We start from the raw sequence: 41,659 nt of genomic DNA, 5'->3' as shown, positions 1-41,659 counted from the left end.
AAATACGCGAAACGGGGTTGTTCTATCTTTAAATTTAATTACGCAACAAAGCCCAACGCGACGGTAGTACTCGCCATCAGCTTTAAATTGCATTGTGCTTTGAGCCATTAACTCTTTGGCTCGTTGCTCTGTATATACAGGGCCAACAAATTTAGTTGGGTTAGCAAACGCAGGGTCTTTTTTGCATACTTCAGTTTGCGTGACTAGCGTCGCTACGTCTAATTCAGGGTCAATGTTTCTTAGCTCTTGTTGTAACATGTAGCCCACCATGCCACAGGTTTGAGAGCCGAGTACATCCATTGGGTATGGGGTCGTCTCTGGCGAATATTCGCTATAAGCCGCGTTTTGTTCCATCAACAAGCCTACTTGTGGGCCATTACCATGAACGATAACAATCTCATGCTCGCGTGCGATTGCAGCAATACTCGCCGCTGATTTGATTATATTTTCACGTTGGTTCTCAGCCGTTAATGCTTGGCCTCTTGCTAAAAGAGCGTTACCGCCTAAAGCTAATACTATGCGCATGATAATGTCTCCGATCATTTAATAATGATTTTATTTCACGTAGGGATTAACCGCTTGTTTATAATTAAATTCAAGCTTATTAATAACAATGACTAGGTTGTTAATTACTCTTAAGTAATTAACATGCCGAGATAGTATGGGAAAATAACCGTCCTAAATGTGATAGCTATCAAATTATTATTTCACTAGAAATGGAGCTGTGGAAATGGGAGTTATTGCAATTCGATTAAATATCCATAAGCTTGGATACAATCCAGTGGTGGACTCTTTTTTCGTATAAATGATACGTCTTTAGTGAATATTATCTCTGGCTATAAAATGATTAATTTTCAAATTTTGTTCTAAATATGACGTTCAGATCGCATTTAGATCTTTAGAAAAGGTACGGGGCCAAACTGATGAGAGGGTTCATGAGCTTAAATAGTGGCTTCGATTCGGTTTTCAATCGGCTGCCTTTACTCCAGATGTTATCTGACAGCCAAGTGAAAAGTGGAGATAGCTTGCTACGTTCTAGGCCTAATCACTAAAGCGAAACAACGCGCTTTATCTCTTCCAAAACCTCGGCGTTAGCAATTGCCCCGAGGTTTTCTACATCCTTACCATTTACAACCTGTTTCACCGCCAATTCCACCAACTTGCCTGAGCGTGTTTTTGGCACATCGCTGATCGCAAATATCTGGCTTGGCACATGCCTTGGTGAGCAAGATGATTTGAGTTTACTTCTGATGGCTGTCAGTAACGTTTCATCTAGACTCACATCTTGCTGCAGTTGGACAAACAGCCATATCTGCTCGTTGCGGTCGATGTCTTTGCCGACTGCTATCGAATCCACAATGCCTTCAATAGTGTTCACTTGCTGGTAGATCTCGGCAGTACCAATTCGCACACCACCGGGGTTGAGTGTGGTGTCGCCTCGCCCATAGAACAGGTAGCCGCCATGTCCGCTCTGTGCGACTTCATCTCCGTGATGCCACACATTATCAAACCTATCCCAATAGGTGCTGTGATAGCGCTCTCCGGTGTCATTCCAGAAGCCAACAGGGAAGTTGGGTAGGGAATTTGTACACACCAGTTCGCCACGTTCGTGATCGACCTTGTGACCAGAAGAGTTCAACACCTTGATGTCGACGCCGAGCCCTGCCTGTTGGCACTCTCCGCGATACACAGGCGAGATGGGATTACCTAAAACAAAGCAGCCACAAATATCCGTACCGCCAGAAATTGACGCTAAATGCAGGTTTTGTTTGATGTGTTTGTAGACGTAATCGAATTGCTCAGGGTAGAGCACTGAGCCCGTCGAGCACAGTGTTCTTAATTGAGGCAGAGAGTGGCTGTCGATCGGTGAGAGTTCCGCTTTCTCAATCGCTTCTAGGTACTTGGCTGAGGTGCCAAATGTCGATATATCAGCTCGCTGCGCTAAATCCCACAGAACGTCAGGTTGCGGATAAACCGGGCTGCCATCAAAGATCACTAAACAAGCCCCGCTGGCTAGTGCAGAAACGTGCCAGTTCCACATCATCCAGCCACAAGTGGTGTAATAGAACACGCGATCTCTCGGTTTAATATCGCAATGAAGCTGATGCTCTTTTAGGTGGTTGATGGTAGTGCCACCGACAGAATGAACAATGCATTTAGGCTTGCCCGTTGTGCCGGAAGAGTAGAGCACAAACAGAGGTTCATTGAAGCCGACACGAGTAAATCGAAGAGGTTTTGGTTGATACTGATTGATGATGCTGTGCCAGTTTTGGAGTGACACGTCATGCTCAAAATCATTGTTCTTTAAATAGCCGATCTGACACACCTGTTTTAATTCGTTTAAGTGTTCGATGATTTCATGGTTTTTGTCCGTCATATCGAACGTCTTGCCATTGAAGGTGTAGCCGTCACAGGTGAAAAGCACCTTAGGTTTCACTTGGCCAAAGCGCTCAATCACGCTCTCGACGCCAAAATCAGGCGAGGTCGATGTCCAAATCGCCCCTAAGCTGGTGGTTGCCAACATCGCTATAACGGTTTGTGGCAGGTAGGGCGTATATGCAGCAACTATATCACCTTGCCCCACGCCGCTATCGACAAGCCATTGTTGAACGCTAGATACTTCCTCACGCAAGGTTTTCCATGTGTAACTCTGCTGTTCGCCACGTTCGTTCTCAAACCAAATCGCAAGTTCGTTTGGCAACGTTTTTGCTGAATGCAGCAAGTTTTCGGCGTAGTTAACTTGAGCATTCGGAAACCACACCGCATCGCGATTCGATTTCGGCTGCTGCCAGCGACTTTCACCTAGAGTTTTGATGTGCTCGCTTTCTGCCTTGTTAATACAGTCTTGCGAACCCACCATTCCACAAAACTGCCACACGTTCTGCCAAAACGACTCCGGTTGCTCCACAGACCATTGATGAAGCTCCGTGTAGTTTTTCAATTTCCGCTCGAATATGTCTTGTTGATCGAGGTTATCCATAAATCGGGTTACGTTGGCGTGTGCGATACGCTGGTCACTGGGTTGCCAAATTGGCTTATTGCTCTCGTGCATTCCTTTACCTTTAACAAAATGTTAACGATTTCAGTCTGGTATTTAGGTTTTACAAAGTCAAAAGATCAGCAAAATAAGGGGTAGCTGGAATTGTGTAAATAAAATGTTACACGATCGCCCGTTTCGAAAAATCGTGCAAATTGGCGGATATAAGGAGTGGAGATAGGCTTAAAGTGAGACATTCGAAAGGAGGTGTGTAATGACTCAATATCATTCTAAGCCCGTGAGCCAAGAGGGATGGGTTGAGTGGAGCCTCGTAGAAGACGCCATTTGGCACGACTTAGTGAAAAGGCAACTGGACGTCATTAATGACCGCGCATGCGATGCTTATTTGCACGGTTTGACCCTGCTGGATCTGCCATTAGACAGAGTCCCTCAGCTTCCAGAGATAAACAAGGTGCTAATGGAAACAACAGGTTGGCAGGTTCAGCCTGTGCCCGCATTGATCGATTTCGACCGATTCTTTGATTTGCTCGCTAATAAAAAATTCCCAGTTGCGACATTTCTGAGAACGCGAGATGAGTTCGATTACTTACAAGAACCTGATTTCTTTCATGAAATTTTCGGCCACTGTGCCATGCTCACCAATGCCGATTTCGCGGCTTTCACTGAGCATTATGGAAAACTAGGCCAAGCCGCCACATCTAAACAGCGCGCCTATCTTGCCCGTTTGTATTGGTTTACGGTTGAGTTCGGTTTAGTAAAAGAGGGACAAAAACTGAAAATTTACGGCGGTGGTATTCTCTCGTCTCCGGCGGAAACCATGTATGCATTGGGTGGTGATTTGGCGGTTCGTGAGCGGTTCGATCTGCAAACGGTGTTAAGAACTCCTTATCGCATCGACATCATGCAGCCGAAGTATTACGTGATCGACGAGCTGTCTGAGCTCTTCCAAATCAGTCAGGAAAACCTATTACAGCAAGCTGATCTCGCCATCGATGCGGGGTTACTACCACCACTTTTTGAACCCAAGGAACCAACACATGTTGAATGAACAAAAATGCGAAGCCTGCAGTATCGACGCGATTGCCCTAAGTAAAGATGAACAACAATCTTTACTGTTGGAGCTGTCTGACTGGCAGATCATGGAAAGAGACGGCATCCCGCAGCTTGAGAAGGTGTTTAAATTTAAGAACTACAAACAAGCATGGGCATTCAGCAATAAAGTGTCAGAACTGGCAGAAGAAGAGTTCCATCATCCTTCGATCTTATTGGAGTGGGGCAAAGTGACTGTCACTTGGTGGAGCCACTCAATCAAAGGCCTGCACAAAAATGACTTCATCTGCGCCTCACGTTGCGATGTGTTCGCGGTGAGTGAATAGACTTTTGGGTTTCGAGGAGCTGTCTTTCTTATCTCTGTGATGCGATTATCTGATTATTCAGCTCATAATGTGAGTTGAATAATTACCTTAAACAGCTCATAGTATGAGTTGAATAAGTGATACTTTCGCATCATGGGGCGTAATATGTGGATTTGGCAGCAAGATAATTGGCCAAACTTTGTTTGGGATAATCAGAAAATAGGCGTGAGGTTAAGAGAAGTACGGCTTAATCAGGGCATTCTATTGGGCAAGATTGCCTCACAGTCTGCGGATCAATCCCAAACCATGCTCGACACCTTATTAGCGAACATAGTCCATTCCAGTGCGATTGAGGGAGAAAAGCTTAATGCTTTCTCGGTCCGATCTTCTTTAGCCAATAAACTCGGTGTCAGTGAAGATCGACCTTTTCCTACGACAGAACAAACCGATGGCCTGGCTGAAATTATGTTGGATGCGGTGCAGAACCTAACAGAGCCATTAGCGCTTGATAGGATCTTACATTGGCACCGTAGACTGTTTCCTCAAGGCTACACCATGTTTAACCCTGTAGTCGGAGGTCAGCTAAGAGGTGACACTCCGATGCAAGTGGTATCAGGAAGAATTGACCGTCCAACCGTGCACTTTGAAGCACCTAGCCGAGACATTCTTGATGCTGAGTTAGATGCGTTTATCACATGGTTCAATGATTCACTTACCGACGCTACACTCGATCCCTTACTTAGAGCTCCGATAACTCACCTTTGGTTTATCACCTTACACCCGTTAGATGATGGTAATGGTCGTATTACTCGATTGTTGACTGACTTGGCGTTAGCACAGGCCGAGCAGCAGTCGGTACGTTTCTATGCGATGTCGGTGGGGATTCTCGCTAACCGCAAGCATTACTACGAGATATTGGAGCGAACCCAGAAAGGGGGACTCGATATTAGCGAATGGTTGATGTGGTTCTTAGATACGTTAGACGAGGCGTTTACAGGCGTTTTCGCTGAGGTCGACCAAACTGTATATAAGACCAATTATTGGCGATGTGTTGATCAAACCAAGCTTACGGCAGAGCAAGTAAAAGTGTTGAATAGGATGCTCGATGGTGATTTTTCAGAAGGTATAAATGCTAGTCAATATAAAAAGGTAGCGAAGGTAAGTAGTGCCACTGCAACACGTCATTTGAACGCTTTGCTTGGACATGGCTGCTTGGTCAAATCTGGTTCTGGTGGCCGAAGCACGCGCTATCTGTTGCCTGAGTAGGGCTTAGGCTTCCACTCCCGTTTCTATGTTAAAAAGCTGCCAATGTTCAGGGTGAATGTTGGTGTTTTTTTGTGCTCTTTAACTCATTAATGTAGAAGCTGTTTGATGAACGATTAAAATAACCTGCCTGTTCGCATTCATAGTGACTAACTTGTTCGGAGCTTAGTCCGATTTTGACGAAGTTTAACTTCTTCATCCATATCTAAATTCCTTCAAGTTACGCCTAGGAACATCAACATAGTTGTGACTTTTCATTTGAAACCTGTCTTATATTTAGGATTAAATTGGATGTAACCTTCACACCATGGAATGATAGAACCTGGTTATGTTAGTAACTATTAGTATTAAATTTAATTACACTGAAACTGATCTGAGACATGATTGAATTCTTGAAAAAGTTTAAGGTAATCAAATGTTTCTCAATTAGGTTTATGATTTTCCTGACTGGGTTTTTAACGACAAGTAAGAGCTTGCTCAAGTCTTTTTAACAATCGTGGAAAGCTAATGAAATCGATTAATCATCAGTTCTTTTTAACACTTAAGCTGCTAAAGCAACGCTATGAAGAAAAGCCTCAATATAACCTCTTTCGTGTTCTCCGTAGTGAATCTGATGAAGTAAGACTCCATTCTCGGTTTGTTTGCGATCTTCTAAACCCACTAGGCAGCCATCAACATGGAGGCCTCTTATTAAAGAGTTTTTGTGAGCAGTTTGATTTGGACATTGATGTCGATAACGCATCTGTCTTTTCTGAATACAAGAATATCGATATTTTGATAAAAACTGATACCCATGCGATTGTCATTGAAAATAAAATTTACGCTGGGGATCAAGACCGTCAAATAAAAAACTATTATGAGTACATGTGTGCGGAAGGCTATAAGCACGAAAATATCATTCTAATATACCTTACGCTAGATGGTCGAGAGGCGAGAGAAGAGAGCGCGGAAGAGTTAGTTGGGCAAGTTATTTCTCTTAGTTATCATACGGATATGTGTTACTGGTTAGACCGTCTCATTGAAATTTCAGCAAGAGATAATCCTCTTCGTGAGGCTCTTGTACAATACTTAGACCTCATTCACAAACTAACACATCAGACGGATAATATGGACTATTTAAAGCAACTCAAACAACTATTACTTACCGATGATTTAATTAATATTGTCCCTGATATTCAACAAGCATATACCGAAATAAATGTTGATGCGCAACTAGCAATGTGGAAGTTACTGGCTAAAAAATTAGAAGTTGAGTTTGGGCAATTATCAAGTGAAGAGTCATTTAATCTGTCTGATGATCCGGAGCAGAGAATTCGTTCTTATGTACAAAAAGAACGTAATTCAAGGTACATAGGTTTATGGGTGAAGCTTGAAGGGTATATTGATGCTTATATTGGCGTTGAGCAAGATTACCATCTGTATCTTGGCATTTATAGCAAGCACACTGAAGATAAAAAGAAACTCGCTTTAAAATTTAGCGGACAGTACTCAACGGATGAAAATTTACCTGCATGGAAATATGCTTCGCCTAATATTCCTTTCCGGGACTTAGACGCAGGTACACTTAAACAACTCAGTTCTCATCAGTATTTAGAAGAGTTTACGAGTGGTGTGATTAATGACATGAAGGCAATGCTCTCTTTACTAAGCTAGAGGGGCACATCTTTCCAAATGGTTAGCTAAATTACAAATTCAATCCTTTTTAGTTAACCGTTTGTAGATTGTATTCATCGATGAGTACGTAAATTATATTAATTTTACTTCCGCTAAGGTGGCAACGTCTTAGCTATTTGCAAACACTCTTTTCCCAAACTAGCTTGACCTGCATCAGCGACTTGCTGCTTTCTCGTCCTACAACCCCCACTATTGCTCATAGTATTGGTTTTATGAGGCTGCTCTATGATATATTTCTCGGCCAAGCGTATTACAGACGAAGGCTAATAATGTCTATCAACCTTTCACTCCTTCCACCCAGTGAGAAAAATAAAATCGAACTGGATAAGCAAGCATCGTTTCTTGTATGGAAACTGAAGCAAGCGAAATGTGGCCCTGAAGCCATTGTTGAAGAAGCAATGAAGCTAGGTGATCCAGAAGAAAAGGCTTGGTTTGATCAGTCTGTTGAAAAATACAAACGGGTAATGGGTGTCGCATAAACGCAGATAAACCTTACCCAGCAAAGCTGTTGAATTGAAATGACACAGTAATTTGCTAGAATTTGCACCGTTAATTGAATCAGAGAGAAGATCCCGATGGGAAGAAGTTTTGAAGTGCGCAAGGCCTCAATGGCGAAAACTGCAGGCGCAAAAATTAAAGTTTATTCTAAATACGGTAAAGAGATTTACGTACTGGCTAAGAACGGCAGCTCTGACCCAGACATGAACTTACCTCTTAAGCACCTGATTGCTAAAGCGAAGAAAGACCAAGTACCCGCTCACGTTATCGACAAAGCGATCGATAAGGCGAACGGCGGCGGCGGTGAAGACTTCCAACCAGCTCGTTACGAAGGTTTTGGCCCTGGTGGCACAAGCGTAATCGTTGACTGTTTAACAGACAACGGTAACCGTACTTTCCAAGACGTTCGCCAATGTTTCGTTAAAACTGGCGCGAAAATCGGTGTTGAAGGTACTGTTTCTCACATGTTCGCTCACCAAGCTGTATTCCAGTTTGCAGGCGAAGATGACGAGATCATCCTAGAAACGCTAATGATGGAAGACGTAGACGTGACTGACGTTGAGCTAGAAGACGGTGTTATCACTGTATTCGCTCCAACGACTGAGTTCTTCAAAACGAAGACAGCACTAAACGCTGCGTTCCCAGACCTAACGCTAGACGTTGAGGAAATCACTTTCGTTCCTCAAACAACTACGCCAGTAGCTGAAGAAGATTCTGAGAAATTCCAGAAGTTCTTAGACATGCTTGACGACTGTGATGACGTTCAGCAGGTTTACCACAACGCTGAGCTGTAAGTTACATACGATGTAAATCGAAAAGTTAAATAAATAACGCCACTTGTGTTTTGCAAGTGGCGTTTTTTTTGGTCATAAGTGATTGGTTTCGTTTAGTGTTTGCTAAGCTTAATCACTTATTTTATTTCCCATTTTTTCGGAGAACCGTTGTTTACAGTAACTAACAAACTAGAGCTTCTTTTATCCAAGAGGCGAATAGTTGCAGAGGAAGACCCAAGGTATAAATCACCAACTGCTCCATTTTTTCCGAAATCTCGATTTAAAATTCCCCAAAATGTTTCTGAACCATCAGATAGAGTCAGTTTCCCTTTACTAGAAAAACTACCATCAGGACCATTATCACTTCCGAATATATATACAGTTCCGTTTTCAGTAGTTGCTGTCTTACCTGCAAAATCTGAAGAAGCAAATTTGTTAGAGCCGCCCATATTGCTTAAAGTGGTTTTTAACTCAGCTTCAACAACTGCTTTATCCATAAAGTTAGTGTTTTTTAGAGGCTGAGCTTTACTTGCGTTTGCGGTAGTAAGCTTAGTGAATAGTGCTGTATTGAGTACAGTAGTCGCGTCTGTTGATGGTGTATTGATTAGGGCTTGGAGTTCGGTTCTCACATCCTCACCATTCTCATTCAAATGTAAGCCAGATAGATCTAACTTATCTGTGCCAGCGTCACTGGTAAGTGATTTTAATAATGTTGCTATGGTTACTGGATTCGCTTTTTCTGAATTATTAGCAACCATTAGATCGTATGGTGTTGTATACGTTGAAGGAGCACTCACTGTGCCAATTTTAACGTCGTTATCTGTAAGCGTTGGCTCGTTATTGCTATCACAACGTCCGATATAGAAATCTACTGACTCTCCCGCGACAATTGAAAAGGTACCCCCCTCATTTGTGCATCCAGATTGACTCGCCGATTTATAGTAAAGCCCTTTCACAGGTTCGTCTATGAAGTTGTAGTCGCTGGTTATCTTTTCTGCTGGAGCGCCTGAAGAAGGTAAGCCACCATCATTATTATCGTTGCAACCAACTAGAATTGATGTGCTCATGATAGCCAAAGCTAACGTTGTTTTTTTCATTTTAAGTTCCTTATATTGATAGCGTTGGCATTCTATCAATCCAGATTTATTTATCTATAACCCGCTTGAATATGATTGATATTTCATATTTATTTGTGATGTTGGGCACGTTGTGTTTATTAATGCAATTTATTATTTAAAGCCCTTTTGCGGGGCGTTGTATTATTTTTTAGTTATCGAATTTTGGTCTAATACCGGAAGAGTGCCTTATAACCGATTGATTTATAATGAATCTAGCATGTCACTATTGCTTGGCTTCTTTACTCTAGGTGTCGTTACCCAACTGGAAAATTTTCTAACCTGAGGCAGTAGAGTAAAACTCAGTACCAATGCACACGGCCAAGCGAGAAAGAAGCTTTGCAGCCAGATTGGCGGCCACTCGGGGCTGAATCCCATTTTGTAGCCAGAAATTAACCCAGACATGATAGTCGCCATGGTCAGGGAGGATAAAATCGCGGTTACCCAAAATTGTTTGTTGTTCATACTGTGTTCTCCCGTGATTTTCTGTTGTTGATGAGATAAGGTTACATCTATCCATTAATGAGAAAAATAGGCACATATAGAAGTATGAATTCCATATTTGGAAACATTGATGATCTGTTCTTATTCTGTGCAGTGGTTGAAGAGGGCTCTTTGCTATCGGCTTCTAAACGGCTGCAACTCCCAGTGTCGACTATGTCGCGTAGGCTAACCGCATTGGAAGATCGCCTGAATATCCGACTTTTAGAAAAGAAAGGTCGTGAGCTGGTGGCCACCAAAGACGGCGAGGCGGCCTTTTCTGCACTGAGCAGCGGCATGGAGTCGATTCATCAGGGCTTTAATAGCTTGCTAGAAGAGCGTGACGCTATTCAAGGCAAGATAAAGCTCGCCGTACCTCACAACTTCTATAGTGGCTTTTTAAGGTCGATGGTAGAGCAATTCCTCACTCAATATCCGAACGTTCAGCTCGATCTTACCTTGAGCCAGCAACAGTTTATCCCGCAGACCGACCGTGACTTACTGATCACGTTTAAGATCTCAGAGATGGAAGGCATGATTGCTCGTCCACTTTTCAAAGCCAAACACGGATTTTTCGCGAGCCCAGAATACTTAGATTCGCGTGAGACGATTGAAAATCCGGACGACCTAGAGCTTCAAGACTGGATCAACGTTGATGATGTGTTTGATATGCCGCTCTACAAATCCGACCGCTTAGAGCAGATGATCACGATTAAACCCAAGTTCATCGTCAACGATATTCATGCGGTGGCGGCCGCAGCGCAAAAAGGTTTGGGGCTTGCTTCATTGCCTTTTCGTCATGTATCCCCTGAGATGAATTTGATTCAAGTGCTCCCTGAGTATCATCGGGGTGATCGCCAAGCGTATTTAGTGTACAAAGAAAGAAAATATCAGCCAAAGGCTTTGACCCTGCTTATTGATGCGTTGATTGAGAGTGTTCGATCTTTTCATAGCGATGACTTGGTCAAATAAAAGGAGAAAGAAATGAAAGTAAGTTTTATCGGGCTAGGCGTTATGGGCTTCCCAATGGCAGGCCACCTAGTCAAAGCCGGTTTTGAAGTAACGGTGTTTAACCGCACTCACAACAAAGCATTAGACTGGGCTGATAAACACCAAGGTAAAACGGCAGAATCTGTGGCTGAGTGTGTCGCAGAAGCTGACGTGGTATTGGTTTGTGTAGGTAATGATGACGACGTACGCAGCATGACAACCAGCGAAACAGGCGCATTGGCAGCAATGAAGCCAAACGCGATTCTTGTCGACCACACTACAACGTCTGCTGTGCTGTCTGAAGAGCTTGAAGTGGCAGCGAAGCAAGCTGGTGTTCGCTTTATGGACGCGCCAGTGTCTGGTGGCCAAGCGGGCGCAGAAAACGGCGTGCTAACCATCATGTGTGGCGGCGAACAAGCGCTTTTCAACGACCTTCAACCTGTGTTCGAAGCTTACGGTAAGTCGTCAGTTCTGATGGGTAAAGTCGGCCAAGGCCAACGCGCAAAGATGGTCAATCAGATCTGCATTGCAGGTGTATTGAATGGTCTTTCTGAAGGTTTGGTACTTGCAGAGAAATCAGGTCTTGATATCCCAACTCTGGTTGATTGCCTTAAAAATGGCGCTGCCGGTTCATGGCAGATGGAAAACCGCGCGACCACAATGGCGCAAGATAAATTCGATTTCGGCTTTGCCATTGATTGGATGATCAAAGACTTAGGTTTCTGCCTAGATGAAGCAGAACGCCAAGGCATCCAACTTCCTTTGACGGAAAAGACCAACAACGCCTACAAGACACTGTCTGCCCAAGGACAAGGTCGCATGGATACATCAGTATTGATGAAAGCTGTAGTTGAAGAGACTAAGAAGTAGAAGAGACGAAAAAGTAGAAGAAACTAAGAAATAGAAGAGTTTGAATAGTAGACGAGATTAAGTAGAGAGACTAAAAGTCGTCGAAGCTTCGCTCTGTTTTGACAAAATAGCCGCTAACTAGCGGCTATTTTTTGTTTTTAATCAAAAAGAAAAATAACATATTTTTCAACAATGTAAGTGGTTGTAAGCTTATTTTGGTTGAAAGTCCATCAGCACCGTTCGCGTGCTGCGAGATCTGTATCAATTTCGCTTCACTCTATGCTGGTGAATTGTTTAATTGATCAAGTTATGTTGCTATTCCATTACAAAATAGTTGAGGAACGATCGCAGTTTGAACTGGCCTGTTTAGGTTGGTGGGTTATAAGTCAATGATAAAATCATTAAAAAGCGTGATACAATTATCATTATTAATAAATTCCCATACATTATTTTTCAGGGTTATATGAAATCAATATCAACAAAGCTTCTTCTAGTTCCACTGTTCTTTTCTATCTTTTTAGTTGTAAGCAACTTAAAAAGCGAAGCTACTTCAAATGAGGTTATGGACAGTTTTCACTCTGTGTACGAGGACCGAGTCATTCCGTTATCTGATTTGAAAAGTATTTCGGATTTGTACGCGGTAAGCGTGATTGATGCGGCGAATAAATACCATGTGGGAATGATAGAGCAGACGGCTTTTTATTCTGGTGTTTCTGTTGCGATGAAAGAGGCTCATGAGCTATTCCTTCATTATCTGGCAACGCAGCTAACACGAGAAGAAGAGGGGTTGGCAAAAGAGCTTCAACTTAAAATAGACAAGGTGGAGCGAGAAGTACCATTAATTCTTGATAAACATAGAAATATGATGATTGATGATTCTGAGATGATCACTCAGCTTTATCTCCTTGTTGATGATATGGGAGGCGTTCTTGGTGAATTGATCTCATTGCAATTGGACGTCGCTAAGGAAGAATTAGCCCATTCTGATTCAGTTTTAGAGTCCAACTCTTCTTTCTCATGGTGGCTGGTTCTTTTCTCTTCTATCGTTGCTTCTGGCTCATCTTATTTCCTAGTGAAAAGAGAATTGAGAAATTTACCATTGATCGTAAATTGGATTAGAGCCCTTGAGAATGGACGTTTATCGGACGTTAAATTGAAAGAGGGTGGAAATGAGCTCGACACTATTTCAGATTCTTTGTCTCAACTGTCTGCAAAATTGAATGATATCCTGTCACAGGCAGGTGTAAGCATGAATTCAATTAACCAAAAGCAAGAAGAGTCTTTAGCTCTGATAGAGCGATCCCAGAGTAACTCTTTGAATGAACTATCATCGGTAGAGCAAATCGCGACGGCCGCGACTGAGTTATCTTCAACAGCGAGAGACGTTGCTGACAACGCACAAAGAGCTGAGCAGTCAGCAATGGAAGCGAATGACATTATTCAGCTAAGCCATGGAACATTGAAAAACTCAACTGACACGACAGAAGAAATTTCTGAATCAATATCAGAAACTCAAACGGTCGTGAATTTACTTAGAGAGCACTCAGAGCGTATCAGCAGTGTTGTTGAGGTAATTAAGAACATCTCTGAGCAAACCAACTTGTTAGCGCTTAATGCCGCGATTGAAGCGGCTAGAGCCGGCGAACAAGGAAGAGGGTTTGCTGTTGTTGCTGATGAAGTAAGAGCTTTGGCTGGGAAAACTCAGCAGTCCACTATCGATATCCAAGAGATCATTGCGCAGTTACAAGACCAATCTAAGCAAGCGGATGAATCTATGGTGAAAAACGTTGAACTGATGCGCTTAACAAAGTCTACGACTGATGAGCTTGCTCAATCTTTTCATTCGATATCAGAAAAGGTTTTAAGTATTTCAGAAGTGAATGCCATCGTTGCTACGGCATCAGAAGAGCAAAGTGCCGTTACGACAGATATATCGACACAGCTTGAAAATATGAACGTACTGGTTCAACAAAATATTGAAGGCATTGATCAATCAGCTCAAGCAAACCAAAGCGTTGTTGAAGTAACGAAAGAACTCAATTCAGAGCTAAGTTTCTTTAAGTTAGATAAATAATGAGTCATGCAAGTGTGCCTTTTCTTTAGAAATTAAGCACCCTTGATCTAAATGTAGTAATTTAGACCATGACAAGATAGCCGCCATTGAGCGGCTATTTTTTTGTCTGTATTTTTTGCCTCTCTTTACCGTTCACACTCTCGAACAACCATTCACTCCTCGTAATTACCATTCGTCGCATTGATAAAACGGCATGACAAATTCTAGTTAACCTTTCAACGTCAACATTTGAAAGGGATTAGAAATCATGACTACTTCACACTCATTTAATTCAGGCTTTACCACTTCTCTGCTTAAGCGTTCATTACTGATTGCACTTGTTTCGTTTGCTCCGTCGTTAGCTTTGGCGAACCCAAGTTCAGACGTGCTCGATATCTATAATCAAGCCGCGCAAGGTAATGAAGATCTGGTTGAGGTGGCTTACGAACGCCTTAACGATACGCTGCAACAAGACGGCGCGACGCCACTGACTTTGGTTTATTTAGGAAGCACAGAAACCCTGATGGGGCGTGATGCGTTCTTACCTTGGAACAAGATGAAGTATGTGGAGAAAGGCTTATCAACCATTGATAAATCACTGGTGCTGCTGAAAGACGAAGACCAACCAATTCATGAGCAACCTCGTGTTCAAGGGCTACCAGATTCTTACCTAACTCGCGCCATGGCTGCGGTGACTTACACCTCTCTGCCAGACATGTTTAACCATTTCGATCGTGGTTATGACTTGTTCCTCTCGTTACTCGCGGAAGATGATTTCCAACAACAACATTTCGCTGCGACCTCGTGGATTTACCGTTACGCCATTACCGCATCGATTCGTGCTGAAGACTTCGAGCAAGCACAGGTGTGGCTTGAAAAAATGGAAAACACCGATGCAGGCAACATCGAGACAATGACGGCTAAAGCCCTAATAGCGAAAGCCAAGTAACAGTTGCCAAAGCTCAATTTCGGCTTGCGAGAGCTTGAGAATGGATTGGTAATAAGAGGACAACGAAATGATTGAATTTAAAGGTATCGGCAAGGCGTATGTCACGGGCGGTCAACGTGTTGATGCATTAAACGGGGTCGATGGACACATCCAACGCGGTGAAATGGTGGCGCTGTGTGGGCCGTCTGGGTCAGGGAAAAGCACACTTTTGAATATTCTTGGATTGTTGGATATGGACTACCGAGGCGAGATAAATATTGATGGCCAACCATATCCGACAGAGAAAATCGCCGCTGCACGTTTTCGTCGTCAGTCGTTGGGTTTTGTATTTCAGCGCTTCAATTTGGTTCCTGTGATGACCGCGCTAGAAAACGTCGCTTACCCATTGATGTTGAACCAATGCTCAAAACAAGAACAGCAGACCAGAGCTCAAGAGATGTTAGAGCGTGTTGGGCTAGGAGATTACGTTCATCACCGTCCAGACAACCTTTCAGGTGGCCAGCAACAACGTGTCGCGATAGCCAGAGCGCTGATCCATAACCCAAGCTTGGTGATTGCCGATGAGCCGACCGCTAGCTTAGACAGCCACACCGCCAACCTTGTGATCGATATCATGAAAGAGCTCGGCCACGAAATGGGCACGACTTTTATCGTCGCAACGCACGACCCAAGAATGGCGCAGCGTTGTGACCGAGTGATTGAGTTAATCGATGGCCAACTGGCTCCGCAAACTACAGCAACGGAGGCGATCTCATGGGCAAGCTAACACAAGGGTTGAGCACTGTTCTGGTTCCTACGTCGGTTCGCTTAGCGTGGCTTAATCTATTAAGAAATGGTCGCCGTAGTTTGTTGTCGGTGTTGATCATCGCGATTGCCGTATTTGCACTCACCAGTGCGGGTGGCTATGGGCTTTACACCTACGAATCCTTAAGGGAATCGACCGCGCGCGATACTGGTCATCTTACTTTGAGCACACCGGGTTATTTTGAGCAAGATGAAGACATGCCGCTGAGCAATGGTCTCGATAATGTTCAAGCGCTCACCAAGAGCATTATTGGTGACAGTGATGTGCGTGGCGTTCAACCACGAGTCTACTTCAGCGGCTTGGTTTCTAACGGCAGTAAGTCGACCATCTTTATGGGAACGGGCGTTAATGAGCGTGAGTTCGACATGAAAGGACCATTCCTTGATGTGCGCAGCGGGCAAACCCTGTCGGATGTGAAATCCCCAAGATACGACAGTCAAGAGCCACAAGTCATGCTGGGAACTGACCTTGCTCGTAACCTCAAAGTTGCCGTTGGTGATTGGGTTACACTGCTTGCGACTACTAGTGATGGCGCTTTGAATGCCTTTGATTTTAAGGTGCAGGGCATCTACTCGACAGGGGTGCCTGAGCTGGATAAGCGTCAGCTGTATGTTCATATCACCACCGCTCAAGAGCTTTTGGCCTCAGATAAAGTCAGTACCTTGTCGGTGTTCCTATTTGAAACCAGTAAGACCTCGACCGTTCAACAACGCATTCAAGCGACTTTAGATCGAAATAGCGCGAGCCAAAGCGATCAAGGCACAGAGATCGAGATCACTCCATGGCAAGATCGCGCGTTTTTCTACACCAAGGTTAAAGATCTTTACGACCGGATCTTCGGCATCATGGGCGCTGTGATGGCGTTGGTGGTGTTCGTGTCGCTGTTTAACACTATGACCATGTCGGTGACCGAGCGCACTCGTGAAATTGGAACCTTGTCGGCACTTGGCAGTTACCCCTCTGAAATCGTCGTGGGCTTCTTAAAAGAGGCGGGATTACTGGCTGTGATTGGCAGCGCGATCGGCGCGTTAGTGAGTGGTTTAGTGTCGGTGTTACTGCTGGTGGTTGATATACAGATGCCACCACCTCCGGGTCGAACCGAGGGCTACCCACTCAACATTTACTTCTCACTGGAATTAGTTGGTTACGCCACTTTAGGTGTGCTGACGATATGTTTGCTGGCTGCTTATTTCTCTGCTCGAAAAGGTGTGAATAAGCCAATCACGGAGGCGCTGGTTTATGTGTAAATTAACTCGTTCATTCAATACCTTGGTTTTGGCTTTCGCGTTGGGCTCTGTTTTGGCTTCGCTTCTAGCATCGACACCAAGCTGGGCAGTCGATTCACAACAAGTCACAGAGATGATCGCCAAGGCTGATAGTTACCGGTTGAACAGCGCACAAGCCTCTAAGGTAGTGTCTTTGGTGGCGTTGTATCAAGACGAGCAACTCGACAAGACCCGTGAATACAATGTCTACACAAGACCAAATCGGGAGTCGTTAGTGGTCTTTAAATCAGCTGTCGAGGCGGGTCAAAAGATGCTGATGATTGAAGACAACTATTGGCTGTTGATGCCGAAATCTCGCCGACCAATTCGTATCACCCCAATGCAAAAGCTATTGGGCGAAGCCTCGGTAGGGGACATCTCGACGCTCACTTGGAGCGAAGATTACCAAGGTGAGTGGGTTGACGAACAACAGGTAGAGATGCCGACTGGCGAGAAACTCGATACCCATCACTTAAAGCTATCGGCGAAAACTAAGGGTGCCAGCTATCAGTCGATTGATCTGTGGTTAACAGCAGACCGAGCGTTTCCAGTTAAAGCGGATCTGTATCTGCGTTCAGGAAAGCTAGCCAAGCAAGCGTGGTTTACTGAAGGTGTGCGTGATGGATTACCCACAGTGATGTCGATGACCTTGCTCGATAAGATTCAACCAAGCAAGAAAACCGTGATTGAGTATCGCGAAGTGATTGAGCAAAGCTTGGAAGACAAGTATTACAACCCTGCTTACTTATCGCGTAACAGCGTGTCTGGGCTGTAGGTGAGCGTCATGAAAGCTTCCAATCGCCGATTCCACATTAAGTCTTCAATCGCTACTTTGCTTGCCTTGTCTTGTGTGAGTCACCCGATTCAAGCGGACGATCTGAGCTTGGCGTGGGATTGGCAACTCAGTGCAGAAGCGATTGAATCGCGTGAGTCGCCATTTAGCCCCTTACCATCTGATAATCGTCAGTCTTTAAATGGCTTGCTGGATCTAGAGGTTGGTTACGGCAATTGGCTTGGCCTGTTCGCAGTCAAAGCCAATGATATTGTGAGCAACGGCCCTCAAGAACAAGAGACGAGCTTTGAATCGGAATTTATTGTGCGTGAGTTGTTCTGGCAAGGTGGTGTCGAGCTGTCGAATTCATTAATCGGCGACCATTACCTCGATGTCACGCTTGGCAAGGTTCGCCTTGATTGGGGCGTGGGTTATGGTTATCGACCGTTAGACATCATCAAGCCTTATCGACAAAATCCAGTGGGCATTGTCGCAGAAGAGGGCGCAGGTGTTGCCTCGGCGTCACTGTTCGATATGACAGGAGAATGGACACTGCTTTACAGTGATTCGTCACGGACTTCTCAAGATGTAAATGAATTCGAAAAGCAGAACCAGCAACAAGGATTTGGGGTACGTCGTTACAATCTTGTAGGTGATCACGAGTATCAATGGGTCGCTTATTATGACGATGTACGCCACGGCTTGCTTGGGGCGAGTTTAGTGTCCGTGCTCAATCTCGCTTGGGAGTTTCATGGCTCTGTTGTCTATCAACGACAAAGCCTTGGCTACAGTCAGCCTAATTCAATGCTTAAACAGGTTTATCTCGAAGAGCAGGGCGAGGCTTATCAAGCGTTAGCAGGACTAACATGGGCCAATGGCACGGGTCACAATGTGGTCTTGGAATATTGGTTTGATAGCCGCGCTTGGAGCAATTCTGAATGGCAAAGTGCAATAGAAAGTGCAGAGTTTTTGTCTGTTAATCCGATGACAGCATCACTAGCAGGGTCTTATGCTCAAGGTTATCAACACGCCAATTTGGTTCAGCACAACATCATGTTTCATTGGTCTCTGGATTCGACACATGGCTGGCTTGAAGATATCACGCCAACATTCGACGTGATGTTATCTCCACAAGATGGCGGTTTTATTGCGACTCAGTGGCTCAATTATCAGGCTCTAGATAATGGTAATTCATCGTTGGATTTGGAACTTGCTGCACGCTTTCTAGGCGGCAAAAGTGATTCTGCTTACGCCAGCTTACCCGATAGTCATATGATTCTCTTAAATATCAAAGGACGATTTTAATGGACACTTCTTCAAACAGTCGATTTTCATGGATTAAGAGTTTCGCGTTCACCACGTTATTTTGTGTTCTTATTGCGATTACAACCCATACGATTTGGGGCGGCGGATTAACGGTTAACCTGGCAATCAGTTTTGGCTTTGGTTACAGCGCCGTGGGTTCTTCTTTCATCTTGGTGAAATTGTTTAAGAGAACATCACGAACGCTTGAAGTGGGAATCTCAATGGTGTTCGCGATGACCTTTGGTACCTTGAACGCGCACTATTGGTTGAACGGATATTTCGGGGCCAATATCTCGGATCTTAAATCTGTGGTGTTGCTCGGTGTGATCTTCTGTTCGGTTTGCTATTACTATTTCTATACCCGAGAGCAGCAGTTACGTGCCGATAACGAATTGGAAGTGGCCAAGCGTCGTCAGGCCGATCAAGAAAAGGTGGTGGTGCTCAGTCAGCTTAAACAACTACAGAGCCAAATTGAACCGCACTTCTTGTTCAACACACTTGCGACCATCAATGTGTTGATTGAGAGTGACAGCGCGAAAGCCAAGTTGATGCTCGAAAAACTGACTGACTTATTGCGTGTGACTTTGAAAAACAGCCGCAACGAGCAATCGACCATCGCACAAGAGGTCGACTTGTTAGACGCTTATCTTAATATCCAAAAGATACGCTTGGGGGAGCGCTTAACGTTCTCGATTGAAACACACGAGATTAGTGAATTGCAGGTGATTCCACCGTTCTTGATTCAACCTTTGGTCGAGAATGCACTCACACACGGTATTGAACCCAAAGCCGCTGGTGGCCAAGTGAATATTCGTATTACTCAACAATCCCAGCAGCTAAAAATTGAAGTGGCTGATAATGGCGCTGGGTTGAAAACGCCTTCTGCGAATACGGGTCACGGTGTTGGGTTAAGCAATATTCGTCAAAGAATCGAAACCCTGTATGGTGATAAGGCGAGCCTAACGATTACTGAACACGCTGAAGGTGGGGTAGTCTCAACGATCTTGTTACCGTTGACTGATGCAGCCGCCTAGAATTACAGACCAGAAAGCACAGAACAGTGACGAAAAATAGACGATTTACAGTGTGAATTTAAAGGACTAACCATGAACAACCCAGCAGTACAGCCGATCGTAACGGCGATTATCGCAGACGATGAAGCACTGTTAAGGCACCACCTAGACAAGAGTTTGGCTGAGGTTTGGCCGGAGCTAGAGATCGTCAGCAAGGCACAAAATGGTTTGGAGGCGATGCAGAGTATTCAGCAGCTTAAGCCCGACGTGGCTTTTCTCGATATTCGTATGCCTGAGCTAGATGGCATCTCGCTGGTGAAACAACTCAAGAAGCTAGCTTCACCGCCATTGATTGTGTTTATCACGGCTTATGACGAATACGCGGTCAAAGCTTTTGAGCACAATGCGATGGATTACCTGCTTAAGCCTATCAATGAAGAGCGTTTACTAGCGACATGTCAGAAGGTGCAAGCGCGTCTGTCGAGCAATCAAACACAATCAGGTATTACGCCAGAACAGCCCGATATTACGGCGTTAATGAGTCAGCTTCAGCTATTATCTCAATCAACATCACAGCAAGTTCAATATCTAACATGGCTTAAAGCCAGTGTCGGAGAAGACATTCACTTAATCGCTGTCGATGATGTGGCTTACTTCAAAGCGGAAGACAAGTACGTCTCGATATTCAAAAAAAGCCAAGGCGGCTCTCTAGAGGAGTTTATTCTTCGCGTGTCTCTAAAAGAGCTGATCGCCCAGCTTAACCCGGATGAGTTCTGGCAGATCCATCGTTCGGTGGTGGTGAAAGTGTCGGCCATTGATAAGGTAAAGAAAGGGCTCTCAGGTCAGATGTCGGCGTATGTTTCTGGAGAAAAGTTACCGATCAGCCGTGCTTCCCAAGCTCTTTTTAAAGGGATGTGAGAAACTTGTTTAAAGGAATCCAATAAATTAGTTTAAAGGAATCGAATCATAAGCTTGGAGATGAAGCGAATTTAAGAGGACCTGATACCCCGATCTACAACCTATGACTATCAGCTTGTGTAATTTATAAAGTTGACAGTTTCATGCATGTTTAGATTGTCTCTCAAAATTTAAATGACTGAATTTATATAAAATTATTATGCTATTGCGATCGGATATATTGGAGGAAAGCCCTTCAAAGAGATCGTTATGAAAGCATACTATTTAGTCGTCGTATTGAGCTCCACATTGCTAGGTTGCAGCTCTACTCCTCAACAACAAACGTTATTGAAATCCGATCCATACTGGGTCAAAGGAGAGTTAGATAACGGATTAACCTACCATGTCTACCCTGACCAAGAACAACCGGTCTCGGTACGCTTACTAGTGCATGCCGGATCTTTGCAAGAGAGCGAACAACAGAAAGGGTACGCCCACTTTGTTGAGCATATGGCGTTCAATGGCAGCAAGAACTTTTCAGGAAATGAGGTGGTTGAGCTATTTGAGCAATCTGGTGCCAGTTTTGGTGCAGACTTAAATGCTTACACCTCTTACCAAGAAACCCTCTATAAATTAGATCTACCTGACAATAAGAATTTAGATAAAGCGCTGGCTTGGTTTAGAGACATTGGCGATGGTTTATTGCTGTCCGAAGCTGAAATCGAAAAAGAGAAAGGTGTGATACTTGGAGAGTTTCGATACACGCGAGTTGAAGATAAACCTCTCTCGTTTAAGTTCTACGATCATCTGGTTGAAGGGACGACTTACCAAAGTAACGATCCTATTGGCAATAAAGAATCCGTTTCTAAAGCGAATGTTCAAGAATTAAAGAACTATTACCAAACCTGGTATCAACCTCAGTTAACCGAAGTGATTGTCTCTGGTGATATCACACTGGCAGAAGTGATCCCTTTGATTGAAGACACTTTCTCTGATTGGCAAAGAGGCACAACACCGGTTCCCGTGAAGAACACGTCAGTGGATTACAATACTCAAGATTTTGTGGCGTATGGATCTGCTGTCGAGCCACCGAGCATCGGGATAGTCATTGATCGTGGGGAAAGAGTGACACAGAGCCATGAGCAACAACATCAGCTTTGGTTAGATGATATTGCTCAACAACTTATCCAACAAAGGTTGAATTCTGACTTTGTTGACGCTGCGTTACCTGTGCAGTGGGTTTTTTCAACACCCTACTTATTAGAGTACCAAAGGTATTCGATTACTACGGTCAGTTTTCCTGTTGGTAGCCGAGAGCAAAGTCAGCAGCAGTTTGTTTCTACTCTCGCCTCTTTGCGTGATTATGGCGTAAGTGAATATGAGTTGGCGAGTGTGCTTCAGCAATACCAAGCGAACCTTGACGATATTCAACTAAACTGGGATCAAATGGATGCTGTGGCTCATGCTGATGGTAAATCGACAGCATTGGTGATTAACCAACCCGTTCAATCACAGCTTGATTATAAGTCGAGTTTGAAAACGTTTCTTGCGAATACGGATCTCGAGGCCGTGAATGATAACTTAGATGATTTGCTTTCTAGCCCTTACATTTTGGGGTTAGGTTTATCTTCTAAGGAAGATCTTCAAGCCATGGAGAATGAGCTAAAAGATGTCAGAAAAGCCTATAAAAAGACGGGTAACAAACCACTGCTCGTTACCGCAAGTTCTGCGTTTAGCGTGCCAGAATCTCAAGGCGACATTGTGAAACAAATTCAGGTGAGTGAGGATCCTAACTTACAGCAATGGACATTGAGCAATGGTATCGAGGTTTGGTATTTACGAAACCCTGAGGTGGGTAATAATGTTGGCGTTTATTATGCCAGTGAAGGTGGTAAGTCAGCCCTAGATCCTTCTTTATTTCCTGCGCTAGAGGTGGCCATTCCAGCTTCGAATCGCAGTGGCGTTGGTAAATTCAGTGGCTCGGAATTAAATTCCCATTTGAAACGTAAAGACATCCAAATTTACCCCTTCATTAACTTCACTCATCACGGGTTGGAAATAAACACTAAGAAGAAGACGCTCGCAGAAGGCTTGGCTGCACTGTATACCATTGTGACCGAACCTAAAATCGACAGCGATCAGCTTGAGGCAGTGAAGTCTGAATTCACGCAAGGTCGTACTGCCTACCTAGAAACCCCATTGGGACAGTTTACCCAGATGGTGAATCGCAACAGCTATCAAGATAGTAGTCGTCATATCATGTTGGAAAGTGAAGATGTTGAAGCTGTTACACCTCAAGATATACTTGATATACAGCATCAACTCTTTCAGAAGTTAAGAGACAATACGCTTGTCATCGTTGCTGATATTAAGCCATCTGAAATTAAGCCCCTCGTACGCCAATATGTTGCTTCATTGCCACTAGAAGCGATTGAATCTCCTAATTATGAGGTGGCTTATAAAACGGATTCAGAAGAGCGAATAGATGTATCGATCAACAATGAAGACAGCAGTCAGTACTTGTTGCGTGTAATTTCCCAGCAAGCTCGGGATAAAACAGCAAAAGATGTGTTTATGGATGATATGCTGCAGCGCGTATTGTCGAGTCGCCTAACTGCTTATGTTCGTGAAGAGTTAGGCTTGGATTATGCACCTTACGTGTATTCGGTCGCTCAAGACAGTGAGCCAAGTTACGACTGGTTGGTGGGCTCCTTAACAGCCCCTGAAAACTTAGATCAGGTTGAACAGGCGATCGATAAAATTATTGCTGAAGCTGTCAAAGGGATCTCTGAAGAAGAGACTCGAACGGCAGCTAAACAGCTAGTGGCTGACCTCACGCCACTTCAATATAAGCCTACTCAACAAGCTTGGTTTATTTCACGTTACTTAATTCATGACTATGGTGTTGAGGCACTGTTTGACTTACAAGGAACGACAGATTCAATTTCTAGTAAAGATATGACTGAGTATGCTAAAGAAATTTTTGGAGATAACAGCTACCAGTTGAAGAACTTGTTAAGGCCACAAAGTTAAGCTGATTGAGTAAAGTGACTTTTCAGAAAAGTCGCTTTCACCCTGAATATATGATGTCGAATCTAAGCCAAATGCTAAGTCATTTGGCTTTTTTATTTGGGTTAGGGTTAGTCTTTAAACTCGTTACTGACTTTTAAATGATCGCAATTCGCGCCTTATATAACTGAGTATGATTTATAAAATAAAGATCCAGATCACAAAGATACTCATTCAGTTCGGTATTAAATAATAATCATTAACTCAAGCTGTATATTGTCGATGAATGACATTAAGAGGTTGTTATGAAAACATATTATTTAGCGACGGCAGTATGCCTTACCCTGGTTGGCTGTAGTTCAACATCAAAAACGACTGACACCTTCATCCAACCGGACCCGGCTTGGACTTCAGGCCAACTAGAGAATGGCTTTACCTACCATGTTTATCCTGATCATGAAGCGCCAGTTTCTGTTCGCTTAGTCGTACATGCAGGCTCTATTCAAGAAACTCGTCAACAAGAAGGTTATGCGCATTTTGTCGAACACATGGCATTTAATGGCAGTAAGAACTTCTCGCAAAACGATGTGATTCGCCTATTTGAAGATGCAGGTGCTAGTTTTGGGGCTGATATTAATGCCTACACCTCTTATGAAGAGACGGTATATCAGCTAGATTTACCCGATAACGTCCAATTACAGTCTGCCCTAACGTGGATGCGAGACATCGGTGATGGATTGGATCTCGCCAGTTCAGAAGTTGAAAAAGAAAAAGGTGTGGTTCTTGGGGAGTTTCGTATGGCTCGCCTTGATGATAAGTCATTCCCTGAAGTGTTTTATGACCACTTTATTGAAGGTGGACCGTATCAATCTCAAGACGCATTGGGAACTAAAGAATCGGTTGTAAATGCCACTTCTCAAACCCTAAACAACTTTTACCAGACTTGGTATCAACCACAAATCGTAGAGCTTGTTGTTTCAGGTGATGTGGATATCGAAACCGTGATCCCATTAATTGAAGCGAAGTTTTCTAGTTGGCAGCGTGGTGAAACGCCTAAACCAGTGAAACAGACAGTCACCACTTTCAACGAAGGTGACTATGTTGAGTATACGAAGAGAGAAGCCCCAAGTATTTCACTGACGTTTAACCGAGGTTCAAACATCATTGAAACTCACGATCAACAGCACCAACGTTGGTTGGATGAAACCTCCCAGTTATTGATTCAGCAACGACTTGAGGCGGTATTTAATGATGCGGCTTTGCCGACTCAATGGATAGCGTCAGACAGTCTTGAAATGGGTGCTCTGCTTTACTCATCAACCAGTATTGGATTCCCTGTTGGAAGTCGTGAAGTGACTCAGCAAAAGATGCTCTCGACGTTGGCATCATTGCGGGATTACGGTGTGTCGCAAGCGGAGATCGTCGGTGAACAGCACTACTACCAAAACTTGCTCGATAATATTGAGCATGATTGGGATAAAGAGGACGGTGTCGATCACGCGAACAATAAGGCAAGTGCCTTAGTGACGGGGCGAATCGTTCAATCACAGAAAGATTTTCAGGCAAGTATGGAAACTTTCATTTCCAACGTCAGTCTTGAAGTGATTAATGACAACATAAAAAGCATACTTTCTGGTGATTATTTCATGATCATTGGCATGAATAAGGCTGAAAATAGAGCCGCAATCAATAACTCGTTAGATAGCTTGAAAGCTACTTATAGCGAAATAGGTACTAATAGAGAAACGGGCACCGCGCCGTTGGTTGCTGCGGCGGGCAGTGCTTTTGCGGTACCGAGTTCGCAAGGCGATGTTGTGTTGGTTGAACAAGTATCTGTCGACCCATACATTCAAAAATGGACGTTAAGTAATGGCATTGATATGTGGTACTTACGTGACTCACTGGCGAATGATGATGTTGGCGTGATGTACATGAGTTTGGGGGGAAAGGCTGCTTTGGAGCCAAGCTTATACCCAGCGGTTGAGGTTGCATTGCCTACTTTTGCTCGAAGTGGTGTGGGTGATTTGACCGGTTCTGAACTTCAAGCGTACCTTGACCGTGAAAATATTCAAGCCGATTCTTTTATAGGCAATACTCGTCATGGTGTTGAATTTAATATCAAAAAAGATGGGCTAAAAGATACGTTTGCTGCGCTTTATACTTTCATAACCGCGCCTAAAATAAGTCCCGAGCAGCTAGAAGCTGTGAAGCAGGAGTTTGTACAAGGTCAAGAATCGTTCTTGAGCAGCCCTGTTGGCCAGTTTGAACGTGCAATAAACCAAAATATTTATCGTCAAGAAAGCCGTCACCTCTTTGTTAATAAAGACCGTGTTGAAGTGGTTTCTGTGGAAGATATCAGCCACATTCATCAGCAACTGTTTGGTCAAATGAGGCATAACCAATTGGTGATCGTTGGTGATATTGATCCAAGCGTATTGAAGCCTTTGGTTCAGCAATATTTGGCTTCTATTCCATTAGAAAAAGCTCTAGTCCCTGACTTTAAGGTGGCTTACAAGCAACCATCAGAACCACGCATTGATTTAGCCATCAACAACGTGAATAGCGCGGAGTACGTCTTAAGAGTCATTGCTGAACCTAGTACTGTAACCACGGTTGAAAAAGTTGTTACGTCAAAAGATATCTTCATGGAAAGCATACTGGAACGTTTGTTAGCGACTCGCTTAGATACCTATATTCGTGAAGATTTGAGCTTAGATTACTCGCCTTATACATTCTCAGCGTCAGCAGACAGTGAGTTGAGTAACGAGTGGGTTGTCGGTGCGATGATAGCGCCAGAGAATGTTGATAAAGTGGAAGTGGCGATTGATAAAGTGATTGCAGACCTTCTACAAGGCGTTTCTGAAGAGGAAATGCACGCGGTTGTGAAACAGTTTGAAGCTGACTTCACGCCTCTCGAGATGAGCTCTATTGACCAAGCGTGGTATGTGTCTCGTTATCTACTTCATGGTTACGATATCGAAGCCTTGTCTCAAGTTGAGCGCGTGGCGAGATCGATATCCACTGAAGATATGAATGATCTAATACAGCGTATTTTTGGTGAGAACAGCCGTAAGGTTAAGAACATCATGCGTCCTAAAGCCTAAAGTAGAGCGTGAAAACGATAGCCAAAAGTGCTTCGACAAATACCCCATTAAAGCCAAGCATTCATTGCTTGGCTTTTTGTTTTTTGACGACTTTGTATGCGTGAATACAGCGCTAGGAGGTCAGCAATTGTCAGCGTAGTGTCAAATGTGTTCGGTTGTGTTTCTAAATCAATTGTAACTTTCATAGCTGTTATATATTGTCGCAGTGTTTACTATTCAGGATTATTGTTAATTGCTTAAACTAGGTACCCGATTAGTCTTAATGTTGTTTTTACTGAGCTTTGGCTTAGTGAACTCTAACGGCTATTCGTTTCCTTCTAAGCCATTCCAAATTCAGTCGGCTCAAGAGCAATCTTCGCAGAATGAACAATCTTCCTCGATAAAACAGTGTAAACAAGCCACTACGGATAATCCGTCGGCCTATTTAGAGTGCGATAAGGCTCCGTTTGGCACCACGTCATTAGATGACAGTTCCAACTATCATGACACCGAGTCGAGCCTCCAGGCTGCAAACTTCAGACGTATGCTCAGCAACGAGCAAGAAAGCGTGGCCGATCTTGAGCCTGCTTATCATCTACTGATCGACTTCTCTCCCCCTTCAATACTGGCTTCTCTGCTCTTCAATACGCCGTTGTTGGATTCCAAGCTGCATTGGACCAGCATTGTGAGTTCTCCGTCCTCCCGGCTTTCTGGGTGGAAAGAGGGCAACATTCAATACTCGCATTTTCGAGAACTTCTTAGCTAATCGTTTGACCTTAAATTGGTCGTATCGATGGTCGCCTCGCGCTCGTTGAACTCGCCAATTAACCCAATATAGCGACACACAATTATTAGCCTCACTGTTACTCAATCAGCTTGTTTTGGTTGTGACTAGTTGTCGTTCGTGTTCGCAAAACATTAGTTATACCAATCGCAGTAAATAACTGGCCATCCTAGCTGGTTAAAACGCTCGATCACTGCTTTTTTCCGGTGCTATTTTTGAGCTCGTATTTACGGTGATTGGTAAAAAGAAGAGATCTTGACTGTGAAAAAACGCATTCCAAGAAAACAAATCAACCACTATTCAAAGTGGAAATACGCGGTGCTTATCGCCACCATTATCATCATGGTTCTGAGTGCTTTACCTTCTTGGTATGGCGAGAATGCATCGGTTCAAATCAGCAATCGCTCTGAGCAGACAATCGATGCGACTCAAATTACTCAATACCTTGCGAGCGAAGGCATCCAAGCCAAATCTGCATTTCAAAAAGACCAACGTTTAGTCGTGATCTTGGAAGATGCTGAGCAACAAGCGAAAGCCAAAGAGGTGCTGAATGAGCGCCTATTGGATAACGCGACCGTTGCGCTAGCGATGGAGCCAGCAGCACCAAAATGGTTGACTGACATGGGCTTCGCGCCGATTCAGCTAGGCCTTGATTTACGTGGTGGTGTGCAGTTCTTATTAGAAGTGGATATGGAGCCGGTTTATCACGCGCAAGCTCAAGCGATGGTCGACGAGATCACGAGCGAAGTGCGTTATGCCCGCGGTAAAGTGGTGAACAACCAAGTTCAGTTTGATTTCCGTACCGACGCCGATTTCGAAAAAGCCCAGAAGCTGATTCGTCAAGAGTTCCCACAATGGCTACGTAACCGCTCAGACAAGTCGCTAACGTTAACTCAGTCTGAAGAAGAACAAAGAACGCTACGCAACCTTACGGTTCAACAAAACCTGCAAATCATGCGCAGCCGTATTGAAGAATTAGGCATCACGGAAGCATCGATTCAACGTCAAGGTGAAAGCCGTATTCGTATTGAACTGCCGGGTGTACAAGACCCTGCAGCTGCGAAAGACGTGATTGGTGCAACGGCATCTTTGGCGTTCTATTCGGTGTACGACAATGCCACTCGCAGTACTCAAACCCTGAAAGATTCAGACGGCAACCGTGTGGTAGTCGACCGCAAGGCTGTGTTGAGTGGCGAACACATTATTGATGCTCGCAGTGGCATTGGTGAGATGGGCAGTGCAGAAGTCAACATTACGCTGGATTCTTCTGGTGGTAAGAAAATGTCCGAGTTCTCACGTCATAACATCGGTAAGCCAATGGCAACGGTGTACAGCGAATACAGCCGTGATAGAGCGGGCAACAGCAAGCAAGACAGCGAAGTGATTAGTGTGGCAAACATCCAATCTCAACTGGGTAGCCGCTTCAGAATCACAGGCGCTGGCAGCTTGGCTGATGCGCAAGAGCTTGCGTTACTGCTGCGTGCGGGGTCATTGACTGCGCCAGTGACCATCATTGAAGAACGTACTATTGGCCCATCTTTGGGTGCTGAAAACGTAACTAACGGCTTTGCTGCTTTGGCACTTGGCCTTGGCCTTACGCTAACGTTTATGGCGCTATGGTACCGCCGTCTTGGTTGGGTCGCGAACTGCGCATTGGTGGTTAACATGACCACATTGTTTGGTTTGATTGCGCTGCTACCGGGTGCGGTATTAACTCTGCCGGGTATTGCGGGTTTAGTACTGACCGTCGGTATGGCGGTAGATACCAATGTGCTTATCTTCGAGCGTATTCGAGACAAGATGAAAGAAGGGCGCAGCTTTGCTAGCTCTATCGACCGTGGTTTCGATAGCGCATTCTCGTCAATTTTCGATGCTAACGTCACCACCATGATCGTTGCTGTGGCTCTATATACCATTGGTAATGGACCGATTCAGGGCTTCGCTCTGACACTGGGCTTAGGTCTTCTAACCAGTATGTTCACAGGCATTTTTGCTTCACGAGCGATCATCAATTTGGTTTGGGGGCGTGACCAACGCCACGATGTAAGGATTTAAGCATGAGTACTTCAAAAATGACTATTTCAGACCGCTATATTTCAGATAAAAACATGACTCGCCTTCGTAAGGTGATGTCTGTGATTTCTATTGTGCTGTTCATGAGCTCTGTGATGCTGGTGGCAGTGAAAGGTTTTAACTGGGGTTTGGACTTTACTGGCGGTGTGGTTGCCGAGGTTCAACTCTCTGATCAAGTAACCAAAGATGCGTTAAAAACCAAGCTCGACACTGCTTTTCAACAAGACGTTCAAGTGGTTGGTATGGCAGAACAGGATCGCTGGACAATTCGTTACAGCCAACTGACAGACGCTCCACAGCCAAACTTAGTTGATGCTTTGTCTTCTGTGAGCGACCAAGTAAAAGTGCTTAACAGCAGCGTGGTTGGCCCTCAAGTGGGTCAAGACATGGTTGACCAAGGTGGCTTGGCGGTATTGGTGTGTTTCCTAATGATTATGCTGTACCTGAGTGTACGTTTTGAATGGCGTTTGGCACTTGGTGCTCTTGCTGCAATCATTTACGACGTGACGCTTATTTTAGGTTTGTTCGCCTTTACTCAGTTTGAGTTCAACCTGACTGTATTAGCGGCCGTGTTGGCGATTTTGGGTTACTCATTGAATGACTCGATCATCATTGCTGACCGTGTTCGTGAAATGCTGCGCGGCAATCCAAACGGTGATACTGACAACCTGCTTAACGAATCAGTTAAAGCGACCTTCTCACGCACCATGGTGACTTCAGGAACAACTCTAATTACCGTCTCTGCGCTTTGGCTACTGGGTGGCGCGGCACTGCAAGGTTTCGCTATTGCACTCGTTGTGGGTATTGTCAGCGGTACGTGGTCCTCCATTTCAGTAGGCATCACCCTACCTAAATTACTTGGATTGCAGCCTTGTCACTATCAGGTGAAACCAGTAATCGAAGTTGAGGGTGAGTATCCTTAGTTTCCTGATTGCTTAAGTTTTCTAATTAGATAGCGCTCAGCCTTAGTCCTCATTGACTAACGAGTGAGTTCAGCAAAGCCTTTCGTTTGTAGCAAGACGAAGGGCTTTATTTTTTATAAGAGTCAGTCAGTTAGTTAAAAGAGAGGCTATTTCAAAAAACAATGGATTGAGCAGGCAAGCCCTCATTATATGAAGTATGTTTATATGACGTCAGTAGAAATGAGGCAAGGTAATGGAATATCGACATCAATGTCATGTAGGCGACCACGGTGATGCACTCAAGCATCCAGTATTGAGTGCACTGGTTCAATCATTAATGCAGCAACACTCTCGCCTCAATGTTATCGACACGCATTCAGGCACAGGGTGTTATGACCTCACCACAGCGCCAAGCAATCACGCGGGTGAGTTCGCTGAAGGGGTCGGGTACTTGTGGCGAAACAAAGCTTATCTTCCTCCAGCATTCGCTTCTTTTATGTCGGTGCTGGAATACTACAATCCGAATCAACTTATCTCTCTCTATCCGGGCTCAGCAGCCATCACTTACCAACAAGGCCGCAGCCAAGATAGTTTCTATTTTTCAGACATTCAGCAAGATGAAGCTGATTTACTGCAAACTAATATTGAGACGTTACAACGTGACCTTGATGTTTCAAGCAAGCTCACTATTACTGCAGGTGATGGGCTCAAAGCGCTGCCTGATGATGTAGCAAAACACGATAATCATCACCTGATTGTTATCGATCCTCCCTATGAAACCGATTCTGAATATCTCGCAGTGATTGATGCCTTGGTTAAAGCGTATCAACAATCAGAAAAGGTATCTGCACTGATTTGGTACCCGCTTTACACGGATGACAAGAGCTCACTGATTCTGAATCACTGTGTTACTGCAGTGAAAGATGGTTTGCTGCCAAGTCCAATTAAGTCGGAGCTTCGCCTTCGAGACCCGAAAGGGGATGATCGCCTAATCGGCAGTGGTTTGTTGTTATTCAATCCACCACAAGGCATTTCAGGAATAGTCGCAGATACGCTTGATTATTTACACTGCCAACTCTCGACCAATGGTGAAGGCTATTGGCAAATGAGAAGCCTATAGATCTGATTTTTATGGGTTTTATGATGATTTTCGAGATGTAGATCGCTAAATCATTTCAATCTGTATGGTTTAAATTGACCAAACTCTAACTTTTATCGATTGATTTATCGCGATGAATCATATAAAAATAGTACATCAATGCGCACAGGTGCATACTGGCTCATAAGTTAAATAATTACCCAAATTAATATCAGATTGTGGTTTACCCCCTAAACTGCATAAGGCTCGCACTAGTCACGCGAGCCTTTCTTTTGCCTGAAAGAAAACTTAAGGCATTGTTAGCACTTCAAAATCCACTACAACGCAGGGTAATCGATATAGCCTTTTTCGTTGCCGCCGAACAGAGTGGCGCCATCAAGATCGGATAGTTCATTGCCGTTTTGTAGGCGTGAAACGAGGTCTGGATTCGCAACGAATGGGCGACCAAATGCGACGAGGTCGGCGTAGCCTTTGCTTAACACTTCTTCGGCGCGTTCTGGTGTGTAACTGCCAGCGACGATGATGGGGTTAGAGAACAACTCTCTTAGTTCGACACGGAAGCTTTCAGGTATCACAGGCGCATCATCCCAATCGGCTTCTGATAGATGCAAGTAAGCGATATCACGTGCTTGCAGCGCCTTTGATGCCTCTAGAATCGTTGGCACGATGTCTGGGCAGTTCATGTCTTTGAAGGTGATGAACGGAGCTAAACGAACGCCCACTTTATCGGCACCAATCGCATCAATGACTGCATCCACTACTTCGATTAGAAAGCGAAGTCGGTTCTCGCGGCTGCCGCCATAGTTGTCGGTGCGCTTGTTCGAATTAGTTCTTAGGAATTGATCGATAAGGTAGCCATTACCACCGTGGATTTCCACGCCATTGAACCCTGCCTCGACCGCTTTCTTCGCTGACTTAGCAAAATCTTGAACCACACGATCAATATCGGCTTGGGTCATTTCTCTTGGTTGAATGCAATCCACCATGTTGCCGTTTCCATTCTCGTCAGAGATCCAAACCTGAGTTTCTACCGGAGCCAGTGCCGAAGGCGCGATTGGTAGTTCACCTTTTTGGAAGGTTGGATGAGACACGCGCCCCACATGCCATAGTTGGCAGAATATCGCTGCGCCTTGTTCTTTAGCGGCAGAGGTGACACCTTGCCAACCTTCCACTTGTTCGCTTGTGTAAACGCCGGGTGTGAATGAGTACCCTTGAGAGTCATCTGAGATTTGTGTCGCTTCAGTGATGATGAGTCCTGCACTTGCTCGTTGTTGGTAGTAAGTCGCCATCATTTCATTTGGCACGTTTCCAGGCTGGCTTGTACGAGCGCGCGTCATGGGCGCCATAACCACACGGTTTTGTAGTTCTAGATCTTTGAGTTCTGCTGTTTCGAATAATTTGCTCATGGTATTTACCTTGTATCGGTCATGTATTGATTGATTTAGCGTGCGGTGGTCACTATTTCGATTCCGCAGGGCTGAAGATAGAGTCGTTTTGTGGCCTTTCAGCTCGGTTGGCTTTTGCAATAAGCAACAAACCAATCACTGGGACAACAACGGCTGCGAATGGAATCATTCCTGCGCCTAGTTGGCTGTCGAGTACCATGCCGCCTAGGAAGCCACCGAAGGCATTGGCCAAGTTAAACGCTGAGATATTCGCGGTTGCTGCTAGCTCTTGGCCTTCGCCACCGTGGTTCATTACTCGAAGCTGCATAGCAGGAACGTTCGCAAATGATGCAATACCAAAGACAAATGCAGCTGCAACGAATAGGATTTTGTTGTCTACAACAAGGCCAACCACTACCAATGAAACGATCATCGCGATAGCCCAAAACATCGATGCCTTGCCTAAATCTTTGTCAGAAGAGCGTCCGCCCAAGGTGTTGCCGATGATTAATCCGACACCCACAATCACTAAGATCCAAGTTACTGATTCTTGACCGTAACCCGTGATGTGCATGGCGATAGGCGCAAGGTAGCCGTAAAGCGTCATGAAGCCAGACCAAGCAAAAGCGGTGATCGCCAAGCTGATGAGAAGCATTGGATTTTTGAATGCCAACAGCTGAGTTTTGATGTCTTTCGCTTCGCTGTGACCTGAAGATTTTATTGACGTTAAGATTGAAATCATGGCGATGGTGCCAAGTGCTGCCACGGTAAAGAAAGTTGTGTGCCAACCGAATTGCAAGCTCACCCAAGTACCTGCGGGAACCCCAAGAACGTTAGCGAGCGTTAAGCCAGCGAACATCTGACCAACAGCACGACCTGCCATTTTCTCAGACACTAAATTGGTCGCGACAACGGCACCTATGCCATAGAAAGGACCTTGCACTAAGCCTGCGATAACGCGGCTTGCAAGTAGAAGTGGGTAACTAGGAGCTAAGGCTGACAAGATATTGCCGATGATGAACAGTGCCATTAAGCCAATCAGTACCATCTTTTTGTTAAAACGTGCGAGGTAGATGGTTAAGATCGGGCCACCAATAACGATAGCCAATGCGTAAGCACTGATTAGGTAGCCGGCTTGACCTTCGGTGATCGAAAGGGATGTGGCAATTTGTGGAAGGATGCCTGCAATAACAAACTCAGCGGTGCCGATGGCAAAAGCTGCGAGTGTCAGTATCCAAACTTGGAATGGGATCTTTTCTATATTGATCGCTTCTGGTTTCATAGTGAAGTACCTGTGTTAATTCTTGTTTGTTAGGACGTTTACATACACGCCCTAACGATTGTTCTTTGCTTCTTTGCTTCTTTGCTTCTTTGCGGAGTGTTAGCCGAGTAGAGCACCGCCATCGATGTCGATGATTGACCCCGTTACGTATGGGTTGTTAATCGCGAATAGATAGCCCATTGCGATATCTTTTGCCTCTCCGACTTTGCCTGCTGGTAGGCTGTTTTTCGCGTTGTCGTACATAGTTGAACGAGCTGAGTCATCCATATTTTTGTAGGCTTCAGTCATGGTAAGGCCGGGGCTGACGGCGTTGACTCGAATCGGTGATAGCTCTTTGGCAAGCACCTTAGTTACGCTTTCAAGTGCAGCGTTGATGGCGGTTTTTACGTAAGTGCCAGCTACCACTTTGCGTGACAACATACCCGTCGTGAGAGTGATAGAACCGTTGGGTTTCATGTAACGCGCGGCGTGCTTGGCTACGTTCAGGCTGCCCCAAAATTTGGTATCAAATGCTGCTTTTGCGTCTGCGATAGCAACGTCTGTCACTTTTCCTGCGGGAGCGTATGACCCCGCGGTTATCACCAAGTGATCAAATGCACCGATCGATTCGAAGTATTCACAAACCGATTTCTCATCGGTGATATCAACGCCTGTGTGTCGGCTGGCAATATGTATCGTGTTGTTTTCGTTTCTCAATTGCATTGCTAATGCTTTGCCGATACCTGATGTTCCACCAATGATGACGAATGTGTGCTTTTCTTGGTTTGTAAGTTCGTTGTTCATGTTCTGAATTCCTGCGTGTTCTGCTGATGGTTGTCATTATATTTATTCGACTAAATTTGATAATTGGCTAAAATATAAAATAATTATTCGGATTAACTGAATAGTAGGAGAGGTGAATGGACAAGTTTTCAGATATGGCGATGTTCGTGAGCATTGTTAAGCATCACGGGTTAGCAGCGGCGGGGCGAGAGTTAGGGCTGTCTCCTGCGACCATGACAGCAAGGCTTCAGGCGTTGGAAGAGCGTTATGGTGTGAAGCTGCTGAACCGAAGCACAAGACATGTGTCTTTAACTGACTCTGGGGAGCTGTATCACAAGGCGTGTCTGGAGATATTGGATAACGTTAGCGAGGCTGAAAACCTGATTCAAAATGGCGTCAAAGAGGTTAAAGGCCCACTAAAGATTGCAGCACCTAAAGACATCGGAAAGCAGTACATCCTTCCTATTTTGTCGGAATTTTGTCAGCAGTATCCAGACGTTATTCCCTACCTGTATTTGAACGATCACCTATCGAATATCGCTGAATCAGGCATGGACATCGTGATCCGTTATGGGGAATTGGTCGACAGTAGCTTGATCTCAAGACGCTTATCACCAAGCCGACGAGTGCTGTGTGCTTCACCAGAATATCTTGCCAAGCATGGAACGCCGTTAACACCACAAGATTTGGTCCAGCACGACTGTTTGGCTATGCTGCGTAGCAATGAAGAGCTCAAGACATGGCACTTCCAAGACAATGATATGAAGAAGTCGGTGACGGTTGTGCCGAAGCGATTTTCAGACGATGGCGAAGTGATTCGGTACTGGGCATTGCAAGGAGAAGGGATTGCGTTGAAGTCGGTACTCGATGTGCAAGATGACATCAATAACCAACGCCTTGTGACGCTACTTAATGGCTACATGAAGAACTTCAACACCTCGACGTCAGTATCGAGTGCCGACTTGAATGTGGTGTATATCAGCAAGAAATATCAGCCGAAACGTATTCGGCTGTTTTTGGATTTTCTGTTTGAGCGGTTTGGCGATTTGGTTAAAAATTCTAGTTAGATTAGCCGTGAATCCTCGCATGACAGAGCTCTCTAACTCAACGTCAGCTTAAGGACAGAGTTCATTGAACTGGTTATGATGCGTGCAATACAAGGACGTGATTGGAGAGAGAAATGAAAGTAGTCGGTAACACGGTTATCCAACCTTTTCATAAGGCAACCTGCCACTGCGGTGCGGTCGAATTAGAGCTCAGCTTACCTAACGGAATAGAAAAGCCGCGCCGTTGTGATTGCTCTATCTGTCGTCGTAGAGGGGCGATTGTGGGGTCTGTTGCGCTGGATGGTATTAAGATTTTGAAAGGCGCTGAGCATCTTAAGCTTTATCAATTCAATACCAACACCGCGAAACATTACTTCTGTTCAAACTGCGGTATCTATACCCATCATCAACGCCGTTCAAACCCCAATGAATATGGATTTAACATCGGTTGTTTGGAAGGGGTGAACCCTTTTGATATTGGTGATGTGGTGACTAATGATGGTGTCAATCACCCTGCTGATCGCTAAATAACTCGTCGTTTGAGAACCAATTATTTGATAACTAATGGATAGAGGAAGGGATTATGTCTGAATATAGTGCGGTGATTCGTTGGGCTCGTGGTGACGATGAAGCCTTTAGTGATAACCAATACAGCCGAGGGCATATGTGGGAGTTCGATGGCGGTGTCACTGTGCCTGCCTCGTCGTCACCTCATGTTGTGCCACTGCCGTTTTCAGTTGAGGCCAACGTTGATCCAGAAGAAGCCTTTATTGCGGCACTGTCTAGCTGCCATATGCTGACGTTTTTGGGCATTGCCGCGAAGCAGAAGTACGTGATCGACTCTTATGTGGATGATGCAGTTGGTGTGCTTGAGGAAGATGAATCAGGCCGCTCATCGGTCACTAAGGTGACTCTGCGACCTGACATTGTGTTCTCCGGGTCTAAGATACCAACCGCCAAACAACTCGACAAACTGCATCATTTGGCGCATAAAAACTGCTTCATCGCTAATTCGGTCAAGACTGAGATAAAGGTAGAAACACGAAATTAGTTTGTACTTTTCAGATTATTTTCTAAAAGCTTCGTCTTTTTGACTATGCCATCGTCTTAAGGGTATTCATGCAATCCAGTGGATAGCAAAAAAGACCGAACAACCTATTTGAGGGCTCCTTCATGACAGCGTTTAAGAGTACATCTAACTACGGTGAGAATGCGTTTATCAAAAGCAAACCGCAGATGCTACAGAACATTTATAACACCACTGATGTATTCCCATATTGGGTTGCCGATATGGATTTTCAGGTAGCAGAACCGATCACTCAAGAGCTGAATCGTTTGGTTGAGCGCGGTGTGTACTCTTATGAGTTTCATGAGCAAGCGGTGTTTGAAGCCCTTTCACAGTGGTACTCAAAGCGTCATGGTTTGAACCTTTCTGCGGACAAGTTTGTCCAGGTGCCGGGTGTACTTTCTGGCATTGCATTGTTACTGCGCCAATTCACCAATGAAGGTGATGGTGTGCTTATCCATACGCCGGCGTATCACCAGTTTTCTAACTTGGTGAATAAAGCAAATCGTCAGGTCGTGAAGAGTCCACTTATCAATGATGAGCAAGGTTACCGCATTGATTTCGACGGTATGGAGCAGCAGATCATCGAACACAAAGTGAAGACGATGATTTTCTGTAATCCACACAACCCAACTGGCCGCGTGTGGACGCAGCAAGAAATCGAACAAGTTATCGAGATCGCCAAGCGTCATGATGTGTTGATCATCAGTGATGAAATTCATTCAGACATTATCTTTGAAGGTCACGCTTTCACGAGCTTAACCAGCTTTGATTACGACAAGGTCATCACCTTGATTGGTTCTCCGGCAAAAACCTTTGGTATGCACAGCATCTCAAACGGCTATGTGTACACGAACAATGATGAACTATTTGAAGCGTTCAAAGCCAACGTAGCAGCGATGTATCTTGACCATGGCAATGCCTTGACGACCTTTGCGACGGTTGCAGCCTTTGAAAAAGGTGAAGAGTGGCTAGACGGCATGTTGATGTATCTGCAAGACACGGTTAAGTGGATCACTGAGTTTGCTGAGCTGCGAATTCCTCAATTGAAAGTCTTCCAGCCACAAGGGACTTACCAAGTGTGGTTTGATTTCTCAGAGTTAGGCTTTTCGGAAGAAGAGCTAAAAAACGTGGTCTTTGAGCAGGCTAAAATGGGACTAACCCCAGGTGGTTGGTTTGGTGCTGAAAGTCCTAATTTTATGCGAATGAACATCGCCACTTCGCGTGACAATATTGAAAAGTCGTTTTTCACATTGGCAAACTCGATTGCTGGTGTTGAGTGAGATTAGCGCTAACTTTTATACGAGAGCGGTGCCTCAAAGGATTAACTGGTGCATGACTGGTAGTTTTGTGTCTGTATCGAGCAGACACAAGCTACAATTAGACTTGTAGTAAGCATTGTGGTTGCTGGGCTTGAAATGTATGCGGACGCATCAGAACCGATAGCAATTTTTTGGTAAAACGGTAGAATATGCCAGCTAATTTTATTTGAGTATTTTTGATGACAGCTAAAGCTATTGACTTATTTGCTGGTGCCGGTGGATTTTCACTTTCTGCTATTGAAGCAGGGGTAGATGTACTTGCAGCTATAGAATTTGATAAGGCAGCTGCAAAAACTTATGCCGAAAATTTCATAAAAGGCAAAGAGCTCAATATTGATCTTCGTGCTGGTGAAGAAAAGGGCGATATAAACAATGTCGATCCCAAAGAACTTCGTCAAAGCCTTCACTTAGAACGAGGCGAACTAGACCTTATTTTAGGTGGTCCGCCATGCCAAGGCTTTTCAACGCACCGCATTAATAATGCTGGCGTGAACGACCCTCGCAATCAATTGTTATTACGTTATTTTGAATTCGTTAATGAATTTAACCCTAAAGCATTCTTAGTAGAAAATGTGTCTGGGCTTTTATGGAAACGTCATAAGCCTTTTTTAGATAAGTTTCTAGCGTTAGCCGAAACAGCAGGTTACGTAATTAAATTTTGCAATATCGTAAATGCAAAAGATTATGGCATCCCCCAAAACCGTAAACGTGTATTTATATTCGGAATTCGAAAAGACTTAGATGCTGAAGGAATGGTGTTCCCACCTGCGGCTACTCATTTCGCACCTACTTCAGGAAATCAGCCTAAGTGGGTAGCTGCGTCCTCAGTATTTGAAAGAATCCCACACCATCTATATCAAAATTACTGGGATGACTTTTTTAGTAAGAAGGACAAGCGCGATAAGGAAGAAGTTTTCAAACTTTTAAACTCTCTTCCTTACGGAAAGCCTTTTAAAAAAAGTGACCCTTGTAATGTTCACATGAAGCCAAGTGACATGATGAAAATACGCTTTGCTGACACACCATTAAACGGTAGCCGTGAAGATGCTGGCGAGCAACACCGGTTAAAGTGTCATTCTAATGGCTACAAAGGTCACAAAGATGTATATGGCAGAATTTTTATTCATATACCGAGCAACACCATTACTACAGGTTGTAATAACCCATCTAAAGGGCGATTTGTTCACCCGTGGGAAGACCATGGCATGACACTTCGTCATGCCGCACGTTTACAGTCATTCCCTGATTGGTTTGATTTTTATGGGAGTTCGACCGAGCAGGCTCGTCAAATTGGGAATGCTGTCCCACCTTTACTTGGTCAAACTCTCATTGCAGATATATGCAGTAGATTGATATAAAAAAAGTGCCTACAATGTTAGGCACTTTTTTTATATCTAACATACTGAGATTTGGTTATATATGGCTCAAATGAATGTAAGCGCTAGAGCTGTAGACATGCTTGGTCGACAGCAAATAGCGGGTATCCCAACAGCGATACATGAACTATTCAAAAATGCGCACGATGCCTACGCCAGTAATGCAGAAATTGACTACTTCCAAGATCAGAACCTAGTTACTCTCCGTGACAACGGCGTTGGGATGACCGAAGAAGATTTTGTTAAAAAGTGGCTGACAATTGGCACTTCTAGCAAACTTGGGGCAAATCGCAAGTCGGTTTATATCCCAGATGGAATGGCTCCCCGCCCTTTAATGGGTGAAAAAGGCATTGGTCGACTCGCTATCGCTTCCATTGGACGACAAGTTGTTGCATTAAGCCGTGCTGAGCGAGCAGATGGAATGCACGATATGGTCGTAGCATTAATCCATTGGAGCCAATTTGAAATCCCTGATATCGGTATTTCAGACATCGTTATCCCTACGCGAACTTTTCCCGAAGGTAAGCTGCCAGCAGCGACAGACTTGAAATCAATGGCGAAAGAACTGATTTCACACCTTAAGAGCTTAGGTGATGCTATTCCTTCCGACTACCTAGACCTTATTATTGCTGATGCCGAACTACTTTCTTTTTCACCAGAAGTCTTATTTAAAAATGTACAAAACAAAACTCAGGACGACTGGGAGAAAGTTCCAAAAGAGCTAAGAACGTCAGATTCAGCCCCTCAGCTAGATGGTATCGGTAAAGGCACTCATTTCATTATCATGCCTAATGATGAAACATTGGCACTCGATGTTAAAACCGATGTAAATGGTACGACCGATCTACAAAAGATCTTGGTTGGTTTTTCTAATACATTTGATACGGAAAAAAAAGAAAGGTTAAAAACAAAATTCCGGTTACATCAAGGTACTGCCGAAGCTCAAGAACTAATTGAAGAAGGGTTCTTTACTAAAAAAGATGCTGCCGATGGTGACCATATAGTTGAAGGTGAGTTTGATGAATATGGACAGTTTAAAGGTAAGGTCACCGTTTATAAGGGAGAACCTCAAAAGCACATCATAAACTGGAATAAAAGTTTTGGTGCAAAGACTCGGTGTGGTCCATTCAAAATTAAGTTCACTTATCTTCAAGGAACACCATCAGACAGCATGGTGTCCAGTGACCGGTATATAGAGCTTCAAACGAAGCTTAGAATGTACGGTGGCCTTTATTTGTACAAAGATGGGGTTCGCGTACTGCCTTACGGCAAGCAAGAATTTGATTTTTTAAGGTTTGAAGAGAAACGTTCTAAGAGAGCTGCACACGCATTTTTCTCGCATCGTTTGATGTTTGGTGCTAGGCTTTGTTGCGTAATTAAATTTAAAGATAGAACAACCCCGTTTCGCGTATTTCT

Annotated in this window: 34 protein-coding genes and 1 pseudogene; 28 read left to right on the top strand and 7 right to left on the bottom strand. The window is 44.4% G+C overall.

All coding sequences use genetic code 11. The features are described from left to right. Together AB6D07_RS17485 and AB6D07_RS17480 are read right to left on the bottom strand one after the other, a co-directional pair. A pseudogene (locus tag AB6D07_RS17485) lies at positions 1-525 on the bottom strand (hypothetical protein); the annotation flags it as partial. A gap of 523 nt (positions 526-1,048) precedes the next feature. Next, positions 1,049-3,052: an acetoacetate--CoA ligase gene (locus tag AB6D07_RS17480; protein WP_017102225.1), complete on the bottom strand. Its 2,004-nt coding sequence runs from the start codon at positions 3,050-3,052 to the stop codon at positions 1,049-1,051. 199 nt (positions 3,053-3,251) lie between these two features. Here AB6D07_RS17480 and phhA point away from each other — a divergent pair, with 199 nt between their 5' ends. The 6 genes from phhA (at position 3,252) to AB6D07_RS17450 (ending at position 8,582) form a co-directional block, all read left to right on the top strand. Beyond that, positions 3,252-4,046 carry a phenylalanine 4-monooxygenase gene (phhA, locus tag AB6D07_RS17475; protein ID WP_017102224.1) on the top strand — a complete coding sequence of 265 codons (795 nt, stop codon included), beginning with the start codon at positions 3,252-3,254 and terminating at the stop codon, positions 4,044-4,046. Further along, positions 4,036-4,374, top strand: coding sequence for a 4a-hydroxytetrahydrobiopterin dehydratase (locus AB6D07_RS17470; protein ID WP_017102223.1), 339 nt, complete (start codon positions 4,036-4,038; stop codon positions 4,372-4,374). The genes phhA and AB6D07_RS17470 overlap by 11 nt, the downstream gene beginning before the upstream one ends. A gap of 144 nt (positions 4,375-4,518) precedes the next feature. Beyond that, complete coding sequence (locus AB6D07_RS17465) at positions 4,519-5,619, top strand: Fic family protein (RefSeq protein WP_029222788.1); 1,101 nt, start codon at positions 4,519-4,521, stop codon at positions 5,617-5,619. 504 nt (positions 5,620-6,123) lie between these two features. Beyond that, positions 6,124-7,269, top strand: coding sequence for a PD-(D/E)XK nuclease family protein (locus tag AB6D07_RS17460; RefSeq protein ID WP_017102221.1), 1,146 nt, complete (start codon positions 6,124-6,126; stop codon positions 7,267-7,269). A 290-nt stretch (positions 7,270-7,559) separates the two neighbouring features. Next, entirely contained in the window at positions 7,560-7,769 is a 210-nt protein-coding gene (locus AB6D07_RS17455; RefSeq protein WP_004732615.1) for a DUF3283 family protein, read from the top strand. A gap of 96 nt (positions 7,770-7,865) precedes the next feature. After that, the gene (locus tag AB6D07_RS17450; RefSeq protein WP_009846045.1) at positions 7,866-8,582 is read left to right on the top strand and encodes a YebC/PmpR family DNA-binding transcriptional regulator; all 717 of its coding nucleotides are present in this window, start codon (positions 7,866-7,868) and stop codon (positions 8,580-8,582) included. Between the two features lie 116 nt (positions 8,583-8,698). On the opposite strand, the gene AB6D07_RS17445 is transcribed toward AB6D07_RS17450, so the two are convergent. Both AB6D07_RS17445 and AB6D07_RS17440 read right to left on the bottom strand, forming a co-directional pair. After that, entirely contained in the window at positions 8,699-9,658 is a 960-nt protein-coding gene (locus AB6D07_RS17445) for a hypothetical protein (RefSeq protein WP_017102220.1), read from the bottom strand. A 222-nt stretch (positions 9,659-9,880) separates the two neighbouring features. Continuing rightward, the gene (locus AB6D07_RS17440; RefSeq protein WP_017102219.1) at positions 9,881-10,141 is read right to left on the bottom strand and encodes a DUF2798 domain-containing protein; all 261 of its coding nucleotides are present in this window, start codon (positions 10,139-10,141) and stop codon (positions 9,881-9,883) included. Positions 10,142-10,225: 84 nt separating this feature from the next. Between AB6D07_RS17440 and AB6D07_RS17435 the strand changes: the two genes are divergently transcribed. The 16 genes from AB6D07_RS17435 (at position 10,226) to rlmJ (ending at position 32,025) form a co-directional block, all read left to right on the top strand. After that, positions 10,226-11,128 carry a LysR family transcriptional regulator gene (locus tag AB6D07_RS17435; RefSeq protein ID WP_032500568.1) on the top strand — a complete coding sequence of 301 codons (903 nt, stop codon included), beginning with the start codon at positions 10,226-10,228 and terminating at the stop codon, positions 11,126-11,128. 12 nt (positions 11,129-11,140) lie between these two features. Further along, positions 11,141-12,016, top strand: a complete 876-nt coding sequence (locus AB6D07_RS17430) for an NAD(P)-dependent oxidoreductase (protein WP_012601274.1) — start codon at positions 11,141-11,143, stop codon at positions 12,014-12,016. Positions 12,017-12,458: 442 nt separating this feature from the next. Then, positions 12,459-14,069 carry a methyl-accepting chemotaxis protein gene (locus AB6D07_RS17425; RefSeq protein ID WP_012601273.1) on the top strand — a complete coding sequence of 537 codons (1,611 nt, stop codon included), beginning with the start codon at positions 12,459-12,461 and terminating at the stop codon, positions 14,067-14,069. 247 nt (positions 14,070-14,316) lie between these two features. After that, entirely contained in the window at positions 14,317-14,997 is a 681-nt protein-coding gene (locus tag AB6D07_RS17420) for a hypothetical protein (RefSeq protein WP_017102217.1), read from the top strand. 67 nt (positions 14,998-15,064) lie between these two features. Further along, entirely contained in the window at positions 15,065-15,763 is a 699-nt protein-coding gene (locus tag AB6D07_RS17415) for an ABC transporter ATP-binding protein (protein WP_017102216.1), read from the top strand. Beyond that, complete coding sequence (locus AB6D07_RS17410; protein ID WP_017102215.1) at positions 15,751-17,049, top strand: FtsX-like permease family protein; 1,299 nt, start codon at positions 15,751-15,753, stop codon at positions 17,047-17,049. The genes AB6D07_RS17415 and AB6D07_RS17410 overlap by 13 nt, the downstream gene beginning before the upstream one ends. Beyond that, positions 17,042-17,842, top strand: coding sequence for an outer membrane lipoprotein-sorting protein (locus AB6D07_RS17405; RefSeq protein ID WP_017102214.1), 801 nt, complete (start codon positions 17,042-17,044; stop codon positions 17,840-17,842). The genes AB6D07_RS17410 and AB6D07_RS17405 overlap by 8 nt, the downstream gene beginning before the upstream one ends. A 9-nt stretch (positions 17,843-17,851) precedes the next feature. Next, positions 17,852-19,144, top strand: coding sequence for a hypothetical protein (locus tag AB6D07_RS17400; RefSeq protein WP_029222787.1), 1,293 nt, complete (start codon positions 17,852-17,854; stop codon positions 19,142-19,144). Next, positions 19,144-20,178, top strand: coding sequence for a sensor histidine kinase (locus tag AB6D07_RS17395; protein WP_017102212.1), 1,035 nt, complete (start codon positions 19,144-19,146; stop codon positions 20,176-20,178). Before AB6D07_RS17400 ends, AB6D07_RS17395 begins: the two co-directional genes overlap by 1 nt. 72 nt (positions 20,179-20,250) lie before the next feature. After that, positions 20,251-21,075: a LytTR family DNA-binding domain-containing protein gene (locus tag AB6D07_RS17390; protein ID WP_017102211.1), complete on the top strand. Its 825-nt coding sequence runs from the start codon at positions 20,251-20,253 to the stop codon at positions 21,073-21,075. A 249-nt stretch (positions 21,076-21,324) separates the two neighbouring features. Further along, a complete protein-coding gene (locus AB6D07_RS17385) occupies positions 21,325-24,087 on the top strand; it encodes a pitrilysin family protein (protein ID WP_017102210.1) in 2,763 nt (920 codons plus the stop codon). A gap of 281 nt (positions 24,088-24,368) precedes the next feature. Beyond that, positions 24,369-27,167, top strand: coding sequence for an insulinase family protein (locus tag AB6D07_RS17380; RefSeq protein ID WP_017102209.1), 2,799 nt, complete (start codon positions 24,369-24,371; stop codon positions 27,165-27,167). Between the two features lie 262 nt (positions 27,168-27,429). Beyond that, positions 27,430-27,912: a hypothetical protein gene (locus AB6D07_RS17375; protein WP_032500567.1), complete on the top strand. Its 483-nt coding sequence runs from the start codon at positions 27,430-27,432 to the stop codon at positions 27,910-27,912. Positions 27,913-28,185: 273 nt separating this feature from the next. Continuing rightward, positions 28,186-29,985, top strand: a complete 1,800-nt coding sequence (secD, locus tag AB6D07_RS17370) for a protein translocase subunit SecD (protein WP_017084986.1) — start codon at positions 28,186-28,188, stop codon at positions 29,983-29,985. A gap of 2 nt (positions 29,986-29,987) precedes the next feature. Then, positions 29,988-30,926 carry a protein translocase subunit SecF gene (gene secF / locus AB6D07_RS17365; protein ID WP_017102207.1) on the top strand — a complete coding sequence of 313 codons (939 nt, stop codon included), beginning with the start codon at positions 29,988-29,990 and terminating at the stop codon, positions 30,924-30,926. A gap of 232 nt (positions 30,927-31,158) precedes the next feature. After that, entirely contained in the window at positions 31,159-32,025 is an 867-nt protein-coding gene (gene rlmJ, locus AB6D07_RS17360) for a 23S rRNA (adenine(2030)-N(6))-methyltransferase RlmJ (RefSeq protein WP_012601255.1), read from the top strand. Between the two features lie 296 nt (positions 32,026-32,321). Here the strand turns inward: rlmJ and AB6D07_RS17355 are convergent, their stop codons facing one another. From AB6D07_RS17355 to AB6D07_RS17345, 3 genes are all read right to left on the bottom strand, one after another. Further along, positions 32,322-33,410, bottom strand: coding sequence for an alkene reductase (locus tag AB6D07_RS17355; protein ID WP_017102206.1), 1,089 nt, complete (start codon positions 33,408-33,410; stop codon positions 32,322-32,324). Positions 33,411-33,462: 52 nt separating this feature from the next. Further along, the gene (locus tag AB6D07_RS17350; RefSeq protein WP_017099483.1) at positions 33,463-34,671 is read right to left on the bottom strand and encodes an MFS transporter; all 1,209 of its coding nucleotides are present in this window, start codon (positions 34,669-34,671) and stop codon (positions 33,463-33,465) included. Between the two features lie 99 nt (positions 34,672-34,770). Further along, positions 34,771-35,454, bottom strand: coding sequence for an SDR family oxidoreductase (locus tag AB6D07_RS17345; protein ID WP_017099482.1), 684 nt, complete (start codon positions 35,452-35,454; stop codon positions 34,771-34,773). Between the two features lie 116 nt (positions 35,455-35,570). Here AB6D07_RS17345 and AB6D07_RS17340 point away from each other — a divergent pair, with 116 nt between their 5' ends. The 6 genes from AB6D07_RS17340 to AB6D07_RS17315 form a co-directional block, all read left to right on the top strand. Beyond that, positions 35,571-36,500: a LysR family transcriptional regulator gene (locus AB6D07_RS17340; protein ID WP_017099481.1), complete on the top strand. Its 930-nt coding sequence runs from the start codon at positions 35,571-35,573 to the stop codon at positions 36,498-36,500. A gap of 113 nt (positions 36,501-36,613) precedes the next feature. After that, a complete protein-coding gene (locus AB6D07_RS17335; RefSeq protein WP_029222786.1) occupies positions 36,614-37,006 on the top strand; it encodes a GFA family protein in 393 nt (130 codons plus the stop codon). A 56-nt stretch (positions 37,007-37,062) separates the two neighbouring features. Continuing rightward, positions 37,063-37,530 carry an OsmC family protein gene (locus tag AB6D07_RS17330; protein WP_017099480.1) on the top strand — a complete coding sequence of 156 codons (468 nt, stop codon included), beginning with the start codon at positions 37,063-37,065 and terminating at the stop codon, positions 37,528-37,530. A 122-nt stretch (positions 37,531-37,652) separates the two neighbouring features. Then, positions 37,653-38,828 carry a MalY/PatB family protein gene (locus AB6D07_RS17325; protein ID WP_029222785.1) on the top strand — a complete coding sequence of 392 codons (1,176 nt, stop codon included), beginning with the start codon at positions 37,653-37,655 and terminating at the stop codon, positions 38,826-38,828. Between the two features lie 218 nt (positions 38,829-39,046). After that, positions 39,047-40,225: a DNA cytosine methyltransferase gene (locus AB6D07_RS17320; RefSeq protein WP_017099479.1), complete on the top strand. Its 1,179-nt coding sequence runs from the start codon at positions 39,047-39,049 to the stop codon at positions 40,223-40,225. Positions 40,226-40,286: 61 nt separating this feature from the next. Next, a partial coding sequence (locus tag AB6D07_RS17315; RefSeq protein ID WP_372140738.1) for an ATP-binding protein occupies positions 40,287-41,659 on the top strand: 1,373 nt, incomplete at its 3' end.

The organism is Vibrio sp. 10N.239.312.C11, assembly GCF_041466065.1.
GTDB lineage: Bacteria > Pseudomonadota > Gammaproteobacteria > Enterobacterales > Vibrionaceae > Vibrio > Vibrio tasmaniensis_A.
The sequence above is the reverse complement of the archived record's forward strand: the minus strand, read 5'-3'. Positions and strand labels throughout refer to the sequence as shown.

Bases quoted from the DNA above. Each gene is read 5' to 3' on its own strand.
- AB6D07_RS17425 (WP_012601273.1), top strand. From the start codon at position 12,459: ATGAAATCAATATCAACAAAGCTTCTTCTAGTTCCACTGTTCTTTTCT.
- AB6D07_RS17350 (WP_017099483.1), bottom strand. From the start codon at position 34,671: ATGAAACCAGAAGCGATCAATATAGAAAAGATCCCATTCCAAGTTTGG.
- AB6D07_RS17380 (WP_017102209.1), top strand. From the start codon at position 24,369: ATGAAAACATATTATTTAGCGACGGCAGTATGCCTTACCCTGGTTGGC.
- AB6D07_RS17345 (WP_017099482.1), bottom strand. From the start codon at position 35,454: ATGAACAACGAACTTACAAACCAAGAAAAGCACACATTCGTCATCATT.
- AB6D07_RS17440 (WP_017102219.1), bottom strand. From the start codon at position 10,141: ATGAACAACAAACAATTTTGGGTAACCGCGATTTTATCCTCCCTGACC.
- AB6D07_RS17410 (WP_017102215.1), top strand. From the start codon at position 15,751: ATGGGCAAGCTAACACAAGGGTTGAGCACTGTTCTGGTTCCTACGTCG.
- rlmJ (WP_012601255.1), top strand. From the start codon at position 31,159: ATGGAATATCGACATCAATGTCATGTAGGCGACCACGGTGATGCACTC.
- AB6D07_RS17455 (WP_004732615.1), top strand. From the start codon at position 7,560: ATGTCTATCAACCTTTCACTCCTTCCACCCAGTGAGAAAAATAAAATC.
- AB6D07_RS17435 (WP_032500568.1), top strand. From the start codon at position 10,226: ATGAATTCCATATTTGGAAACATTGATGATCTGTTCTTATTCTGTGCA.
- AB6D07_RS17415 (WP_017102216.1), top strand. From the start codon at position 15,065: ATGATTGAATTTAAAGGTATCGGCAAGGCGTATGTCACGGGCGGTCAA.
- AB6D07_RS17420 (WP_017102217.1), top strand. From the start codon at position 14,317: ATGACTACTTCACACTCATTTAATTCAGGCTTTACCACTTCTCTGCTT.
- AB6D07_RS17405 (WP_017102214.1), top strand. From the start codon at position 17,042: ATGTGTAAATTAACTCGTTCATTCAATACCTTGGTTTTGGCTTTCGCG.
- AB6D07_RS17445 (WP_017102220.1), bottom strand. From the start codon at position 9,658: ATGAAAAAAACAACGTTAGCTTTGGCTATCATGAGCACATCAATTCTA.
- AB6D07_RS17325 (WP_029222785.1), top strand. From the start codon at position 37,653: ATGACAGCGTTTAAGAGTACATCTAACTACGGTGAGAATGCGTTTATC.
- AB6D07_RS17340 (WP_017099481.1), top strand. From the start codon at position 35,571: ATGGACAAGTTTTCAGATATGGCGATGTTCGTGAGCATTGTTAAGCAT.
- AB6D07_RS17320 (WP_017099479.1), top strand. From the start codon at position 39,047: ATGACAGCTAAAGCTATTGACTTATTTGCTGGTGCCGGTGGATTTTCA.
- AB6D07_RS17390 (WP_017102211.1), top strand. From the start codon at position 20,251: ATGAACAACCCAGCAGTACAGCCGATCGTAACGGCGATTATCGCAGAC.
- secF (WP_017102207.1), top strand. From the start codon at position 29,988: ATGAGTACTTCAAAAATGACTATTTCAGACCGCTATATTTCAGATAAA.
- AB6D07_RS17330 (WP_017099480.1), top strand. From the start codon at position 37,063: ATGTCTGAATATAGTGCGGTGATTCGTTGGGCTCGTGGTGACGATGAA.
- phhA (WP_017102224.1), top strand. From the start codon at position 3,252: ATGACTCAATATCATTCTAAGCCCGTGAGCCAAGAGGGATGGGTTGAG.
- AB6D07_RS17375 (WP_032500567.1), top strand. From the start codon at position 27,430: ATGTTGTTTTTACTGAGCTTTGGCTTAGTGAACTCTAACGGCTATTCG.
- AB6D07_RS17460 (WP_017102221.1), top strand. From the start codon at position 6,124: ATGAAATCGATTAATCATCAGTTCTTTTTAACACTTAAGCTGCTAAAG.
- AB6D07_RS17450 (WP_009846045.1), top strand. From the start codon at position 7,866: ATGGGAAGAAGTTTTGAAGTGCGCAAGGCCTCAATGGCGAAAACTGCA.
- AB6D07_RS17470 (WP_017102223.1), top strand. From the start codon at position 4,036: ATGTTGAATGAACAAAAATGCGAAGCCTGCAGTATCGACGCGATTGCC.
- AB6D07_RS17385 (WP_017102210.1), top strand. From the start codon at position 21,325: ATGAAAGCATACTATTTAGTCGTCGTATTGAGCTCCACATTGCTAGGT.
- AB6D07_RS17480 (WP_017102225.1), bottom strand. From the start codon at position 3,052: ATGCACGAGAGCAATAAGCCAATTTGGCAACCCAGTGACCAGCGTATC.
- AB6D07_RS17400 (WP_029222787.1), top strand. From the start codon at position 17,852: ATGAAAGCTTCCAATCGCCGATTCCACATTAAGTCTTCAATCGCTACT.
- AB6D07_RS17465 (WP_029222788.1), top strand. From the start codon at position 4,519: ATGTGGATTTGGCAGCAAGATAATTGGCCAAACTTTGTTTGGGATAAT.
- AB6D07_RS17335 (WP_029222786.1), top strand. From the start codon at position 36,614: ATGAAAGTAGTCGGTAACACGGTTATCCAACCTTTTCATAAGGCAACC.
- AB6D07_RS17430 (WP_012601274.1), top strand. From the start codon at position 11,141: ATGAAAGTAAGTTTTATCGGGCTAGGCGTTATGGGCTTCCCAATGGCA.
- AB6D07_RS17395 (WP_017102212.1), top strand. From the start codon at position 19,144: ATGGACACTTCTTCAAACAGTCGATTTTCATGGATTAAGAGTTTCGCG.
- AB6D07_RS17355 (WP_017102206.1), bottom strand. From the start codon at position 33,410: ATGAGCAAATTATTCGAAACAGCAGAACTCAAAGATCTAGAACTACAA.